Source organism: Mesorhizobium sp. M0292, assembly GCF_040321695.1.
GTDB lineage: Bacteria > Pseudomonadota > Alphaproteobacteria > Rhizobiales > Rhizobiaceae > Mesorhizobium.
The window spans coordinates 504,975-562,248 of sequence record NZ_JAMYSB010000001.1; the positions used below are offsets into that span (position 1 = coordinate 504,975).

The following is a 57,274-nucleotide window of genomic DNA, read 5'->3' on the forward strand; positions in this document are numbered from 1 at the left end:
GATTCGAAAGAGGCAGGACTACGTGACTTCAGGTTTGACTGCCACGACAAGCGTGGTGCGGATGCAAAGTGACGGCGACGGCAATGAGGCCGGTCGCGGCACAGCCGTCATTACGCGCACCAAGACCAAGACCAAGAAGCCCAGCCTTTACAGGGTCCTCATCCTCAACGACGACTACACGCCCATGGAGTTCGTGGTTCACGTCCTGGAGCGTTTTTTTCAAAAGGACCGCGAAGCCGCCACACGCATCATGCTTCATGTTCACAATCATGGGGTGGGCGAGTGCGGGGTCTATACATTCGAGGTGGCCGAGACCAAAGTGTCTCAGGTCATGGATTTCGCCCGACAGAATCAGCATCCGCTGCAATGCGTGATGGAGAAGAAGTGAGGTAACATGCCGGCTTTCTCCCAAGGCCTGGAAAAGGCGCTTCACCAGGCGCTGACGCTCGCCAATGAGCGGCACCATGAATATGCAACCCTAGAACATCTGCTGCTCGCCCTCATCGACGACACCGAGGCGGCCGCCGTCATGCGCGCCTGCAACGTCGATCTCGACGAGCTGAAGCACACCGTTCTGACCTATATCGACACCGAACTCGACAATCTGGTCACCGGTTACGATGAGGATTCCAAGCCGACCGCCGGCTTCCAGCGCGTCATCCAGCGCGCCGTGATCCATGTGCAGTCATCCGGCCGCGAGGAAGTGTCCGGCGCCAACGTGCTCGTCGCCATATTTGCCGAGCGCGAGAGCCATGCCGCTTATTTCCTGCAGGAACAGCAGATGACCCGCTACGACGCGGTCAACTACATCTCGCACGGCATCGCCAAGCGCCCCGGCGCATCGGAGACGCGCTCGCCGCGCGGCGCCGATGACGAGCAGGGCGGCCAGAACGGCGCCGAGCCGCAGGAGGAAGGCGGCAAGAAGAAGCAGCAGCAGGATGCGCTGACTGCCTATTGCGTCAACCTCAACAACAAGGCCAAGGCCGGCAAGATCGATCCGCTGATCGGCCGCGAGAGCGAAATCAACCGCACCATCCAGGTGCTGTGCCGCCGTTCCAAGAACAACCCGCTCTATGTCGGCGATCCCGGCGTCGGCAAGACGGCGATTGCCGAAGGCCTGGCCAAGCGCATCGTTGAAGGCGATGTGCCCGAAGTGCTGCAGGACGCCACCATCTTCGCGCTCGACATGGGCACGCTGTTGGCCGGCACGCGCTATCGCGGCGATTTCGAAGAGCGGCTGAAGCAGGTCGTCAAGGAGCTCGAGGATTATCCCGGCGCCGTGCTGTTCATCGACGAGATCCACACGGTGATCGGGGCCGGCGCCACGTCAGGCGGCGCGATGGATGCGTCGAACCTGTTGAAGCCGGCGCTGTCTTCGGGTGCCATCCGCTGCATCGGCTCGACCACTTACAAGGAGTTCCGCCAGTTCTTCGAGAAGGACCGCGCTCTGGTGCGGCGCTTCCAGAAGATCGACGTCAACGAGCCGACCATCGAGGACGCCATCGAGATCATGAAGGGCCTCAAGCCCTATTATGAGGAATTCCACAAGGTGAAGTTCACCAACGAGGCGATCAAGGCTTCGGTGGAACTGTCGGCCCGCTACATCAACGACCGCAAGCTGCCGGACAAGGCGATCGACGTGATCGACGAGACCGGCGCCTCGCAGATGCTGGTGCCGGAAGCCAAGCGCAAGAAGACGATCGGCATCAAGGAGATCGAAGCCACGATCGCCACGATGGCCCGCATCCCGCCGAAGACGGTTTCGGCAGACGACGAGAAGGTGCTGCAAGGCCTCGACATCGAGCTGAAGCGCGTCGTCTATGGCCAGGACACCGCCATCACCGCGCTGACCTCGGCGATCAAGCTGGCGCGTGCCGGCCTGCGCGAACCGGAAAAGCCGATCGGCTCCTACCTGTTCTCAGGCCCGACCGGCGTCGGCAAGACCGAAGTCGCCAAGCAGTTGGCTGCCTCGCTCGGCGTCGAGCTGATCCGCTTCGACATGTCGGAATATATGGAACGCCACACCGTCTCGCGGTTGATCGGCGCGCCTCCCGGCTATGTCGGCTTCGACCAGGGCGGTCTGCTCACCGACGGGGTCGACCAGCATCCGCACTGCGTGCTCTTGCTGGATGAAGTTGAGAAGGCGCATCCGGACCTGTTCAACATCCTGTTGCAGGTCATGGACCACGGCAAGCTGACCGACCACAACGGCAAGCAGATCGACTTCCGCAATGTCATCCTTATCATGACCACCAATGCGGGCGCATCCGATGCGCAGCGCGCGGCGATCGGTTTCGGATCGACCAAGCGCGAAGGCGACGATGTCGAGGCCATCAACCGGTTGTTCACGCCGGAGTTCCGCAACCGTCTCGATGCGATCATCCCGTTCGGCTCGCTGCCGGTGCCGGTCATCCATCAGGTGGTGCAGAAGTTCGTCATGCAGCTCGAGGCCCAGCTCTCCGAGCGGGGCGTCACCTTCGACCTGTCGCCGGACGCGATCGCCTGGCTGGCCGACAAGGGCTACGATGAACGCATGGGTGCGCGGCCGCTCGGCCGGGTCATCCAGGAGCACATCAAGAAGCCGTTGGCCGACGAGGTGCTGTTCGGCAAGCTCAAGAAGGGCGGCACGGTGCGCGTCACCGTCGAGAAGAAGGAAACCGGCGAAACCGGCCTGAAGCTCGAATCACTGGCCGACGAAGCCCCGGTGCAGCCGAAGCAGGAGCCGGAAGAGACGCCGAAAGCCCGCAAGGCAGTGGCCAAGAAGCCCGTCGCCAAGAAGGCGGTGGCGCAGAAGCCTCAGCCCAAGGGCAAGGACGAGCCTGAGCCCAAGGGCAAGGATGGCGGCAAGCGCAGCCTGGTGCCGCAACTGCCGCGCAAGAGCTGAAAGGTTCGCCTATGAAGGGCCCGGTGACGGGCCCTTTTTTCATTGGCTGGCCGGTTTGCCGACACAGCGCCCCTGCTTTTCAGGGCAGATGTTGTTAGGTCAGGCGGCGACGCCCTCGGGTGCAAACTTGCCCAGGAAGTACCCGCACGCCTTCCAGATGGCGATCGAAATCAGAACGCTCGCATAGCCATCCACGGCGCGGCAGCTGCTTCTACCAACGGCTCTGATGTCGCAACCGAATGTTCCACGATTTTGAAAACCCAAACGCATCCCGGTACGGCGCGCGTTATCACGGGTGGTTTGATATTTCCCTAACCGACGTAATGGATTGTGGCTGAGCTCATCGCCTTGAGGCGCACGCCACCTCAACCGTTCAGCGCTGCCCGGATCCTGGCCGCGTTCTCAGTCAGCACTTCGGGCTTCTCCATCTGTCCCGTATGCGGCTTGAGCGCGATGCCTTCGAACCGCGGGATGACATGGACATGCAGGTGGTAGACGGTCTGGCCAGACGCCGGTTCGTTGAACTGCAGGATGGTGACCCCGTCAGCGCCGAAAGCCTTTTTGACCGCCAGCGCCACCTTCTGGACCGTGGTGAACAGCCGGCCGAGCGTCGCCGGATCGGCATCGAGCAGATTGCGCGACGGTGCTTTGGGCACCACCAGCGTGTGACCGGGGCCTTGCGGCATCACATCCATGAAGGCGACCACGGCATCATCCTCGTAGACGCGGTGCGACGGGATTTCGCCGCGCAGGATCTTCGCGAAGATATTGCTGGGGTCGTAAGCCTCGGTCATGGCGGCGCTCCGGGAGTATGCTCCCGGTGTAGCGAAGCTGTCCCGGACCGGCAAGATGGTCCGGCGATATCGACAGGCGAGGGCAGGGCGGATCGCTATTCCTCAAGATCCTTGCGGAACGGCGTATGCTCTTCCAGAATTTCGCCCATCCGCTCGACCTCGCGCCGCTCACGCCGGAGATAATCGGCCACAGCATTGCGCAGGCCGGGATGTGCGATGTAGTGCGCCGAATGCATGGTCACGGGACGATAGCCGCGCGCCAGCTTGTGCTCACCCTGCGCGCCGGCCTCGACCACCTTCAGCTTACGCTCGATGGCGAAGTCGATGGCCTGATGGTAGCAAACTTCGAAATGCAGGAACGGGTGGTCCTCGATGCAGCCCCAATTGCGGCCGTAGAGCGCATCGGAGCCGATGAAGTTGATGGCGCCGGCGACATAGCGGCCATTGCGCTTGGCCATTACCAACAGGATATCCTGGGACATGCGCTCGCCGATCAGCGAGAAGAACTTGCGGTTGAGATAAGGCCGGCCCCATTTGCGGCTGCCGGTGTCCATATAGAAGGCGAAGAAATCGTCCCAGGCCCTTTCGGTCAGGTCCTTGCCGGTCAGCCGGTCGATCGAGATATCGTTGGCGAGCGCCTCGCGCCGCTCCTTCTTCATCGCCTTGCGCTTGCGCGATGCCAGCGTAGCGAGGAAATCGTCATAGGTCGAAAAGCCTTCGTTGAAGAAGTGGAACTGCTGGTCGGTGCGGTGCAGGAAGCCGGCTGCTTCCAGCGTTGCAACGTCGCTTTCACTGGCGAAGGTGACATGCGCGGAGGACACGCCGAGCTTTTCCGTCACCGCCTTCAGGCCCGCTGCGAGACCGGCCTTCACAATGGCGCTGTCCTCGCCCTTGCTGACCAGCAGGCGAGGGCCGGTGACCGGAGAGAACGGCACGGCGCATTGCAGTTTCGGATAGTAGTTGCCGCCGGCGCGTTCGAACGCATCGGACCAGCCGTGGTCGAAGACATATTCGCCCTGGCTGTGCGATTTGAGATAGCAGGGCACGGCGCCCAGCAATCTGCCTTGGGCATTTTCCAGTCTGAGATGATGACCTTGCCAGCCGGTACGCCGCACGGCGCAGCCGGAATCTTCAAGCGCGCTCAGAAAAGCATATGAAACGAGAGGGTTATAGCCATTTTCTGTGTCGCTGCGGGTTGTGCCGGTAAAGCCGTTCCACTCGTCGCAGGTGAAGGCATTGATGCCGGCGGCGACGCGGATGGAAAACTCCGCATTCGCCGTTTGCCCGTCGCCTTCATCACCCTGATCCATGGGGCTTATTTAAGCTCTGTCGGGGCCGCTACAAGTCACGTTTCAGGCACTTCCATCAGGCGACACTGACAGATCGGGTTCGAACCCTTCGAACGTCATCTGGTCGGCGTATTTGAAAGTGAGATCCACCGCCGGCTGGTCATGCACCGTCCAGGTGATGACAGGCATTTTAAGCCTTTCGCGCACGAAGCTGACGAACGGGTTCGGCAGATCGCCCGCGGCATAGGAGGTGAAGGCGAGGTCATGTGCCAGCATGGCAAAATGCGCCTCGATCAACTGATTGTCCCTGCCGTAGGCGGTCAGCCCACCCGGAATGCCAGGCGCATCCCTAGGGAAGTCGCGGACCAGCCAGTGGTCGAACGACATGATCGCCGCCTTGCCCTTGTAGCGCTCCAGCATCTTGCCGACGCTTGCCACCAAGCCCTCGTCGTAACCGGGCACACCCTTCAGTTCGACAATCATCGGCACACGGCCGTCGACCAGGTCGAGCGCTTCTTGCAGTGTCGGCACATGGTCCTTGGTGCCGCCGATCCTGAGCGCCGCCAGTTCCGCTGCCGTGCGCTGCCAGACAAAGCCGTCCTGGCCGGTCAGCCGCTTGAGGTCGCCGTCATGGATGATGACGGGAACGCGGTCGGATGAGAGGTGCACGTCGCATTCGATCGCATAGCCGCGCTCGGCGGCAGCAGCGAAGGCCGACAGCGTGTTTTCCCAGCGCGTCTTGTTCATGTCGTGAAAGCCGCGATGCGCCACCGGCCGGGCGGTCAGCCAGGAAAGGTCGGTCATTGTCTTGGTCCTGCTCATGCGACCTCGAAGACGGCTTCGATTTCCACTGCGGCATTAAGCGGCAGACAGGCGGTGCCGACGGCGGAGCGGGCATGCTTGCCGCGCTCGCCAAGGGCCGCGACCAGGAAATCGGAGGCGCCATTGGCGACCAGATGCTGCTCGACGAAATCCGGCACTGATGCAACAAAGACGGTGATCTTGACCAGCCGCTGGATTTTTTCGAGATCGCCAAGTGCTGCTTTTGCCTGCGCCAAGATGTTGATTGCACAGTACTTTGCGCCTTCCTTGCCGGTTGCCGTGTCGACGTCGCGGCCGAGCAGGCCGCTTGCCTGCAGCTTGCCGTCCTTGAGCGGCAACTGCCCGGCGGTGAACAAAAGATTGCCGGACCTGCAATAGGGCACATAGTTCGCGGCGGGCGCTGCGGCGGCAGGTATCGTCACGCCGAGATCGCTTAGCCGCTTTTCGATTGTTTCACTCATGGTATTTCCCTATTGCTTGGAGACGCCGCGCTGGCCGGGCCGAAATTGCTATTTTTGCCTCGCTTCCGCCACGACTTTTTTTAAGCTGGACCATCTTTACCTGCGGCCTGCCATCAGCTGCGACGATCGGAGCCCCTTATGCGCGCAACGCGCCTTGCCTTCCACGCCGTTCTCGTTCCGGTGCTGTTCTCGATGGCTCCGGCCTTTGCCGTGCCGGCGCTGCAGGCGCATCGCGCCGTCTACGATCTTACCCTCGACAAGGCGTCGGACCGCTCGGGCATCACCGGCATTTCCGGCCGCATGGTCTATGAGTTCAACGGCTCGCCCTGCGAGGGCTATACGGTAAAATTCCGTTTCGTCACCCAGATCGCCACCGGCGACAACACCAGGCTGACCGACCAGCAGACGACCACGTTCGAGGACGCCGAAGGCAAGACCTTCTCGTTCGTGACCAAATCCTTCGTCGACCAGAACCTCGACAAGGAGGTCAAGGGCACCGCCACGAAAGAGACCAAGGGCCTCAAGGTCGACATCGACAAGCCCGAGAAGAACAGCCTGGAACTCGCCGCCACTCAGTTCCCGACCCAGCATCTGGTCGAACTGATCGGCAAGGCCGAGAAGGGCGAGAATTTCTACGAAACCAGCCTGTTCGACGGTTCGGAGGATGCCAACAAGGTGATGACCACCACCGTCATCGTCGGCAAGAAGGCCGAGGGCGACAAGGCCGACCCCGAAGCGCCGGCGCTGGCCAGGCTTGCCGGCGACAAATACTGGCCGGTCGACATCGCCTATTTCGACGAGACCGACAAATCGGGCGAAGAGGTGCCGGAATACCGCATCAGCTTCAAGCTGCACGAGAACGGCATCACCCGCGACCTCACAATGGACTATGGCGAGTTCTCGATGACCGGAAAGCTGGTCAACCTGTCGCTGTTCGATCAGACCAAGCCTTGCCCGGTCTCGAAATAGCAACAATGCGGCGCTGGCCACGGCAGGCTTGATGGCAGTTCCCGATGGCGGTCTATGTCGATGCGGCGATCTGGAAATGGGCCGGCCATCGCTGGTGCCACCTGATGGCCGACGATACGGACGAACTGCATCGTTTCGCCGCCGAGCTTGGCGTCAAGCGTTCGTCCTACCAGGGGCCGCCCAGGACATCGGCGCCGCACTATGACATAACCGGCTTCGAGCGCGACCGGGCGGTGCGGCTCGGCGCCATCGAATGCAGCCGCGAGGAGATCGTTGCGATCTTCAGGCGCGTACGGGTACCCAACGGAAAGGGCCGATCGTGACCCTAACGGCATTCCTGGCTTATTGCCTTGCCATCACACTTGCCGCCGCCACGCCGGGACCGGCGATGTTCACGGTGATCACCAACGGCGTGGCACGCGGCTTCCTGCGTGCGTTCGTCGCCGGAATGGGCATTGCCGCCGGCGATGCCGTGCTGGTCACCCTGGCACTGCTCGGGCTGGTGGCGCTGGCCCAGACCTTCGAATGGGTGTTTCTCCTGTTGAAATACGCCGGTGCGGCCTACCTGATTTTCCTCGGCATCAAGATGTGGCGGGCCGCGGCCGCGCAATCGGCCGCGCAAGGAATCCCCCAAACCGGATTGTCGCGTTCGTTCCTGCTTGGCGCCTCCGTGGCGCTCGGCAACCCGAAGGCGATCCTGTTCCACGCCTCGATCATGCCGCTGATCCTCAACCTCGACACCATGACGTTTGCCGACGGCCTGCTGGTGGTGGCAGTCGTCGTCGGCGCCAATATTCTCACCATGGGCATCTACGCCGCGCTGGCGGGCAGGGCATCCGGCTGGTTCAGGACGCCCGAACGCATGCGGCTGATTAACCGGTTCGCCGGCAGCGCCATGATCGGCACCGGAGCGCTGATTGCCGCACGCTGAGCGATGAAGCACCTCACCGCTTGCGTTTGCAGCGCTTCCCCTCTATATGCGCGCTCATTCCACACACGGACTTTGGTGTCTGCCCGGGAGAAATCCGGCTGAAACCTCCGGTGGCGTTCGAGGACAAAGTCCAAAAATGCCTGTGTCCGTGGAGGCTAACCGGAAAAGGAACTAAGAATGGCACTGCCTGATTTCAGCATGCGCCAGCTTTTGGAAGCTGGCATTCACTTCGGCCACCAGACCCACCGCTGGAACCCGAAGATGGCGCCTTACATCTACGGCGCCCGCAACAACATCCACATCATCGACCTGTCGCAGACGGTGCCTTTGCTGCACCAGGCTCTGAAGCAGGTTTCCGACACCGTTGCCAAGGGCGGCCGCGTGCTGTTCGTCGGCACCAAGCGCCAAGCGTCCGACATCGTCGCCGACGCCGCACAGCGTTCGGCCCAATACTATGTCAACTCGCGTTGGCTCGGCGGCATGCTGACCAACTGGAAGACGATCTCGAATTCGATCCAGCGCCTGCGCAAGCTCGACGAGATGCTGGCCGGTGAGGCCCAGGGCCTGACCAAGAAGGAACGCCTGAACCTCGACCGCGAGCGCGAGAAGCTCGACAAGGCGCTCGGCGGTATCAAGGACATGGGCTCGACCCCCGACCTGATGTTCGTCATCGACACCAACAAGGAAGCGATCGCCATTCTCGAGGCCAAGCGCCTCGGCATTCCGGTCGTCGCCATCATCGATTCGAACTGCGATCCGGACAAGATCGACTTCCCGATCCCCGGTAATGACGACGCGGCGCGCGCCATCCAGCTCTATTGCGACCTGATCGCCAAGGCTGCCATCGACGGCATCGCCCGCCAGCAGGGCGCGCTCGGCGTCGACATCGGCGCCTCGGTCGAAGCTCCGGTCGAACCGGCGCTTGATCCGGCTCCGGCCCCGGCTGCGGACGCTCCGGAAGCTTGACAGTCGAAGGCCGGTTGCGGCCTTCATCATTCTCATATTTGGCACGCTAGACGGACGCATCACCGAGTACCGGTGGTGCGTCGGTGCATTTAAAACAAAGAGGCGACAATGAGCATTTCGGCTGCACAGGTCAAAGAACTCCGCGACTTGACCGGCGCGGGCATGATGGACTGCAAGGCGGCGTTGACCGAGACCAACGGCAACATCGAAGAGGCCGTCGACTGGCTGCGCAAGAAGGGCATTTCCAAGGCCGACAAGAAGGCTGGCCGTACTGCCGCCGAAGGCCTGATCGGCGTCGACTCCGGCGTCCGCGAGGCCGCCATCGTCGAGGTTAACTCCGAGACCGATTTCGTGGCCCGCAACGAGCAGTTCCAGGAGATCGTTCGCAATGTCGCCAAGGTCGCGCTTGCTTATGGCACGACGGAGGCTGTCTCTGCCGCAAAGTATCCGGGTTCGGACAAGTCGGTCACTGACACCATCAAGGACGCGGTTGGCACCATTGGCGAGAACATGAGCTTCCGCCGTTCGGCCAAGCTCACCGTCCCGCACGGTGCTGTCGCAACCTACGTCCACAATGCGGTTGCCGATGGTCTTGGCAAGCTCGGCGTTCTGGTCGCGATCGAGACGACGGGCAATGAGCATGCCGCCAACGCCTTTGGCCGCCAGGTCGCCATGCATGTCGCCGCCACCAACCCGCTGGCGTTGACCGCCGAGCAGATCGATCCGGCAGCGGTCGAGCGCGAGAAGGCGATCTTCGCCGACCAGGCGCGCCAGTCCGGCAAGCCGGAAGCGATCATCGAAAAGATGGTCGAAGGCCGCCTGCGCAAGTTCTACGAGGAAGTCGTGCTCCTCAAGCAGGCCTTCGTGCTCAATCCCGACATCACTGTCGAGCAGGCGCTGAAGGATGCCGAGAAGGACATCGGCGCTCCGGCCAAGATCTCCGCCTATCTGCGCTTTGCGCTGGGCGAAGGCATCGAAAAGGAAGAGACCGATTTCGCGGCGGAAGTCGCGGCGGCGGTGAAGAAGTAGTTTTAAAAATAGCCCCGAAAAGGGCTTCTCAGCTCAGGCAACTCGGCCGGGTGTCCGCAAGGATGCTCGGCCGATTTCTTGTGCGGTGTCGATGAAGGCCCTGAGCTTTGGCGCCGTCGACGCCCTGCGCGGGAAGTAAAGGAAGAGGCCGGGCTCCTCGATCGCCGTTTGCGGCAGGATCTGAACGAGGCGGCCGGCGGCCAATTCCGCGCGCACCAGCGGCTCGAACACATAGGTCAGCCCGACGCCGGCAAGCGCAAGGTCGATCGCGGCCAGCGAATCGGTGACGATGACCGTACCCTTCGTCTCGGCCACGACATCCTTGCCGTCCTCAGTCAGGTCCCAGCGATAGAGTGCGCCGGAGCGCACAAGCCGGTAGCCGATGCAATTGTGGTCCGAAAGATCCGCCACACCGCGCGGACGGCCATGCCGGCCGACATAGGCGGGGGAGGCGACGATCACGGCGTTGAATGGCGGCGTCAGCCGGACCGTGACCATGTCCTGTGCGATCATCTCGCCCAGCCGGATGCCGGCATCAAAACCCTCGCCGACAATGTCCACCAGCCCCTGGTCGGTGAGCAATTCGATGGTCACATCAGGATAGCGTTCAGCCATCGCGGCGGCCACGGGAGTGACGGCAAGTGGAACGGCGATGTTGGGAACGTTCAACCTGAGCAAGCCGGAGGGCCGGCCCTTGATGGCTCGGATGCGGTCCATCCGGTCGGCGATATCCTGGAGGGCAGGGGCTGCCGTCTCCACCAGCGCCTTGCCGGCTTCCGTCAGCGAGACGCTGCGCGTGGTGCGCGCAAACAGCGGCTGGCCGATCCGCTCCTCCACGAGGCGCACCGCATGGCTGACGGCGGATGGGGACATGCCCAGTTCGGCCGCAGCTAGCGCAAAGCCGCCGCGTCGGGCAACGGCGACGATGACAGGCAAATGACTGAGCAGATCCCGATCCATTCATGCATGATATCGCATAGTCCTTGCGAACACTTCAATGTTCTCGATGCCGACAGGCTGACCCATATTGCCGTCACCAATGCACAAGGAGAAGAGAGATGAATGCCTTGAAACACGCTACCTTCGCCGCAGCCCTTGCTCTGGCGCCGGCTGATGCCGGCGGCGCCGAGCCGTCCGGTTGGCGCGGGCTCGCCGACGAACGCGCCGTCATCCGCATCGCCGATGCCATCGACCGTGCCGTCGATGCGCAGGACTGGAAGCTTGCCCGCTCCTATTTCGCCGACCGTGTCACCGTCGACTTCAGCAGCCTGTCAGGACAGCCTGCCGCCACCATCCCCTCCGACGATCTGATCGGTACCTGGGCCGGCAACCTCAGGGGCAGCAAGACCAGCCTGCATCTGCGCACCAATCACCAGGTGATCTTTGAGGCGGACGCGGCGACCGTCTCTTCGAACGGCTATGCCGGGAACCGGATGGAAGGCAATGGCGACCCGCTGTGGGAAGTCTGGGGCACCTACGAGCACCATCTGGTTCGCTCCGGGACTGGCTGGAAAGTCGACGGCTTCGTTTTCCGCGCCACGCATGAGCGCGGCAATCCCTGGGTCAAGATGACGCCTGGCCAGTGAGCCGGCGTCAAGAAATCAGGATAGGAAAAACACCATGACCATGAGCTATTACACACTGGGCAACAGCGGCCTGCGCGTCAGCCGGTTGGCACTGGGCACCATGACCTTTGGCACCGAATGGGGCTGGGGCGCGGACAGGGAAACCGCGCGCGCCATGGCCGACGCCTATGTCGAGGCCGGCGGCAATTTCTTCGACACCGCCGACCTCTACACCGGCGGCACAGCCGAAACCTGGCTCGGCGAATTCATCGCCGAGCGAGGCTTGCGCGACAGAGCCGTGATCGCCACGAAATTCACCTTCAACGCGGAGCCCGGCAATCCGAACGCCGGTGGCAATGGCCGCAAGAACATCTTGCGCGCCGTGGACGCCTCGCTGAAGCGGTTGGGCACTGACTATATCGACCTCTACCTCCTCCATGTCTGGGACGGGCTGACGCCGGCCGAGGAGGTCATGCGCACGATGGATGATCTCGTGCGTGCGGGCAAAATTCGCCATGTCGGCCTGTCCGATGTGCCGGCTTGGTATGCTGCCCGCGCGCAGACGATCGCCGAGTGGCGCGGCTACGAGCCGGTGTCGGCCCTGCAGCTTGAATATTCGCTGGCGGAGCGTTCGATCGAAAATGAGTTCGTGCCCTTCGGCACCCGCCATGGCGCAGGAATCATGGTGTGGAGCCCGCTGGCCAGCGGGCTGCTCAGCGGCAAGTACCGGCCGACGCAGGAAGGCCATGCCGGCCGGCTCGACGGCTTTCGCAACACCACTCATCCGGGGTTCCAGAAGTTCACCGAGCGCAACTGGGCGATCGTGGCGGAGCTCGAAAAAGTTGCCGCCGAACTCGGACGCAGCATGGCGCAGGTCGCGCTCAACTGGGTGGCAACGCAACCGGGCATCGCCACCGTGATTCTTGGCGCCACCAAGCTGGCGCAGTTGCAGGACAATCTGGCGGCGTTGGATTTCACTTTACCCGCCGAGCTTCGCGCGCGGCTGGATACGGTCAGCAAGACACCGCCGCCATTCCCGTACGCCTATTTCGGTTCCGACATACAAGCCCGGGTTACCGGCGGCGCCGTGACCGGCGACAAGCCGTTGGGTTATGCGCCGCCGCTGCTGGTCGAGGGCGACGCCGTCAGCATCACCAGCAACTGACGGGCCGCGACGGGAAGGCGGATTTGGGCGAGGGGCGCCGCGGGACATCGCGGCGCCCTTCGTGTATCGGAACTCGGCATCGCGCCAGCGGCGGCGCCCGCGCGAGGGCGGCCTGCCCAGGCTGCCACACGCAACAATGACGAGGTCCAGATGACGGCAAAGCCCCTCTATCGACGTGTCCTGCTGAAAGCGTCGGGCGAAGCGTTGATGGGCGAGCAGCATTTCGGCATCGATGTCTCGGTGGTCGACCGAATCGCCGCCGACATCGCCGAAGCCCGCGCACTTGGCATCGAGGTCGGCGTCGTCATTGGCGGCGGCAATATCTTTCGCGGCGTGGCGGTGGCATCCAAGGGCGGCGACCGCGTCACCGGCGACCACATGGGCATGCTGGCCACCGTCATCAACTCGCTGGCGCTGCGCACCTCGCTGAACAAGATCGGCGTCGATGCCGTCGTGCTGTCGGCCATCGCCATGCCCGAACTTTGCGAGAGTTTTTCCCAGCGCCAGGCCACCGCCTATATGAACCAGGGCAAGGTCGTCATTTTCGCCGGCGGCACCGGCAATCCGTTCTTCACCACCGATTCGGCCGCGGCCTTGCGCGCCGCCGAGATCGGCGCCGACGCGTTGTTCAAGGGCACCCAGGTCGACGGCGTCTATTCGGCCGATCCCAAGAAGGATCCGAATGCGACCCGCTTCGAGCGCATCAGCCATGCCGAAGTCATCAACAAGGGCCTTTCGATCATGGATACCGCCGCAATTGCACTTGCGCGCGAAAACAACATCCCGATAATCGTCTATTCGATCCACGAAAAAGGTGGTTTCGGCGATATTCTGCGGGGCGGCGGCCGTTGCACGATCGTCGCCGACGAGTGACCCGGAGTATACTCTCCTAAAAAGGGGATCAGTTTTTGAAAGCGGGTCCGAATATAGGCCCTAAGCACTGAACCCGGATCAAACGGGTCGAGGAGACTAAGATGAGTGGTGAGTTCGACGACCTCAAGCGGCGCATGGATGGCGCGATCGCCGCCTTCAAGCACGATCTGGCTTCGCTGCGCACCGGCCGTGCCTCCAGCAATCTTCTCGACGCCATCCAGGTCCAGGCCTACGGCACCACCATGCCCATCAACCAGGTGGCGAACGTGTCGGTGCCGGAGCCGCGCATGATCTCGGTTTCGGTATGGGACAAGTCGATGGTCGGCGCGGTCGACCGTGCCATCAGAGAATCCAATCTCGGCTTCAATCCGATCGTCGACGGCACCAATCTCAGAATTCCGCTGCCCGAGCTCAACGAGCAGCGCCGCAAGGAACTGGTCAAGATTTCGCATGGCTACGCCGAGAACGCCCGCGTTGCGGTGCGCCATGTCCGTCGCGACGGCATGGACTTCTTGAAGAAGGCGGAAAAGGACGGCGACATCAGCGAGGACGATCAGCGCAAGCGCTCCGATCAGGTCCAGAAGCTGACCGACGAAACGATCAGCACCATCGATCACCTGCTTTCCGATAAGGAAGCTGAAATCATGCAGGTCTAGGGTCGGCCCACACCGGCCCGAAAGCGAGACAATGGCAACGCCCGCGCATGTCGCGATCATCATGGATGGAAACGGACGCTGGGCCAAAGCGCGCGGCATGCCGCGGCTTGCCGGCCATCGCGCCGGCGTCGAAGCGCTGCGCAAGACGGTGCGCGCCGCGCCCGGTCTCGGCATTTCCTTCCTGACCGTCTACGCCTTTTCGTCGGAAAACTGGTCGCGGCCCAAGGCCGAAGTGAGCGACCTGATGGGGCTTTTGAAGCTGTTCATCCGCCGCGATCTGGCCGAACTGCACCAGAACGGCGTGCGCGTCAGGATCATCGGTGACAGGGCGGGGCTGCAGCCGGACATCAGGGGCCTGCTCGAAGAGGCCGAATCGCTGACTGCGCGCAATGAATCGCTGACCTTGGTCATCGCCTTCAACTATGGCGGGCGTGACGAGATCGTGCGCACGGCACGCAAGCTCGCAGCCGCAGTGGCGCGCGGCGAGATCGACGCAGAGGCGATCACGGCAGACACTTTTGCCGGCGCCCTCGACACCGCAGGCATTCCCGATCCGGAGCTGGTCATCCGCACCAGTGGCGAGCTTCGGCTGTCGAACTTCCTTCTGTGGCAGGCAGCCTACAGCGAACTGGTTTTTCTGCCTTGCTACTGGCCTGACTTCAGCCGCGAACACCTGGCCGACGCATTGCGCGATTTTGCTGGCCGCGAGCGCCGTTTTGGCGGGCTTGCCGCTCAAGATGTCGCTGCCTCGTGATCGGCGGCGGGATGAACAATCTTCAGCTTCGCATCGTCTCGGCGCTGGTGCTGGCCGCAATAGCGCTTGGCCTGACCTGGTTGGGAGGGCTGTGGTTCCGCCTGCTTTGCGCCGGGATATCGGCGGTCATCTTCTATGAATGGGCGCGCATGTCGCGCCCCTTGGCCGGTGCGACCCTCGGCTTCATTCCCGAAGCGCTGCTTCTGTTTTTCGTCGTCGCCCTGGTTGCAGGCGTGCCGGCATCGTGGCTTCTGTCTCTTGTCCTGGCCATGGTTGTGGTCGCTGCTGTCGGCGCCCGTATGCGTGGAGCGGCGCAATGGGATGCAGCCGGTCTTGCCTACGCGGCTTTGTCCGGCTTATCGCTGGCGCTGCTGCGCGGCGGCGACCATCCCGGCCTGGTCGCAATCCTGTTTCTGTTCGCCGTGGTCTGGGCGACCGACATCTTCGCCTATTTCGTCGGCCGCTCCGTCGGTGGGCCCAAGCTCGCGCCATCTATATCCCCCGGCAAGACGCAGAGCGGCGCGCTTGGCGGCGCTGTCGGCGGCGTGGCCGCCGGCGTGCTTCTGGCTGCCGCCGCCGGGGCCGGCAATCTTGGCGTCCTCGCCTTGGTTGCGCTGGTGCTGTCGATTGTTGCCCAGGCTGGCGATCTCTTCGAATCCTGGGTCAAGCGCCGCCACGGCCGCAAGGATTCAAGCGCGTTGATACCCGGGCATGGCGGTGTCATGGACAGGGTGGACGGGCTTGTCGCGGCGGCTTTTGCCCTATACGTGATCGGCTGGATTTCGGCGGGCGCCGATCATCCGGCGCAGGGGCTGTTTCCGGCTTGAGTGATATTTCACGGCGAAGAAATGGCGCACGCCACGGATTCGCCTGGATTGATGTCACAGTCGCGGCGACACCTTTTGCCGCGGGTGAATTTGAGGGCACGACTTGAACGAAATTCTTCACGCGTTTTTCAGCACGGAAGGCTTTGTCCTCGGCACGCTGGTGCCGTTTCTGTTCGTGCTGACCGTGGTCGTCTTCATTCACGAAATGGGACATTACCTGGTCGGCCGCTGGTGCGGCATTGGCGTGAAGGCCTTTTCGATCGGCTTCGGCCCCGAACTTCTCGGCTTCAACGACAGCCACGGCACGCGCTGGAAGCTCTGCGCCATACCGCTCGGCGGTTATGTCAAATTCGTCGGCGACATGAGCGCCACGTCGAGCCAGCCGAGTTCGGAAGATCTGGAAACGCTGACTGACGCTGAACGCAAGGTCGCCTTCCACACGCAGCCGATCTGGAAACGCGCCGCCACGGTGGTGGCCGGACCGCTGTTCAACTTCCTTTTGACCATTGCCGTCTTTGCCGTGCTGTTTTCCCTCTATGGCCGCCCTGTGTTTGAGCCGATGGTGGCGGCGGTCACCGCCGGCAGTCCAGCCGAAAGGGCCGGCATTTTGCCAGGCGACCGATTCGTCGCCGTCGACGGCAGCAAGGTTGAGACCTTCGCCGACGTCCAACGCCTGGTCTCAGGCCGCGGCGGCGACGCCATCACCTTCACCATGTTGCGCGACGGCAAGGAGGTCACCGTCGTCGCGACGCCGGAGCCGATGGAGCAGCTGGACGCGCTGGGCAACAAGGTCAAGGTGGCCGTCATCGGCGTCGTCAACAACAAGGATGTCGGCCAGCCCAGGCTGATCACCTACAGCCCTGTCGGAGCAGTCGGCGCCGCGGTCGAGGAGACGGGGCACGTCATTCAGCGCACCGGCCAGTTCCTGCAGCGATTCGTTGTCGGCCGCGAAGACAAATGCCAGCTGGGCGGCCCGATCAAGATCGCCAAGATGTCGGGGCAGGCGGCAAAGCTGGGCTTCCTGTGGCTGGTGCAGCTCGTCGCCGGACTGTCGGTCGGGATCGGAATTCTGAACCTTTTGCCGATTCCCCCCCTCGACGGCGGCCACCTCCTGTTCTACGCACTCGAAGCCGTTTTCCGGCGTCCGGTATCGGAGCGGATGATGGAAATGGGATACCGGGCCGGCCTCTTTCTGGTGCTGGGATTTATGGGCTTCGTCTTCTGGAACGATCTGTTTGGGTGCTGAAATCATGAAGAAATTTGGCTTCAGCACCGGCAATGTTGAGACGCCGTTTACCATGCACGGGGGTATGCGTGACGCGAAAGCCACGCATCAGGGTTAAGTAATTACAAATTAACCTGAAGCCTTGCGTGTAGGGAAAATCCGGTTAATACGGTAGGAGAAATTACCGCACGTCCGGTTTTCTCGCCGTGGGGACTTCGAGAAAAGGTACAAAAGCCCGATGAAGGCAGCATCCAAATTTTTGAGCGCCGCGTCCGCGGTGGCTATGTCCGCCGCTCTGGTTGTACCAGGTGCGCTCGCCGTGCAGTTCGTTGCCACATCTGCGGCGCAAGCAGCCGTTGTCTCGAGAGTCGAGGTCAACGGCAACCAGCGCGTAGACGCCGACACCATCCGCAACTACATCACGATCAAGCCGGGCAAGGCGTTTTCCAGCGCCGATATCGACGATGCGGTCAAGGCACTGTTTGGTACCGGGCTGTTCTCGGACGTTCAGATCAATCAGGTCGGTTCGACGCTGGTGGTCAAGGTTGCCGAATATCAGGTCGTGAACCAGGTTCTGTTCCAGGGCAACAAGAAGCTCAAGGACAATGCGCTGGCAATCGCCGTGCAGTTGAAGCCGCGCGGAACGTTCTCGCAGGCAACGCTGGACTCCGATGTCGAGGCGGTGAAAGCTGCCTACAAGCGAATTGGCCGCGACGATGCCGCCGTGACGACGCAGATCATGGACCTCGGCGACAACCGCGTGAACGTGGTCTTCAACATCAACGAAGGCGGCCGCACCAAGATCGCCGCAGTCAATTTCGTCGGCAACAGCGCCTATTCGAGTCGCCGCCTGTCCGACGTCATCGCCACCAAGCGCTCAAGCTTCCTGTCCTTCGTGCTGCGTGACGACGTCTATGACGAGGACAAGCTTCGCGCCGACCAGGAATCGCTTCGCCGCTTCTATTACAATCACGGCTATGCTGACTTCCAGGTGGTCTCTGCTGTCGGTGAGCTCGACGACACGACCAACCAATACACCGTTACCATCACCGTCCAGGAAGGGGACCGCTATACGTTCGGCGACGTCAGCGTCGAGAGCACCATTCCCGAAGTCGACTCGAAGGCGCTGGAATCGGTGGTTCAGACCCACAAGGGCGACGTCTACAACGCCAAGGATGTCGAGGACACCATCATCGCGCTGACCGAGAAGGTGGCGGGTTCTGGTTATGCCTTCGCCCAGGTGACGCCGCGCGGCGACCGTAACTTCGAGAATCACACCATTTCGGTCGTCTACACGATCGACCAGGGCACCAAGGCCTATGTCGAGCGCATCGAAATCCGCGGCAACGACCGCACGCGCGACTATGTCATTCGGCGCGAATTCGATGTCAGCGAAGGCGACGCCTTCAACCAGGTTCTCATTCAGCGCGCGAAGAAGCGGCTGGAAGCGCTGGATTATTTTGAGAAAGTCGACATTTCGACTGTTCCGGGTTCCGAGCCTGACCAGGTCGTGCTTGTGGTCGACGTGGTCGAGAAGTCGACTGGTGAGTTCTCGATCGGCGCCGGTTATTCGACCGGTGGCGAGACTGCCGGTCCGTCCGTCGAGGGATCGGTTGCGGAGCGCAACTTCCTCGGTCGCGGCCAGTACATCAAGGTCTCAGCCGGCGGCGGCAAGAATTCGCGCGACTACAGCCTGTCCTTCACCGAGCCCTATTTCCTCGGGCGCCGTATCGCCGCCGGTTTCGATATCTTCCAGCAGACGCGAAATTATTCGGACTACGACAGCGAGACGCTGGGTGCGACGGTTCGCTTCGGCCTGCCGATCACCGATAATATCTCGACGCAGCTAGCGTACAATATCGCGCAGGAAAAGTATAAATATGATGATGACTGCTTGACCAGCGGCACCTATGATCCCTCGAAATGCGACGTTTCTGCCGCAATTCGAGAGGGTATTGATGAAAGCCCTTGGATCAAATCGTCCGTCAGTCTCGGCTTGGTCTACAACACCATAGACGACATGAAGAGCCCGCATGAAGGCATCTACGCCACCACGACTGTGGAAGTGGCCGGCCTTGGTGGCGATGCCAAATTCGTCAAGGTTACCGGTCGCGGCACCGTCTACCAGACTCTATCAGAACAGTTGGATCTGGTCGGCCTGATCTCCGGCGGTGCTGGCCATATCGCGGGCTATGGCGATAATGGACTGCGTATCTTCGATCAGTTCAAGAGCAGCGACCGCATGATCCGCGGCTTCGAGTATGGTGGCATTGGCCCTGTGGATATTGCAACAGGTGACCACCTCGGCGGCACCACCTATTTCAATGCTTCGGCGGAAGCTCAGTTCCCGATACCGGTCATTCCGGAAAGCTTTGGCGTGCGTGGCGCTGTGTTTGCTGATGCCGCCACACTGTACGGCAGCAAGATTGATACTCCTGGCGTCACTCAGGCCTCGGTTGATATGAAGTTGCGCGCGTCGGTTGGTGTCGGCTTGTTGTGGTCATCGCCCTTCGGCCCGATCCGCATCGACTACGCGATGCCCGTCAAGAAGGAAAAGACCGACGACGTGCAGGAATTCAACTTCGGCATGTCGAGCCGCTTCTGATCTTGCGGTAACGATGCTTCCGGGCCGTTGGGGTCCGGAAGAGAATTGATCCGACCAAGCTGGATATTGCTTCTGGAATGACCGATCCGGTGTTCTTCGCGCCATCACGCCGGTATACGGCCGGCGAAGTCGCGAATCTGACCGGCGCATGGCTTGTCGATTCCGATCTTGCCCACATATCGATCGATGCGTTGGCGCCAGCCAACGAAGGCGGCGAGGGTGCGCTCGTCTTCGTCGACGGCAAGCGCAATTTCGCGCTGATGCAGTCGCTGAAGGCGGCGGCCGTGTTTTGTCCCGCCGAGTTCGCCGGCAAGGCGCCGGCCGGCATTGCGGTTCTGGTGCATCCGCGCCCGCAGCAGGCCTTCGCCATGATCGGCCGGCTGCTGTTCCCGACAGCGGCTACGCCGGGACCGATGACCAGCGAAACCGGGGTCTCGCCGCAAGCTCATGTCGATACCACGGCGCATATCGAGGCAGGCGCGATCATCGAGGCCGGAGCCGTCGTCGGCCCGCGTGCTTCCATCGGCAGCGGAACGGTCATTGCCCCCCACGCCGTTATCGGTCCGTCATGCCAGATCGGCCGCGACGGCTATATCGGACCAGGTGTCAGCGTCCAGTACGCGCTGATCGGCAACCGCGTCATCATTCATGGCGGCGCCAGGATCGGCCAGGACGGCTTCGGCTTTGTCGGCGGCGCCAAAGGCCCTGAGCGTGTGCCGCAGGTCGGCCGCGTCATCATTCAGGACGATGTCGAAATCGGCTCGAACACGACCGTCGATCGCGGCGCCATGTCGGATACGGTCATCGGTCAGGGGACCAAGATCGACAATCTGGTGCAGATCGCCCATAATGTTCGCATCGGCCGCAATTGCATTATTGCCGGGCTCTCTGGTATTTCCGGCTCCGTCACCGTCGGCGACGGTGTCACCATGGGCGGCGGCGTTGGCCTTGCCGATCATTTGACCATCGGATCAGGGGCCAAGCTTGCTGCAAGAAGCGGGTTCATGAGCAACGTGCCGGCGGGCGAGATCTGGGGAGGCTATCCGGCGCAGCCGATGGCGGAAGCCATGCGCGAGATCGCCATGCTGAGGAAGCTCGCCAGGACGCGCAAGCAGGGCGAAGGGGGAAGTAGCTGAGATGGTACCGGCGACGCTCGAAGCGGTCGATATAGTGGGGTTGATGAAGCTTTTGCCGCATCGCTATCCCTTCCTGATGATCGACCGCATCATCGAAATCGACGGCAATGATTCTGCCATCGGCATCAAGAACGTGACCATCAATGAGCCGCATTTCCAAGGCCATTTCCCGGACCAGCCGGTGATGCCGGGCGTGCTCATCGTCGAGGCCATGGCGCAGACCGCCGGCGCGATCTGCATCCGTAACCTCAACACGGAAAAGCCGTCGCTGGTCTATTTCCTGACCATCGACAACGCGAAATTCCGCAAACCGGTCGTCCCAGGCGACCAGTTGAAGATCCACGTCAAGAAAATCAAGATGCGCGGCAACCTGCTCAAATTCGCCTGCGAGGCCATGGTGGAGGGCACAAAGGCCGCCGAAGCCGAGATCTCGGCAATGATGGTTACCGGCTGACGGTTCGAAATGCTCATGAAAATACAGACTTCAATCCACCCCTCGGCCGTCATCGAGGCCGGCGCGCAGATCGGCGAAGGCGCCTTCATAGGACCTTTCTGCTATGTCGGCGCTGACGCCGTGATCGGTGACCGCGTCGAACTGGTCAGCCATGTCTCGGTGCTGGGCGCGACAACCATTGGCGCCGCGACCAAGGTCTATCCAATGGCGACACTGGGCGGACCGCCGCAGAACACCAAGCACAAGGGCGGCCGCACCACTTTGGTCATCGGCCAGAACTGCACGATCCGCGAAGGCGTGACCATGCATCTCGGCACCGATTCCAGCCGCGGCGAGACGACCGTCGGCGACAACGGCAATTTCCTTGCCTATGCCCACATCGCTCACGATTGCGTCGTGGGCAAAAACGCCACCTTCGCCAATGGCGCGACCCTGGGCGGCCATTGCGAGGTCGGTGACAGCGTTTATATCGGCGGCCTCAGCGCCGTTCATCAGTTCGTGCGTGTTGGTGACAACGCCTTTCTCGGCGGCTGCTCGGCTTTTGTCGGCGATGTCATTCCCTACGCCATTGCGGTGGGCAATCGCGCCAGCCTGCGTGGACTCAACATCATCGGCCTGAAGCGCGCCGGGTTGCCGCGCGCCGAAATCTACCTGCTGCGCAAGGCTTACAAGACCATCTTCGACCGCTCCCGCACTGTCGGCGAGAACATCGAATTCGCCAAGGCCGAGTTTGCGTCGTCGCCGACGGCCATGAAAATCATCGATTTCATCACCAGTCGCGGCAAGCGGCATTTTGCCGTCCCGTCGCTCAAGGGTGGCGACGGCGACGATGCCGATGACGAAGGCTGAGGCCACTTCAACGGGCCTCGATCTTGCGCCGGACGCCAGGGTCGGCATCATTGCCGGCGGCGGTAGCTTGCCGGTCGAAGTTGCCGCCGGCCTGGCGGAGGCCGGACATCCGCCCGTCATCATCCTGGTCGAAGGTCAGGCCGACCGTCAGTCCGACCTCACAATCTATGAGCATGAAAGCCTTGCGCTGGAAGACATCGGCTCGCTGGTTGCGTTGCTGAGGCGCCGGCGGATCACCCATCTTGTGCTTGCCGGCGAGATCAGGCGCAGGCCGCGGTTGGTCGACATGCGCCCGAGCCTTGGGCTATTGGCGCTTATACCCTCGCTCGCCATGGCGCTTGCCCGCGGCGATGACGGGCTGTTGAAGATATTGACCCGCGGCCTGGAGGCACGGGGCGTCAAGGTTGTCGGTGCGCATGAAGTCGTGCCCCGGCTCGTCGCGGCCGAAGGGCCGCTGACCAAAGCAGTGCCGCGAAAGTCCGACTGGCGCGATATCGAGGCGGCACACGCGGCGGCAAAGGCCATCGGCGCGCTCGACATTGGTCAGGCGGCAATTGCCATCGGTGGCCGCACTGTTGCCCTGGAAGGCGTCGAGGGCACCCACGGACTGCTCGAGCGGACGCAGCAGTTGCGCGGCCATGGCAGGCTGGCCGGCAAGACGCGCGGTGTCCTGGTCAAATGCGCCAAGCCTGGCCAGGAATTGCGTGCCGATCTGCCATCTATTGGCCCCCAGACCGTCGAGGCGGCGCATGCCGCGGGGCTCGCCGGCATTGCCGTCGAAGCCGGCCGTTCGCTCATCCTCGAAGGCCCCGCCGTTGTCGCGCGCGCCAATGCGCTCGGCCTGTTCGTGTTCGGCCTGCCGGCTGCGGAGTCTGTCCATGGCAGCTGAGAAGCCGCTGAAGATTGCCATCGTCGCCGGCGAAGAATCCGGCGACCTGCTGGGCGCCGACATCGTGCAGGCGCTGAAGCGCATGACCGGGCGCGAGGTGCAACTCGTCGGCACTGGCGGGCGGCATCTGCAGGCGCTCGGACTGGCGCCGCTGTTCGACGGCGCCGAGATCGCGCTGATGGGGCTCAGCGCCATCCTGCGTGACTTGCCGCGCCTGATGCGGCGGATCAGCCAGACGGCAAGTGCTGTCGCCGCCGAAAAACCCGACTGTCTGATCACCATCGACAGCCCCGATTTCTCGCTGCGCGTCGCCAAAAAGATCCGCGCCGCCGATCCGTCGATCCCGATCGTCCATTATGTCTGCCCGAGCGTCTGGGCGTGGCGGCCGGGTAGGGCGGCCGCAATGAAGCCCTATGTCGACCACATACTGTGCATCCTGCCTTTCGAGGTAAAGGAGCTCAGCCGTCTCGGCGGCCCCCCCGGCACTTACGTCGGACATCGCCTCACGCATGATCCAGGCGTGCTGGGCGCGGCCAGGGCGCAAGCCCAGCCACGCGATCTCTCGGCCGATCACGTCAAGACGCTGCTCGTCCTGCCAGGGTCGCGGCGCGGCGAGGTCAGCCGGCTTATCGGTCCGTTCGGCGAGACGGTGTCGGCGCTGCGCGCGCGTGGCCACCGGCTGCGGCTGTTGCTGCCGACGGTGCCGCATGTCGCCGAACTGGTCAAAACATCGGTGGCGCGCTGGGATCAGGAGCCGGAAGTCATCCTCGATCCCGAGCGCAAGTGGCAGGCCTTCGGCAAGGCCGATGCGGCGCTGATCGCGTCTGGAACGGTGTCACTGGAACTGGCGATGTCGGGTGTCCCGATGATCTCTTGCTACAAGTTCGATCCGATCATGCTGATGGCGCAGAGCCTGATCACGGTGTGGAGCGCTGCTTTGCCCAACCTTATTGCCGACCGGCCGGTCGTGCCGGAAAGCTACAACCAGTATGTGCGGCCGCACTATCTGGCGCGGCAGCTCGAGGCACTGTTTTCAGACACCGCCTACCGCGCTTGGCAAAAGGACGGCTTTGGCGAGGTTGCCAGACGCATGGCCACCGACAAGCCGTCCGGCGATATCGCCGCGGATGTCGTTCTTCGCCACATCGGGAGAGCGAATAGGGCTTAGCGAGTGAATAGTGATTAGTGAATAGTGAATAGTGAACAGTGAATAGTGAATAGTGAATAGGATTAACGCACTCTCGACTATAATCAACGTGCTACTTACTACCTGCTACTTACTACCTGCTATTCACTACTTACCATTCACCATTCACTCTCTTTCACCTTTTCGCAATCGGCACGTAGTCGCGTTCCGGGGCGCCGGTATAGAGCTGGCGCGGGCGGCCGATCTTCTGGTGCGGGTCCTCGATCATTTCCTTCCACTGCGCGATCCAGCCGACGGTGCGCGCGACCGCGAACAGCACGGTGAACATGGTGGTGGGGAAGCCCAGCGCCTTCAGCGTGATGCCGGAATAGAAATCGACGTTCGGATAGAGCTTCTTTTCGATGAAGTAGGAATCGGTCAGCGCGATCTTTTCCAGCTCCATGGCGATGTCGAGCAGCGGATCGTCCTTGATGCCGAGTTCGCCGAGCACCTCATGCGCCGTCTTCTGCATGATTTTCGCACGAGGATCGTAGTTCTTGTAGACGCGATGGCCGAAGCCCATCAGCCGGAACGGATCGTTCTTGTCCTTGGCGCGGGCGATGAATTCCGGGATGTGGTCGACATGGCCGATTTCTCCCAGCATGTTGAGCGCCGCCTCATTGGCGCCGCCATGCGCCGGGCCCCACAGGCAAGCGATGCCGGCGGCGATGCAGGCGAACGGATTGGCGCCCGACGAGCCGGCAAGCCGCACCGTCGAGGTCGAGGCGTTCTGCTCGTGGTCGGCATGCAGGATGAAGATGCGCTCCATGGCGCGCGCCAGCACCGGATTGATCTTGTATTCCTCGCACGGAACCGCAAAGCACATATGCAGGAAGTTGGCGGCGAAGTTCAGCTCGTTCTTCGGGTAAATGAAGGGCTGGCCGATATGGTATTTGTAGGCCATGGCCGCAATCGTCGGCATCTTGGCGATCAGCCGCATCGAGGCGACCATGCGCTGATACGGATCCGAAATATCGGTGGAGTCGTGATAGAAGGCCGACAGCGCGCCGACCACGCCGCACATCACAGCCATCGGATGCGCGTCGCGGCGGAAGCCGGTGAAGAAGCGCGACATCTGCTCGTGCACCATGGTGTGGCGCGTCACCCGGTAGTCGAAATCGTCCTTCTGCGCCTTGGTCGGCAGTTCGCCGTAGAGCAGGAGGTAGCAGACTTCGAGGAAGTCGCCATGCTCGGCCAGCTGGTCGATGGGATAGCCGCGGTGAAGCAGGATGCCGGCATCGCCGTCGATGAAGGTTATCGCCGACTCGCAGCTCGCCGTCGAAGTGAAGCCGGGATCGTAGGTGAAGGCGCCGGTGGTGTTGTAGAGCGCACCGATGTCGATGACGTCGGGCCCGACCGAGCCGCTCCGCACCTTGAATTCATGCGTCTTGCCGGCCAGTTCGAGCGTGGCAGTCGACGGGTGCGTCGTCTTGCTGCCGGTTTCCAGTCTCGTCGCAGCTTCGCTCATTCTCAAACTCCTTCATCTTCCTCATGCCGGCAAGGCAATTCCTGCAAACGACACGTCGAAATCACCGGAATGCGCGAACTCGCCACCGCATTTAGGAAGTGCGTGCCAGATTGGGCCAAGGCCTAATGTTGCACTGCGAAACCCGCCTTTCAATGCCAATCTTTTTGGGCCAGCTCGCTCCTAATCGATTTGATCCGCAATCCGCGCCAGGCTTTCCTCGCGGCCAAGCACGGCAAGCACGTCGAACACGCCGGGCGAGGTGCTGCGGCCGGTAAGGGCCGCCCGGAGCGGTTGGGCCACGGCGCCGAGCTTGTGGCCGCCGGCCGCTGCGAACTTGCGCACCGCGGCTTCAGCCGCGGCAGCCGACCAATCGCCCGAAACAGTCTGCAAAGCGGCATGTGCGCCGCGCAGGATCGCGCGCGCGTCGGCACTGAGCAGTGCTGCCGCCTTCTCGTCGATCGGCAGCGGCCGCTCGACGAACAGGAAGGCAGCGCCATCGGCCAGTTCCACCAGCGTCTTGGCGCGCTCTTTCAGGCCAGGCAAGGCGGCCAGCAGCTGCGCCTTCCTGGCGTCGTCGAGACGGGCGGCGATAGCAGATCCGCCTTCGAGGTATGGCAGAGTGGCGACGAAAATGTCGAACAGCTCGGTATCGGCCATCTTGCGCATATGCGCGCCGTTGATTGACTCGAGCTTGGCGAAGTCGAAGCGCGCCGCACCCTTGTTGACATCGCCGATGTCGAACCACGAAATCATGTCCTTGATCGACATGATCTCGTCGTCGCCATGGCTCCAGCCGAGCCTTGCCAGATAGTTGAGCAGTGCCTCGGGCAGATAGCCCATGGCGCGATAAGCCTCGACACCGAGTGCGCCGTGCCGCTTCGACAGCTTGGCGCCGTCGGCGCCATGGATCAGCGGGATATGCGACATCGACGGGACGTCCCAGCCCATGGCGTTGTAGATCACCGTCTGGCGCGCGGCGTTGGTCAGATGGTCGTCGCCGCGGATGATGTGGGTGACGCCCATGTCATGGTCGTCGACGACGACGGCATGCATGTAGGTCGGATTGCCGTCCGAGCGCAGGATGATGAAATCGTCGAGGTCCTTGTTGGGGAAGCGCACCTCGCCCTGCACACGGTCGTGCACCACGGTTTCGCCCTCGGTCGGCGCCTTGATGCGGATGGCGCCCTTGACGCCGGGAGGCGCCTCCGAGGGGGCACGATCTCGCCACTGGCCGTTGTAGCGCGGCGGCAGGCCCTTGGCGCGTGCGGCCTCGCGCATCGCCTCGAGCTCGGCAGGCGTCTCGTAGCTGTAATAGGCCTTGCCCAGGCGCACCAGCTCCTCGGCCACCTCACGGTGGCGCGGCGCGCGCTCGAACTGCGATATGGCCTCACCGTCCCAGGAAAGGCCGAGCCAGGTCAGCCCATCCAGAATGGCCTGTGTCGCCGCCTCGTTGAAGCGTTCGCGGTCGGTGTCCTCGATGCGCAGCACCATCGTGCCGCCGGTGTGCTTGGCGTACAGCCAGTTGAACAGCGCCGTGCGCGCGCCGCCGATATGCAGATAGCCGGTGGGCGAGGGGGCAAAACGGGTGACGACCGTGTCGGACATGGAACTCTTGGAACCTTGGAAAGCGGAGCGTGATCGCGCGGACTTTCGCGCTTTGCGCGTTCATGTAGCATAGGGGGTCTGGGGCGCAAGGGGCAGACCCGATGGCTGGACGTGGCCGGGGCACGTCGGCAATTATCGGTTGCGTCAACTGGCGCTGGAGCCTTGTAGCACAAAATCTGTTCGCACCCTCCGCGCAACCTCGTTTGGCAGCAGCGTCAATGTCTGGGTTTCATTCGGCTGCAGCGTCCGTCACAGTGCCTGGAACATCGCTGCGACGGTGGTAGCCCCCTCTGACGAGCGGACATTTCTTCACGGATGCGGCACTGCCCGACTACAACGCCGCCGTGACAGCGTTGGCTTGGTCACGCATATTGACCTTTCTGCAATCATTATCGTGAACACCGCAACTGTGTGCAGGCCGGTCTCGCCACGAAGGAGGCATGATTGAAAGAAGGACTACCGATGACCGAAAACGCCGACCATACGGAGGGTGATCCGTTCTACCATGGTACCCGGGCGGATTTGAAACCCGGGGATCTGCTGAGCGTCGGCCACCCTTCCAATTTCAGAGGTAAACCACTGTCATGGATCTATTTCACCCAGACACTGGAAGCCGCCATCTGGGGAGCAGAGCTTGCAACGGGTGACGGTCGTCAAAGGATTTACATCGTAAAGCCGACGGGGTTTTTTATGGATGACCCTAACCTGACCGACAAAAAATTTCCCGGTAATCCGACGAAATCCTACCGCTCCCGTGATCCGTTGCTCATCCTGGGTGAACTCGGTGAATGGCAGGGTCATACACCGGAACAATTGAAGGCAATGCACGATGGGCTTGCTCGCCTGAGGGCGGAGGGCCGGGATATGATTGAGGATTGAGCGTCCTTGGCGGGTCAATTCCGGCGCGGTGGACGCGACCGCACGGACTTTCGCGCTTTACGCGTTCATGTAGCATAGGAGGTCTGGGGCGCAAGGGGCAGACCTGATGGCTGGACGTGGCCGGGGCACGAAGGAAGGCGAAGGCGCCGAGGCAGGCGTCAGCGAACGCTCGCTGTTTGCCGATAGTCCCTATGCCGAGCCGCTGCCCCTCGCGCTGCCTGAGCCGCATCCCGGCATAGCGCCCGCGCTGCCCGGTGACGCGTTGCCGGCGCAAGTCACAGCGCCCGGATCTATCGCCCGACTGCGCAGACGGCTTCGCCGCCCGTCATGGCCCGCGCTCCGCCGCAGCCTTGCCGTGGCCGCCAACACGGAGCTCGACCGGGGCGTCGCCTTCCTGCTGGTCCCGGTTTTCCTGGCAGCCGGCGTCATCGTCTACTTCTCGCTGGCCGGCGAGCCGGGCTTTGCGCAGCCAATCGCCATTGTGGTGCTGGCGACATGTTGCGCTGTCGCCACGCGATCGCGGCCGAGGACGCATCTGTTCTGCATGGCCGCGATGCTGTGCGCGCTCGGCGTCGTCGCCGCCAAGGTCGAGACCTGGCGCGCCGGAACGCAGATGCTCGGCTCCGAGATTCAGACACGGCTGACCGGCCGCGTCGTCAGTCTCGAACAGATGGAAAGCGGCCGCATCAGGCTGACGCTCGACGTGGTTTCGACCGCTTACCCCGAGCTGCGCTACGCCCCGGAGCGGGTCAGGCTCTCGGCGCGGACCGTTCCCGCCGATATGACCGCCGGCTCCCTGATCACCGGCTATGCCAGGCTGTTGCCGCCGACCGGTCCGGTGCGGCCGGAGAGCTACGATTTCTCCTTCGACAGCTATTTCACCGGTATCGGCGGCAGCGGCTTCTTTCTCGGCAATCCGAAAACCATTGCTACGCAGGGACCGCCGCCGCTGACCGCACGGCTCTCCTCGGCAATCGAGAACGCGCGCGAAAACATTGCCGACCATATCAGGGGCAAGATCGGTGGCGCCGAAGGCGAGATTGCCGCGGCGTTGATTGTCGGGGTGCGCGCCGGCATCCCGGACGAGGTCAACGAAGCGATGCGGCGCACCGGCATCTACCACATCATCTCCATCTCCGGCCTGCACATGGCGCTGGTTGCCGGCACCATCATGGCGTTGCTGCGTGGCGCCTTTGCGCTGTTTCCCGATTTCTCTTCGCGCCGGCCGGTGAAGAAATATGCGGCCGCGGCAGCGCTTGTCTCGATCGCCGCCTATCTCGTTATTTCAGGCGTCGTGGTTGCCGCCGAGCGCAGCTTCATCATGCTGGCGGTCATGCTTGTCGCCGTGCTGTTTGATCGCGCCGCACTCACCATGCGCAATCTGGCGATCTCCGCCATTGCCGTCATCCTGGTGTCGCCGCACGAGGTGGTCGGTCCCAGCTTCCAGATGTCGTTTGCCGCCACTGCCGCCCTTGTCGGCGCCTATGCCGGCTGGGCCGATTACCGCGCCGACAAGGTGAGAACGCCGCCGGCAAAGCGCTCCTTCGTCGGCTTCCTGTCGCGAAAATTCGCGCTGGCCATGGGCGGCCTCGCAATGACCTCGATCATCGCCGGCAGTGCAACCTTGCTGTTCGCCATCTGGCATTTTCAGCGTGTGTCGCCGCTCAGCCTGATCGCCAATCTGGCCGTGATGCCGATTGTTTCGTTGATCGTCATGCCCTTTGCCGTGCTCAGCGCACTGGCGATGCCGTTCGGCGCCGACGGGCCGTTCCTCTATGTGATGGGCAAAGGTCTGATGGCGATGATCGCTATATCGGCCTGGATTTCCGAGCGCTCGCCGGTCGACGCCGTCGGGCTGATCTCCATCCGCTCGGTGCTGTTAGTGGCGGTCGCCCTCGTCATCGCCACCATGGCCACCACCTGGCTCAGGTTGGCGGCCGTGCCTTTCGCGCTGGCCGGCCTGTTGACGGTGCCGCAGGTGCTTACGCCAGACGTGCTCATATCCGAGGATGCGCATCTGGTGGCCATGCCGATCGGTGGCGGCGAACTCGCCCTCAACCGCGAACGCTCCAACGAATTCACCACGGACAATTGGAAACGGGCGCTGCGGGCCGAAACCATTATCCCACCTGAGATTTTCGAGGCAACAGATACGCGGTTCGATCTCGATCCGCTCGATCTGCCGCCCGGCTCGCCCTTCTATTGCACCGGCGATCTCTGTATCGCCCGGCACCCTTCCGGAGCCATTGTAGCGCTTGCGAAAGACCGCAAGACGGCGCGGCCGGCCTGTGCCTTCGCGAGCCTGATCGTCATCGATGACGCCACCGCTTACAATCCGTGCCGCGACCCGCTGGTGCTGGTCGTGACGAAGAAACAGCTGGCCCGCGACGGCAGCGCCGCCGTCTTCTTCGATCCGCAATCGGCAGCTGCAGCGCCAACCATCCGCTTCGCCGTCGACAAGCCGTATCGCCCCTGGCACGAGCAACGCCGCTTCTCCCGCGAAGCGCGCGGCCTGCCGCCTTACAACCAGCGTGAAAAGTACAAACCCAAGCCGGCTCAGTAGCGCCGGATCAATCCGACAAGCTTGCCCTGCACCTTCACCCTGTCCGGTCCAAAAATGCGGGTCTCGTAGGCCGGGTTGGCGGCTTCCAGGGCGATCGAGGCGCCCTTGCGGCGGAAGCGTTTCAGGGTCGCTTCCTCATCGTCGACCAACGCCACCACGATCTCGCCGGGGCTGGCTGTGTCGGCATTGCGGATGATGACCGTGTCGCCATCGAAAATGCCGGCCTCGATCATCGAATCGCCCTTGACCTCGAGCGCGTAGTGTTCGCCGCCCATGATCATATCGGGCGGCACCGAGATCGAATGGGTCTGATGCTGGATGGCGTCGATCGGCACGCCGGCGGCGATGCGTCCCATAACCGGGATTGAAATCGCGGAAACGGCATCGTCATTGCCGGCCGACATCGAACGCGACGGCGAGCCCGGCTTGATCTGGCGGCCGAGACCGCCTTGGCCCAACGCGCCTTGTCCTTGGCCGCCTTGCCCTTGGCCGGTTTGACCAAGACTGCCCTGAATGATGCTCGGCGAAAACTTCCTCGCCGCATTGAGGCCTGGTGCGATCGAGTCGGGCAGCCGCAGCACTTCCAGCGCGCGCGCCCGGTTCGGCAGCCGGCGAATGAAACCGCGCTCCTCAAGCGCCGTGATCAGGCGGTGGATGCCGGACTTGGAGGCGAGGTCGAGCGCTTCCTTCATCTCGTCGAAGGACGGCGGGATTCCGCTCTCCTTCAGGCGTTCATGGATGAACATCAGAAGCTCATGTTGTTTGCGCGTCAGCATCGCGGCCCCCAAGGGTTCTGAAACCAGAATCAGAAAAAACAAACCCAGAACAAACACTATCTGTTCCAGTTGTGTTCCGCAACCTTTTAAAGTTTAATGAATGTGTTGACGTTTTGTTCAGCGTAACGTTCGGCGCTGCGAGCGCCGCCTGCGCCCAGTTGCCAGCAACGGGGTGAAACGAAGACAAAGTGCCCTGCGTCGTCGGCTACGATCGCCGCTTCCTTTTCGGACGGGGCTGCGCAGCATCCGCGCGGGGTTCTCTCTGGGCATAGACCCGCAGCGTGTAGCCGATGTGAGCGGTCATCAGAGTTTTCGCACGTTCGACGTCGCGATCGAGGGCCGCTTCCATCAGGGCGGTATGGTGTTCGATCGCCACGGCGTCGCGCAGGGCCGCCACGGCCTTCCGGTGTCCGTCCGTGCGGCCGGCGGCGGCGCGCAGCGTCGGGGCCAGACCCAGAAAGCGGTGATGGCGATGCAATTGGTCGGAAATCGTTGCATTGAAGCGCAGCAGCCAGCTGGATGTCGCGGCACTGAGCAGCGCCGCATGGAAGGCATCGTGTTTTTCGTACCACGCGTCGACCGCATCATCCGATGGATCGTCGAGAACAGACCCGCACCGTGAGAGACGATAGTGGGCGGCAACGACCGCGTCTTCCCACTCACGGTCGCCCTTCTCGATCGATTCCACCAGCAGGGGCAGTTCGACCACCAGCCGCGCACGCGCCAAATCCTCGAGCTCCGCCCGAGAGACGGGAGCGACCGCAAACCCGCGGTTGCTGATGGCGGTCACAAGCCGTTCCGCCTCCAGCCGCGACAGCGCCTCGCGCAACGGCGTCCAGCCGATGCCGTAGGTGTTGCGCAGCGTGCTCAGCTTCAACGGCGCGGCAGGCGCCAGCCGGGTCGCAAGAATATCGCGCCTGAGCAGGCGATAGGCCACTTCCGTCTTCGAGGTCTGCTCGTCATCCAGCATCGTGATCCATCAGACATAAACGCTCGGGCGGATCATTATATATCAAAGCCTTTCAGTGGGTGAATTATATATAATGTTTGACAGTTCAAGGGCGACCACTCAAGATCGCCGGCATGTTTGGGCGGCAGGCTCCGCCGCGCGCGTTTGTCCATGGAGGGGCGCCGGATCATGAGCACGACACCCGATCTCGCTACAATCGAAGCAATGGATGCCGCCGATCCGCTGCGCTCCATGCGTGAACGCTTTGTCTTGCCGCAAGGCGTGATTTATCTCGACGGCAATTCCCTGGGCGCCGCGTCAGCGGTCGTCTTCAGCGAACTGCAGCAGGCCGCCACGCAGGAATGGGCGCACGACCTCATTCGCGCCTGGAACACCGCCGGCTGGTTCAACATGCCGGTGGAACTCGGAGATCAGCTCGGGCGACTGATCGGCGCGGCTGATGGGCAGACGGTGGTCTGCGACACAACCTCGATCAACATCTACAAGCTGCTGCACGCAGCGCTCGGCATGCGGCCGGATCGGTCGGTCATCGTTGCCGAGGGCGACAGTTTCCCGACCGACCTCTACATGGCCGAAGGCGTCGCCTCGACCCGGCCGGGAACGCGGCTGCGGCTGGAGGGCGTCGACGCGGCCGCAATCGAGGAGCTGATCGACGACAGCGTTGCCGTCATCCTGGTCAACCACGTCAACTACAAATCCGGCCAGTTGCGCGACATGGCGGCGCTGACGCGCAAGGCACATGACGCCGGCGCGCTGATCATCTGGGATCTCTGCCACACGGCCGGCGCCTTGCCGGTCGAACTTGACCGTGCCAATGCCGATTTCGCCGTCGGCTGCACCTACAAATACCTCAATGGCGGCCCGGGCTCGCCGGCCTTCATCTACGCGGCCGAGCGCCACCATGGTGATATCAGCCAGCCGCTCAGCGGCTGGTGGGGCCATGCGCGGCCCTTTGCCTTCGAGCAGGGCTTTGCCGTCGGCAGCGGCATCCGCCGCTTCCTGTGCGGAACGCAGCCGGTGCTGTCGATGCGGGCGCTCAAGGGCGCGCTCGATATCTGGAACGACGTCGACATGGCGGCGGTGCGCAGAAAAAGCATCGCGCTGACCAACCTGTTTATCCAGCTCGTCGAAGCCAGATGCGGCGCCTACCGGCTTGAACTGGAAAGTCCTCGCGACGGCAGCCAGCGCGGCAGCCAGGTGTCGTTCCTCCACCCGCATGGCTATCAGGTGATGCGGGCGCTGATCGAGCGCGGCGTGATCGGCGATTTCCGGGCGCCGTCGACCATCCGTTTCGGCTTCACGCCGCTCTATGTCGGATATGGCGATGTCTGGCAGGCGGTCGAAGTCCTGGAGGATATTCTGCGCACCGGCGCCTGGCAGGACGCCCGCTTCGCGGTGAAGACCGCGGTTACGTGAGAAACCAGAGCAATTTCAGGAAAAGTGTGAAGCGGTTTTCCGTCCGAAATTGCGTCAATCAAAGAGCTAGAGCATTTCGCCGTTTCCGTTAAACGGTGAAATGCTCTAGAGCCGGGTGCGGACCGTCCAGAGCTCCGGAAACAGCACGACCTCCAGCATCTTCTTCAGATAGGAGGCGCCTGAGGTGCCGCCGGTGCCGCGCTTCAAGCCGATGATGCGCTCGACCGTTGTGACGTGGTTGAAGCGCCAGCGGCGGAAGTAATCCTCGAAGTCGACCAGCTTCTCGGCCAGTTCGTAGAGCATCCAGTAGCGCTGCGGGTCGCGGTAGACGGTTTGCCAGGCAGCCAGCACGTCTTCGTTCTCACCGCGCGTCTCGCGCCAGTCCGTGCGCCCGGCATCGGCGCCGATGTCGAAGCCATTGCGCGCCAAAAGCAGAAGCGCCTCGTCGTACAGCGACGGCGTGGCCAGGATCGCTTCCAGCCTGTCCGTAAGATCGCGCCGGTGCTTGTGCGGCCCGAGCATGGCTAGGTTGCGGTTGCCGGCCATGAACTCGATGGCGCGGTACTGCCACGACTGGAAGCCCGAGGATTGGCCGAGCGCGTCGCGAAACTCGGTGTATTCGCTTGGCGTCATCGTGCGCAGCACGTCCCAGGCATTGTTGAGCTGCTCGAAGATGCGCGCGACGCGAGACAGCATCTTGAAGCTCGGTTCGAGGCGGTCGGCGCGGATAGAGCGGATCGCGGCGCCGATCTCGTGTAAAGCGAGCTTCATCCACAATTCCGATGTCTGATGCTGGATGATGAACAGCATCTCGTCATGGGCCGAAGACAGCGGCGCCTGCGCATCGAGCACCTTGTCCAGCTGCAGATAGTCGCTGTAGGACATCCGCTCCTTGAACGACATCTGCGCGCCATCGGACGCCGGATCGTGCGGCTTAATCAATTGCTCTTCTCCGCGCGCAACCGGAAGCGCTGGATCTTGCCGGTCTGGGTTTTGGGCAAGGCGTCGATGAACTTCACCGAACGCGGATATTTGTAGGGCGCGATCGTTGCCTTGACGTGGTCCTGCAGGCGTTTGACGGTCAATGCGTCCGGCGAAACACCTTGCACAAGCACGATATGCGCCTCGACGATCTGGCCGCGTTCACCGTCCTCGGCGCCGGTCACCGCGCATTCGGCGACGTCGGGATGCGAGAGCAGCGCCGCTTCGACCTCGGGGCCGGCGATGTTGTAGCCGGCGCTGACGATCATGTCGTCGGAACGCGCGGCGAAGTGGAAGAAGCCATCCTCGTCCTGCGTGAACGTATCGCCGGTGAGATTCCAGCCGTCGCGGACATAGTCCTTTTGCCTGGCATCGGCCATGTAGCGGCAGCCGGTCGGGCCGCGCACCGCCAGCCGGCCAGTAGAGCCGCGCGGCAGCTCCCGCATCTCGTCATCGACGATGCGTGCCTGATAGCCGTCGACGGGTTTGCCGGTGGAGGCCGGCTTCATGTCCTCGAAGCGGTTGGAGATAAAGATATGCAGCATCTCGGTGGCGCCGATTCCATCCAGGATCGGCTTGCCGGTCTTCTCAGTCCATTCCTCGAAGACAGGCGCCGGTAGCGTCTCGCCCGCCGAAACCGCGACGCGCAGCGAGGACAAGTCAGCGCCTTGATCCATGGCCTTGAGCATGGCCCGATAGGCGGTTGGAGCGGTGAAGGAAATGGTCGCTTTGTAGGTCTCGATGATGTGGATCATGTTGGGTGGCGTCGCCTGTTCCAGCAGCGTCGCCGCGGCGCCGAAGCGCAGCGGGAAGATGGCGAGCCCGCCAAGACCGAAGGTAAAGGCAAGGGGCGGGGAGCCGACGAAGATGTCGTCGGGCGTCACCTCCAGGATTTCGCGGGCATAGGCGTCGGCGATGATCAGCAGGTCGCGGTGGAAATGCATCGTCGCCTTCGGCACGCCGGTGGTGCCGGAGGTGAAGCCGAGCAGGGCGACATCGTCGCGGCCGGTGTTGACGGCAGTGAAGGTGACCGGCTTGTCGAGGGCGGCGCGGTCGAGTTCCGCGTCATGGTTGGCCGTGCCGTCGAAGCCAATGACCTGCTTGAGATACGCACTGCCCTTGGCGCAGGCGGTCATCTCGTCCATCAGCCTTGTATCGCAAAGCGCAACCGTGATTTCCGCCTTGTCGACGATCTTGGCGAGTTCGCCGGCGCGCAGCATCGGCATGGTGTTGACGACCACCGCGCCAACCTTGGTGGCGGCCAGCCAGCAGGCGACCATGGCCGGGTTGTTGGCCGAGCGGATCAGCACCCGGTTGCCCGGCTTGACGCCATAATTCTCGACCAGGGCATGGGCGAGCCTGTTGGTCCAGTCGGACAGTTCCTTGTAGGTGCGGCGGCGGCCATTGCCGATCAGCGCGGTGTGGTCGCCGAACCCTTTTTCGACCAGCCTGTCGGTCAATTCGACGCCGGCATTTATGTGGTCGGGATAGTCGAAGCCGTCGAGCAAAAACTCCGGCCATTGCTCCGGCGGCGGCAGGTTGTCACGCGTGAATGTGTCGATATGCGCTGATGGCCCAAGCATTTTCGGCTGCCCCTGTCTGCCTCGCGCCCATGGCTGAACAAGGCGCAGGATCGCACCAGTCGAAATTTGTTTCAAGCCTAAAATGTTTTTAGGTCGCAGCATTGACGCCGCCCTGTTCGGCGGCCATTCCTGTCGACTGAACTGAAGCCATCCGGGAGGGATGCAGATGCTCGAACATCGTGTTGCCGATTGGGACAATGCCTACGCCAACGGCGACAACATTGCCGGCAGCAATCGCTGGCCGGCCGCATGGGACACACCGGCACAGGCTTTTCGCGACACAATGTCGGCGTCCGGTCGGGCCAAGCTCGACATCGCCTATGGCGACAGCCCGCGCAACAGGCTCGATCTGTTCCTTCCCGATGTCATGCCCAAAGGGCTCGTCGTCTTCATCCATGGCGGTTACTGGAAGGCGTTCGACAACAAGCCATGGTCGCATCTGGCCAACGGCGCGGTTGCCAATGGCTTTGCCGTGGCAATGCCGACTTACACGCTTTGTCCCGACATACGCATTTCCGGCATCGTCAGGGAAATCGCGGCGGCGATCGGCAAGGCGGCGACGATGGTCGGCGGGCCGGTGATCCTGACCGGGCATTCCGCCGGCGGCCATCTCGCCTCCAGGATGGTGACGACAACGACGCCTCTGGCCGCCGATGTGGCCGGCCGCATACGCAATGTCGTCTCGATCTCCGGGGTTCATGATCTGCGGCCGATCATGCGGACGGGGATGAACGCGACACTGGCCATCGATGAAGCGGAAGCACTGGCCGAAAGCCCGGTTCTGCTGCGCCCCATGCAGGGCGCGCGCATCACCTGCTGGGCCGGCGGCGGCGAGCGGGCGGAGTTCCTGCGCCAGAATGCGCTGCTTGCCAACATCTGGATCGGCCTCGGCGCCACGACCAGCACAGTGGTCGAGCCGGACCGGCATCATTTCAGCATCGTCGACGGGCTTGCCGATCCGACACATCCGCTGACGCGGACATTGCTGGCGGAGTAACAACCAGTCTTATCTCTTGGAATTAACGGCTTGGATCCGCGACCTTCAGCGCAACATCAGAACGCTGCAAGCAGCGCCTGCTTCTGCCGCCGGAGCGAAGGGCTCGCGCACGATCAGGCCGGTGGCGTCGGCCAGCATTCTCAGCATCGAGGAATCCTGGATGCCGAACGGCGTCGCCACCAATGCGCCGGCTTCTTCCCGGACCACGGCGCGCACATAGTCTTGCCTTAGATCATTGGCCGGCATCGCGGCGCCAAGCTGAGCCTGGCGGATGTCCTGCCGGTGGGGACGGCCGCCGAGCTGCGCCAATAACGGCTTCAGGAACAATTGCGAGCAGACCAGGCTCGCCACCGGATTGCCGGGCAGGCCGATGCACCTGATATCGCCCAGCCGCCCGAACATCAGCGGCTTGCCCGGGCGCATGGCGAGCTTCCAGAAGTCGAGGTTCATGCCTTCGCCGGTCAGCACGTCATGGACGAGATCATGGTCGCCGACCGAGGCGCCGCCGAGCGTGACGATGACGTCGGCTTTCGCATCGACCGCCTTTTTCACCAGCGCCGCGATCGCTTCCTTGCGATCGGCCGCTATACCGAGATCGAGCGCGCGAGCGCCGACCGACTGCGCCACAGCAGCGACGCCATAGGCGTTGGACGAGATGATCTGGTCGGGGCCAGGTTCGCTACCCGGTGGCAGCAATTCGTCGCCGGTGGCGATGATGGCGACCAGCGGCCGTTGCACCACGTTCAACCGGGGATGATTGGCCGACGCCGCCAGCGACAATGCAGCCGGATCGAGCACGCGGCCTTTCTCCAGCAGCACGTCGCCTTGGGCAAAATCCAGTCCAAGGCGGCGGATGTTACGGTTCTTCGCCGTCGGTTCGGTGACCTCGATCCGGCCACCGCCGAGATCGCGGACATTCTCCTGGATGACGATGGTGTCTGCGCCTTCCGGCAGCGGCGCGCCGGTGAAGATGCGCACAGCTTCCGCCTTACCTACAGCGCCGTCAAAGCCTCGCCCTGCAGGCGCCTTGCCGATCACCGAAAGCCTCGCCGGGAGGGTCGCCACATCCCGCGCCCGTGCGGCATAGCCGTCCATGGCAGATGCATTGAAAGGCGGCTGGGTACGCAGCGCCACGACCGGCTCCGCCAGCACCCGGCCGGCCGAATCCGCCAGCGCGACGCTTTCACCGGGCAACGCCACAGCGCCGTCGAGTAGGCGTTGAAGCGCCTCGGCGACCGGAACCAGCGCCATTTACGAACCCGCCTTGTAGTCGCCGGACTTGCCGCCGGTCTTTTCCACCAGCTTTATACCGGAAATCACCATGGCGCGGTCGACCGCCTTGGCCATGTCGTAAATGGTCAGGCACGCGACAGATGCCGCGGTCAGCGCCTCCATCTCGACCCCGGTCTTGCCGGTGACGCGGGCGAGCGCGGTGACCCTGAGGCCGGGCAGCGTGGTGTCCGGTTCGATGTCGACCGACACCTTGGTCAAAAGCAGCGGATGGCAGAGTGGGATCAGCTCATGCGTTTTCTTGGCAGCCATGATGCCGGCAATGCGCGCGGTACCCAGCACATCGCCCTTCTTGGCGTCGCCGTCGAGGATCATCTTCAGGGTTTCGGCCCGCATCGAGACAAAGCCCTCGGCGACCGCCGTGCGCGTCGTCTCCGCCTTCTCGCCGACATCGACCATGTTGGCCTCGCCCTTGGCGCCGAGATGGGTGAGGGCGGCTGCCATCCTCAGATGGCCTCTGCTTTCGCCTTGCCTGTCAAAAGCAGCCGCGTTGCCGCAGCGACATCCTCTTGCCGCATCAGGCTCTCGCCGACGAGGAAGGTGCTGATGCCGGTCTTTTGCATCCTGAAGCAATCGTCGTGGGTGAAAATTCCGCTCTCGCTGACCAGCAATCGGCCGCCCGGCACCATCGATGCCAGCCGTTCCGAGGTCTCGAGGCTGGTCTCGAATGTTCTGAGATTGCGGTTGTTGATGCCGATCAGCTGCGACGAGAGTTTTACCGCGCGCTGCGTCTCGGCCTCGTCATGCACCTCGATCAGCGCGTCCATGCCGAGTTCGAACGCGGTCGCTTCCAATTCGCTCGCCAAGGCATCATCGACGCTGGCCATGATGATCAGGATGGCATCGGCGCCCCATGCGCGAGCCTCGTAGACCTGGTAAGGGTCGAACAGGAAATCCTTGCGCAGCGCGGGCAGGGACACTGCCTTCCGTGCATTGGTGAGAAATTCCGGCGCGCCCTGGAAGGATGGCGCATCGGTCAGCACCGAAAGACAGGCGGCACCGCCTTTCTCATAGGCCTGCGCCAGTGCGGGCGGGTCGAAATCGGCACGGATCAAGCCTTTGGATGGGCTTGCCTTTTTGATCTCGGCGATCAGGCCGAAGCTGCCCGATCTGCGCTTCGCCTCAAGCGCCCTCCGAAAGCCACGCGGTGCGTCGGCATCCTTGGCTCGCGCCTTGATCTCGGCCAACGGTATCCGCGCCTTCGCCGCCGCGATCTCGTCGCGCTTGTAGGCCTCGATCTTGCGCAGAATGTCAGCCACGGCTCATCCGTTCGAAATCTCGACCAGCCTGTCGAGCACGCCCAGCGCCCGGCCGCTGTCGATGGCCTGTGTGGCCGCGGCCATGCCGTCGGCAAGCGTCGTCGCCTTGCCGGCCACCACCATGCCGGCGCCGGCGTTCATCAGCACCGTATCGCGATAGGCCCCGGCAGCACCTCTCAGCATGTCGCGCAACGCCGTGGCATTGTAGGCGGCGTCGCCGCCGCGCAACTCGTCCTTGGTGTGGCGCTGCAGGCCGACGGCTTCCGGGGTGAGCGTGAAATGGCGGATCTCGCCGCCGGCCAGTTCCGCCACCTGCGTTTCGCCGGTGGTGGTGATTTCGTCATAGCCATCCCCATGGACCACCCAGGCATGCTCGGTGCCCAACGCCTTCAATGTCTCGGCCACCGGCACGATCCATTCCGGCAGGAACACGCCGACCATCTGCCTGCTGACGCCAGCCGGATTGGACAGCGGTCCGAGCAGGTTGAAGATGGTACGCGTGCCGAGCTCGACGCGGGTCGGGCCGACATGCTTCATCGCAGGGTGGTGCGCCGGCGCGAACATGAAGCCGACGCCGGCCTCCTGGATGCAGCGGCCGATCACCTCTGGCAGGATATCGATCTTGACGCCGAGCGCGACCAGCACATCGGCAGCGCCCGTCAGCGACGACAGGCCGCGATTGCCGTGCTTGGCGACCGGCACGCCGCAGCCGGCAATGACGAAGGCCGAAGCGGTCGAGATGTTGACTGAATGCGAATTGTCGCCGCCCGTGCCGACAATGTCGATGGCGCCCTCAGGAGCTTCGACGCGCAGCATCTTGGCACGCATGGTGGCGACGGCGCCGGAAATCTCGCTCACGGTCTCCCCGCGCACGCGCAACGCCATCAGGAAGCCGCCGATCTGGCCCGGCGTCGCGTCGCCAGACATGATGATGTCGAAAGCTTCGCGCGCTTCCTCGAAGGTAAGCCCGGTTCCCGTGGCGACCTTGGCGATATGGGTCTTCAGGGCGCTCATTGGGCCAAGACGTTCATTGGGCTAAGGCCATTCATTGGGCGAGGGCTTGGGAAACGGCGGCCTGGTCGACGCTGACGGCGTACTGCGTCTGCAACTGCGCCACCAGCTGGTCGAGCAGATCGTCGGACATGCCTTGCGTGAAGGATTTTTGCGCATCGTCGGGTACCGAGCTGGCGTCGGCTCCGGCCGGCTCGAACACTTCGGCGACCTTGAACAGGATCTGGCCGTCGCCGGTGGGCGAGGGGATCAGCCCGGTGCCGCCTTCGCCGACCCCGAACATCGCAGCAGCACCCTCCTTGCCGAAATCGACATCGTCGGCCTCGCGCTTCACGCCGCGCTTGGTCTGCTTTTCAAGCTTCAGTTCGCCGGCGATGACGTCGAGTGTGGTGCCAGCCTTGAGGCGCTTGTCGAGTTCGTCTGCTTTCGCGGTCAGCCGCTTGGTCGTTTCCTCTGTCGTCCAGTCCGCCACCACGCGCTGGCGGACTTCGTCCAGCGTGCGGTCGCGAGCCGGCGTGATCGATGTCAGTTCATAGAACACGAAGCCGTTGTTAGGCGTGGTCAGGGCTTGATTCTCGGTGTTGGGCTCGGCCTCGAACACCGCCTTGATCAGGTCCGGCGATGCCGGCAGGTCCTTGATGATGGTGCCGTCCGGCTTCAGGCCGGTGCGGTCTATGGCCTCTACGGTAACGTCCTTGAGCTTGAGTTTGGCGGCGGCTTCGGCCAGCGTGCTGCCGGCGGCGCGGGTGTCTTCGTAATTGTCGTGCACGTCGAGCAGGATGCGGCTTGCTTCGCCAAGCGCCAGATCCTTGCGGATCTGGTCTGACACTTCCGCCAGCGGCTTCACCGTTTCCGGTTTGATCTCGGTAACGCGCAAAAGCACCGGACCGAACGCGCCCTGGACGACCGGGCTGACTTCGTTGACGGCAAGCGCGAATGCGGCATCGGCGACCGCCTTGTCGGTGATCTTATCCTTGGAGAGCGTGCCGAGCAGCGTGTCGGCCGGGGTCTTGCCCTGCGCGGTGACGATCTTGTCGAAAGTGGCGCCCGTCTTCAGCGAATCGGATGCCGCCTTGGCGGCGTCCGCGGAAGGAAACACCAGCTGTTCGATGGTGCGCATTTCCGGCGTGGTGTAGCGGCCCTTGTTCTTGTTGTAGTCGTCGCTGACCTGCTGGTCCGTTACGGCGCTGACATCCATGATGTCTTCGGGCTCGAGCCGGACATAGGAGAATTTGCGGTATTCTGGCGCCGCGTAGGTTTTCTTGTTGGCCTCGAAATAAGCCTGAAGCACGCTGTCGGATGGCGCCTCGATGGGCTCCACCAACGCCTTTGGCAAGATCAGATAGTCGATGGTGCGGTCTTCGCCGCGATAGAGCGCAACTGCCTTGAAGAAGGTATCCGGAGCCTTGAGCCCGTCCGAAACCGCTTCGACGATCTGCTGACGCACCGCCACCTGAGCCCGGTTCTTCAGATAATCCTCCGGCCGCATTCCCAGTTCGCGCAGGCGGGATTCGAACAGCCGGCGGTCGAACTGGCCATTCGGGCCCTGGAAGGCGGGTTCCTGCCGCGTCAGTTCGGCCAGCCTGTCCTTGGAGAAGCCAAGCCCGAGCTTGCGCGCCTGTTCGTCGAGGACGGCGCCGGACACCAACTGAGCCAGCACCTGGTTGTCGATGCCATAGGCCTTGGCCTGGTCGCGGCTGATGCGCTGGCCGATCTGCTGTTGCAGCATGGCGATCTGGCGATCGTAGGCTAGGCGGTACTCGGTGATCGACACGGTGGTGCTGCCGGCGGTGATCACCGCATGATGGCCGGCCAGGAAGCCGCCCGTCATCCGCGTGGTGACGCCCCAGGCAAGGAAACTCAACACCAGCAGCGACAGCAGGGCTTTCGCGACCCAGGTCCCTGCCGCGCTTCTTAATATACCAAGCATTGTTACTTCCGATTTTTGCGCAGTTTTGCGTGCGCCCGAGTCTGAAACAAGCGCAATAGCGCCCTTCCGGCTCACTGTCGATTGCTTTGTGGCCTGATTTTGATAGGGAGGGCGAGACCCCAATGTCGCCCGGAGAACCAGATCCCCATGACGCCAGGAATTCGACCGCTCGTTGCCGGTAACTGGAAAATGAACGGCACCAGCGCTTCGCTGAACGAGCTCAGGATGATCGGCAACGGCTTCATGAGCGGGCTCGATGCCGAGACCGAAGCATTGGTCTGCGTGCCGGCGACCTTGCTGTCGCGCGCCGTCGAAATTCTGTCGCGCACGCCGGTGCGGGCCGGTGGCGAGGACTGCCACATTAAGGAAAGCGGCGCCTTCACCGGCTGTGTCTCAGCCGAGATGCTGAAGGATGCGGGCGCCAGCCACGTCATTGTCGGCCATTCCGAGTGCCGCGAACAGCGTAGCGAGGACGATGCCATCGTCCTCGCCAAGGCCTCGGCGGCGTGGCGGGCAGGGCTCGTCGCCATCATCTGCATCGGCGAGACCAAGGCGGAGCGTGAAGCGGGCACAGCACTCGACGTGTTGTCGCGGCAGGTCGCCGGCTCGGTGCCACCGAGCGCAACGCCCGCCAACACCGTTATCGCCTACGAGCCGGTATGGGCTATCGGCACCGGCCTGACGCCGACCGCCGAAGACGTGGCGGAGGCGCACGCGCATACCCGCCAAAAACTGGCGGAAGCGCTCGGCGCAGCCGTGGCCGGCAAGATGCGCATCCTCTATGGCGGCTCGGTCAAGGCGTCCAACGCGGTCGAACTGCTGGGCGTCAAAAACGTCGATGGCGCGCTGGTTGGCGGCGCCAGCTTGAAGGCGTCCGACTTTCTCGCCATCGCCGAGGCATACCAGAATATCGCGTAGGCCCCGGAATCTCGTTGCCGACCAGTTCCGTCATCGACTTATGAACGCAGCAGTTCGGCGGAAATCTTTGCAAAGGGCGCATTGCTTCCCATATTCTGGCCACGGGCTTGGAAATGCCGTTAAAGCATTGTATGGAGCCGCCTCCAAATCACCGGCCCGGCAGGGCTTGCCAGGATAAAATATGGAAACCGTACTGATCGTCATCCACCTCATGGTCGTGCTCGCCCTTGTCGGCGTCGTGCTGCTGCAACGCTCCGAAGGCGGTGGTCTCGGCATTGGCGGCGGTTCCGGTTTCATGACCGCGCGTGGCGCCGCCAATGCGCTGACGCGGGCGACGGCGATCCTGGCCGCGGCCTTCTTCGTGACGTCGCTGACACTCTCGATCGTTGCCCGCTATGGCGAAAAACCGATCGACATTCTCGACCGCGTGCCGGCCGACAGCGGCAACGGCGTGCTCAATCAGTTGCCCGGCACGACGGCGCCGTCGCCGCCTTCGGGCAACACCGCACCGGCCGCGCCCGCGGCCAACGGCGCCGCCACGCCGCCGCCCGCGACGGCTCCCGCCACCACGGCCCCGGCGACGGCTCCATCTCCGGCGACGCCACCTGCAACCGATTCGGCTGCGCCGCCGGCTACCAATGGCGTTACCTTGCCGGTCACACCGCAGGTTCCGAACCAGTAGTCGGTAGCGTCCGGTGCCGCGATCTGTTGTTGTTTCAACACAGTCGCGGCAAATGGCACACGATCACGAAGATTCGACCGCACCCCGTGCTTGAGGCCCGTACGCCACTTCGATTATAGATTGCCGGCGGCACTTTCTGCGCCCTTGGGGGGGCGCCGGGCGACGCCGTGGGCAACAAGCATTGAACGATCGGATCTTCGCCATGCAGCTTCGCAGCTTCATTTTCATGGGGTTTTGTGCCGTATTCGGCATGAGCTCCGCGGTCTTCGCCGGCACTCCGGCAATGACCTCACCGCAGGCGGTTGGCAAAACCGCTGTCATCAACGTCGCCGCCAAGAGCGATGCGACGCAGCTGAAGCTTCTCAAGAAGAAGAAAAACCCGAGCCCGGATGATCTGGCTCAGATCAGCAAGCTCGAAGACAAGATCGCCGCCGACAGGGATCTCGCCCGCGTCAAGGCGCTCGAGGCCCGCAAGCTGGCGATGCGCGATGCGGCGAAAGCCAGGGCCGATGCCCAGCGCCAGGCGTTCCTGGCAAGCAAGGGCAAGCCGGTCGTGGTTGCCGACGCCAAGCCAGGCAAGAAGACCACCAAGATCATCGCTCCGGTTGACCCGATCGCGCCGATCGAGCCGATCGAATCGGCTGAACCGCTTCCGGCCGAAGCGATGAATATCGCGCTGACCGGCAACAATGGCGAATTGCGCAGCGAGGCCCCGGGCCAGAAGCCGACGAGTGGCGGACTGTTCGCCGGCCTGTTCGGCGGCACGTCCTCTGCCTCGTCGATTGCCTATCTCCCCGAAACGCGCGCGCTCGACCAGGCTCTCGCCAAGCGGCAAGCCAAGAAGCAGTTCAAGGTGAAGCCGGAATTCGTGCCGCAGGACGTCGAATTCAGCGGCTATGAGCCGGGTACGATCGTCATCGATACCAGCGCGCGCCGCCTCTACCTCGTCGAATCGGCTTTCACCGCCCGCCGCTATGCGATCGCGGTCGGCCGCGAAGGCCTGCAGTTCAAGGGCAAGGTTGCCGTTGGCGACAAGCAGGAATGGCCGCGCTGGATCCCGACGCTTGACATGCAGAAGCGCGAACCCAAGCATTACGGCCAGTACAAGGACGGCATGCCCGGCGGCGGCCAGAACCCGCTCGGCGCCCGCGCCATCTATCTCTACGACGGCAAGAAGGACACGCATCTGCGCATCCACGGCACCATCGCGCCGCAGTCGATCGGAACCAGCGCTTCCAATGGCTGCTTCCGCATGATCAACGAGCACGTCATGGACCTCTACAGCCGCGTCAGGGTCGGCACCAAGGTCGTCATCATCTGACGCTTTCACAAACCTGCCGAAAGGGCCGGCTTTTGCCGGCCCTTTTGTTTTGACCAAAACACCAGTCTCGAACCTCGGGACTATCGCGCCTTCTCTGGAAAAAGCCTCAGCGGCGGTTTTTTCTCTGGCGGAATCAATTCGGCCGCGTTAAGCGATGACTCCCATGGCGCGATATGTATTCATCACAGGCGGCGTGGTTTCCTCACTTGGAAAAGGCATCGCTGCAGCGGCCCTTGGGGCTCTCTTGCAGGCGCGAGGCTATCGCGCACGCATCAAAAAGCTCGATCCCTATCTCAATGTCGATCCCGGAACGATGTCGCCTTACCAGCATGGCGAGGTTTTCGTCACCGATGACGGCGCCGAGACCGATCTCGATCTTGGCCATTACGAGCGCTTCACCGGCCGCTCGGCCAACCAGCAGGACAACATCACCACCGGCCGCATCTACAAGAACATCATCGAGCGCGAACGGCGCGGCGACTATCTCGGTGCCACCGTGCAGGTCATTCCGCATGTCACCGATGAGATCAAGAATTTCGTGCTCGACGGCAATGACGACTATGATTTCGTGCTGTGCGAAATCGGCGGCACGGTTGGCGATATCGAGGCGATGCCGTTTCTCGAGGCGATCCGCCAGCTCGGCAACGATCTGCCGCGCAACAACGCCGTCTATGTCCACCTGACCTTGATGCCTTACATCCCCACGGCCGGCGAGCTGAAGACCAAGCCGACCCAGCATTCGGTCAAGGAACTGCGCGGCATCGGCATCGCGCCCGATATCCTGCTGGTCCGCGCCGACCGCGCCATCCCCAAGGAAGAGCGCAGAAAACTGTCGCTGTTCTGCAATGTGCGCGAAAGTGCCGTCATCCAGGCGCTCGACGTGCCCCACATCTATGACGTGCCGATGGCTTACCACAAGGAAGGGCTCGATTCGGAAGTGCTGGCCGCCTTCGGTATCGATCCGGCGCCGAAGCCGCGCATGGAGCCTTGGCAGGCCGTGTCCAACCGCATCCACAATCCGGAAGGCGAGGTAACGATCGCCATTGTCGGCAAATACACCGGCCTCAAGGATGCCTACAAATCGCTGATCGAGGCTTTGTCGCATGGCGGCATGGCCAACCGCGTCAAGGTCAAGCTCGACTGGATCGAGAGCGAGATTTTCGAGAAGGAAGACCCGACGCCGTGGCTGGAAAAGGTGCATGGCATCCTGGTGCCCGGCGGCTTCGGCGAGCGCGGCTCGGAAGGCAAGATCCTGGCGGCGAAATTCGCCCGCGAGCGCAAGGTGCCGTATTTCGGCATCTGCTTCGGCATGCAGATGGCCTGCATCGAGGCAGCGCGCTCGCTGGCCGGCGTCGAACACGCCTCGTCGACCGAATTCGGTCCGACCGACGAGCCGGTCGTCGGCCTGATGACCGAATGGCTGAAAGGCAACATGCTGGAGAAGCGCCGCGAAACGGGCGATCTCGGCGGCACCATGCGGCTTGGCGCCTATCAGGCTGAACTCGCCAAGGGTTCGAAGATCGCCGACATCTATGGCGACACCCAGATTTCCGAGCGCCATCGCCACCGCTACGAGGTCAATATCGACTACAAGGAGCGGCTGGAAGATTGCGGCCTGGTGTTTGCCGGCATGTCGCCCGACGGCGTGCTGCCGGAAACGGTCGAATACCCCGACCATCCCTGGTTCATCGGCGTCCAGTACCATCCGGAGCTGAAGAGCCGGCCGCTTGAGCCGCATCCCCTGTTCGCCAGCTTCATCTCGGCCGCGGTGGACCAGTCGCGACTGGTCTAGGGCCACGGTGAGGTTTCGCAGCTGATGCAGACCTATGTTGCGCTGCTCTACAGCATTATCCTCGGCGAAGGCCGCCGGGTCGTCATGGCCGACCTCAAGGCGATGGCTGAACAGCTTGGGCTGAAGAACCCGCGCACCCTGGTGGCGACCGGCAATCTGGTCTTCGAGACACGGGCGACCGGCATCGCCAAGCTGGAACAGCAGTTGGAAACGGCCTTCGAAAAAACCTTCGGCCGCAATGTCGTCATCATCGTGCGCACTGCCGAGGATTGGCTGAAACTTGCCGCCGGCAACCCATTCCCGGCCGACTCTGCCGAGGCAGGCGATCAGGTGGCTGTGCGGGTGATGCGCAAGCCAGCGCCAGCGGATGGTGTGGCCGCGCTCCAGGCCTATGCCGCGGAGGACGAGAAGGTGGCTTCGGTCGACGGTGACATCTGGGTCGTCTTTTCGCGCGAGCGGCCAAGCTCGCGGCTGCTCGCTGCCATGAACCACAAGCGCATGGGCATCGGCACCGCACGCAACTGGAACACGGTGCGGAGGTTGGCTGAGATGGTAGGGAGTAGGGAGTAGGGAGTAGGGAGTAGGGAGTAGGGAGTAGGGAGTAGGGAGTAGGGAGTAGGGAGTAGGGAGTAGGGAGTAGGGGTATATTATTCCCTACTGACTACTGACTACTGACTACTGACTACTGACTACTCCCTATCTCTCATTTCACGCCTTCGCCGTCCTGGCCCCTGCGCCAAGGGCGGCGGTGCGAAGGACGTAGTAGATGACCCCTGCAATGCCGACGCCGAAGAACCAGCCATAAACGCCCCACCATGCCGGTAGCAGGTTCGTGAAGTTCGGCAGGACCGAGGAGAAGATGGCGCCGATGCCGGCTGCTATGAAGGCGTTGACGTGCCAGCCGCCCTGGAAGCGGAACTCGCCATCTTCGCGGTACAGTGCCTCGACGTCGACCTCGCCCTTCCGGATCAGATAGTAGTCGACCATCATCACCCCGAAGATCGGCCCCATCGTCGCGCCGATGACGTTGACGAAAGATGCGGCACTGCCTTCCCACGGCGCGAAGGGATAGAGCACCAGCGCGATCACAGCTGCGATATAGCCGCCCTTCTTGAAGTCGATCTGCCGGGGAAAGACATTGGAGAAGTCGAAGGCCGGCGAGACGAAGTTTGCCACCACATTGATGCCGAGCGTCGCCACGGCAAAAGTCAGGGCTGCAAGCGCTGCCAGGAACCAGCTGTCGAATTTCGCCGAGATCTGGTCGGGATGCAGAAGCACTTCGCCATACACGTCGAAGGCAGCGATGGTGGTCACGCCGGCGACCAGCGAGAACAGGATGAGATTGATCGGCAGGCCCCAGATGTTGCCCTTGCGCAGCGATGCCTTGTCTGGGGCATAGCGGGCGAAATCGCAGAAATTGAGATAGAGCGCTGAGAAATAGGTGACCCAGATCGCCGCCACCGCAAACAGCGACGTCCAGGAGCCAGGGGTTCCGGGTACGCCGGCATCCTTTGTCTTGTCGAGCAGCACATCCATCGGGATGTCGCTGGTGAAGGCAAATCTCCCGGATTTTACACAGAGATAGATCGCCAGGATCAACATCATCACCCACACCGCCGGTCCGGCCCAATCCTGGAAGCGGCGCACCGTTTCCATGCCGTTCTGGATGATCAGCAATTGCAGTGCCCAGATGACCACAAAACAGATCACTTCCAGACCCGTGTGGCCGAGGAAATGCGTGTTGGCGTTGAAATCGGCGAACCATTGCGAGCGGATCAGCAACGCCACGATCGCGCCCGATGCCGCCGCCGTCTGCGCGCCGTACCAGAAGCAGGCGACGATGGCGCGCACCAGGGCCGGAATGTTGGCGCCCCAGATGCCGAAGGAGGCGCGCGCCAGCACGGGGTAGGGCACGCCGGTCTTCACGCCGGCATAGCCGACCATGTTCATCAGCGCGTAGATGATCAGCGAACCGATGCCGATGGCGATGATGAAATTGACGAAGCCGCCGCAAAACAGGAACAGGCTTGCGGCGAGATAATAGCCCCAGAGGCTGTGGACGTCCGACGTCCAGACGTTGAAGATCGAGAACGGCCCCCAGTTTCGGACTTTGGCCGGAGCCAGATCCTCATTGTATAGATCAGGTGATGCGCCTTGTATGGTCACTGCGATGTCCTCCCCTTGATGCCGCACGCGCCCTCACGCGTCGACTGCGCAGGTTATGCCTGACGCAGGGGAACCGGCAAGCAATCCATTTGCCGGCTTTGGCCTTAAAGATATTCAATGAGAACAGCGCTTATCGATCGGCTTTTGGCGAAGGTCGGCGCAAACGCGGCGTATCTTGATTCGATCCGCAGGCGGCAGCGATCAGGACGCTTTGCGGTTGAGAGCCGGTGATGCGTCGAAATTGGCGGCAAGCCAAGCTATCGCGCAGGTGACATCATCGAGCCTGTATTGGGCCACGGTCGGCCCACGCGGCTTGACCCGGATCGAGATGCCGCCGGCCTCGTTGATCGCCTCGAAACCGTTTTCGTCGGCGGTGTCGTCGCCGAGAAAGACCGGCCGCCGTCCGGCAAAGGGCGGGATTGCCATGAAACGCCGCACGGCAGCGCCCTTGGCGGCTTCGAGCGGCATGAGTTCGACGCCGGCATTGCCCGGGATAACCCGATAGCCCTTGGGAAGCTCGGTCAAAGCCTGTTCGACAAGATGCGTTGCCCTGGCCAGCAGATGCGGCGCCGCACGCGTATGGATGGCGAGGATCGGACCCTTGCGCTCGATATGAACAAGGCCGTCATCGAGTTCGGCCTCGATGGCGTCGGCAAGGGCAGCGATATCGGCGGGAGCATCCGCGGTAACGACCGGGCCGTCCGGCGTCAGCCGGTGTTCCAGCCCATAGAGACCGGCAACACGCAGCTTCAACGGATGAAACAGGCGGTCGGCGCCCTCGACCGAGCGGCCGGTGATAAAGGCGACGGCGCCGTCCAGCCGTTTGTCGACGGCGCCGAGGAGGTTGCGCAGTTCGTCGCTCACGGACACGGCGTCGGGGTGCGCGGCGTGCTCCAGCAACGTGCCGTCGATGTCGAGGAAAAGCGCCCATTGACCTTCCGGCAGGTCGGGTGCGGTTGGCAGGCCCGGTGCTTTCGACAGGCTATTCATGACGCCACCTTCCGCATGCGGTCGAACAGTGAGACGATGTTGCTGCCGGTGTTTGCGGGCCGCTCGGCGACACTTGTCGCTCTTTCGAGGTCGCCGCGTTTGCGCAGGCGCGCCGCATCGAGCAGCATGCTGCCGGCCCAGCGAAAGACATTGTTGTCGCGCACTATTTCGCGCATCGGGCGCATGCGCTCGCGTTGTTCGTCCGGTGACATGGTCAGCGCCTGCAGCAGCACCTGGCTCATCATCGCCGCGTCGTAAGGATTGACGATCAGTGCTTCCAGCAGTTCGCGCGACGCGCCGGCAAACGTGCTGAGCAACAGCACGCCCTGTTCGTCGTCACGCGCGGCGACGAATTCCTTGGCTACGAGGTTCATGCCGTCATGCAGGCTGGTGACCATGCAGATGTCGGCGGCGCGATAGATCTCATAGACCTGTTGCTGCGAATGGTGCTCAGCCACCATGACCACGGGCTTGTACCCGTCATGACCGTAGCGCTGGTTGAGTTCGTTGGCATAGCGCATGCATTCATCGTGCAGTTGCTGGTAGGCCGGCAGCGTGCCGCGGCTTGGGGCAGCAATCTGCAGGAACACTACCTTGCCGATCCACTCGGGGTGGCGCGTAAACAATTCGTCCAGCGCATGGAAGCGGTCGAGGATGCCCTTGGTGTAGTCCAGGCGCTCGACGCCGACGCACAGCTTGACGTCCGCCGACAGGCCGAACCGCTCACGCAGGCGGGCGCGGCTTTCCTCGACCGGTGGCAGTTTGGCCAGGAGTTCGGCCGGCCATTCGATGGAGATGGGATAGGCGTGCACCAGGGTCGTCCGCCCGCCATACGAGATCGCGGCGTCGGCGCGCTCGATGCGGCTTTCCAGGAACCGGTCTACGCTTTCAGTGAAATTATTGGCATGAAACTGGGTGTGAAAGCCGATGATCGAGCTCCCGAGCAGTCCATCAAGAACGCGTTCGCGCCATGGGCAGATGCTGAACACTTCGGAGTTCGGCCACGGGATGTGCCAGAAGGTGATGATGATCGCCTCCGGCAGGCGCTCGCGGATCATGCGCGGCAGGAGCGCGAAATGGTAATCCTGAACCAGCACGATCGGCCGCTCATTGCGCGCCTCGGCAACCACCATATCGGCGAATTTGCGGTTGACGGCCTCATAGGCCTCCCAGTCCGAGGCACGGAAGACCGGCCGGGTGAAGGCGATATGGCAGAGCGGCCAAAGCCCTTCATTGGCAAAGCCGAGATAGTAGCCCTGATATTCGTCGTCGCTCAGCCACACGCGGCGCAGCGTATACGACGGATTGTCCGGCGGCACCTGAACCCGATCGTTGCTATCGACCGTCAGACGATCCGCCGTTCCGCCGCCATAGGCGATCCAGGTGCCGCTGCAGGCGCGGGTGATAGGCTCAAGCGCCGACACCAGGCCGCTGGCCGGCACCAGAAGCTCGACGCCGTCGTCCTTGATGTTGTGGATATAGGGTTCTCGGTTCGAGACGACGATGACCTGCGCGTCCGGCAGGTCGTCGGCAAGTATCTTACGCAAGGTGTCGGGCGACCAGTTCACCAGCGCCGCGTCGGGAGATTGTCCATTCTTCTCGAACTCCCGCAAAACCTTGCGCGTCGCTTCCGATGCGACGTCCTCGCCGGCAGTCGGTGCAACCGTCAAGCTATGGCTACGACGTTGCCTGGAGATCGATAACAGAACGGCTAGAATCGAAAGGCCAAGGCTTGCAAGGATCAAGACCCAGAGCAGGGCCATGCCATAATCAGTCATTCCAATTCCAACTCAATTTTGGCCGTCAGGGCCTTTTTCTTCATGGTTCCATTTGAGTGTTCGCAGCCGACGATCGCCCGTGAGAACCTGTGTTTTTCGCAACGCACAAACCCTGGGTTCGGTTCCCGTTGAAGGCCGTTCAGATCATGTCCGCACGATCAGCGGAACCAGCCCTTCATGGCGGTCGGCGAGAAAGGCGACGACGCGGTCGCCGACGCGCTGGAAGGTAAGATCGACCCTCTTTTCGCCGACACCCAGATGCCTGAGCGTCAGCGTATCGATGCCGATCGGCAAACGGGGTCGAGTGACGTGGATTTCGCCGTTCCAGCCGTCGATTTCCAGACCGAGGCACGCCTGCATCAGCATGAAGGCCGAGCCTGCCGACCACGCTTGCGGCAGGCAGGCGACGGGGTAGGCGATCGGCGCTTCGCCCGGCGAGCGGGTGAAACCGCAGAACAGTTCCGGCAGTCGCATGTTGAAATGCACTGCCGATTCGAACGTACCGCTCATCAGCCGCACCACGCTGTCACGCTCGCCGAACCGCGCCAGGCCGGCGCCGCACATCGCCGTGTCATGCGGCCAGATGGAACCATTGTGGTACGACATCGGGTTGAACAGCACAGCGTCGTCGGAAAGCGTTCGCACCCCCCAGCCGGAGTGGAAGGAAGCCGAAAGCAACTGGTCGGCGACCATCTTAGCCCGCGCCGGTTCGGGCAGGCCGACATAGAGCAGGTGTCCGGCATTCGAGGTGCGCACCTTGCACGGCTCTCCGGCGCCGTCGATCGCCAGCGCATAGAAGCCGAGATCGTCCAGCCAGAAATCACGCTCGACGGCGATCCGCATCTCTTCGGCGCGATTTTCCCAGTGCTCGGCCTGCGCGAACTCGCCCCGGCGGCGGGCGAGAGCGGCAAGGCCCCTGAAGGCGGCGAAGACATAACCCTGCACTTCGACCAGCGCGATCGGCCCCTTGGGAATGCGCCCGTCGGCGTGGAAGACGGAGTCGAAGCTGTCCTTCCAGCCCTGGTTCGCAAGGCCGGATTCGGCAGCCCGCTGATAGGTGACGAAGCCGGTTGCGCGGCTCGCCTCTTCCGTCCACTTGGCGGCGGCGCAGAGAGACGGCCACAGGCTGGCGATGAAGTCCATGTCGCCGGTGCGTTCGGCATAGGCGCAGGCGAGGTGGATGTAGAGCGGCGTGGTATCGACGCCGCCATAGTAGCGGCCGAAAGGCAGTTCCTGCAGCGCCACCATCTCGCCCTTGCGCGTCTCGTGCATGATCTTGCCGGGCTGCGAGTCGCTGAAAGGCGATGTCTCGGTCGCCTGGTGCTGGGCGAGGAAGGCAAGCACGCCGCGCGCCAGGCCGGGGTTGAGCCATAGCATCTGCAGCGCCGAGATGACGCCGTCACGGCCGAAGGCCGTCGAAAACCAGGGGATGCCGGCATAGGGGTAGGGGCCGGTCGACAACTCGGTGGTCAGCAAGGCGACATCCGCGCGGGCGCGTTCGACCCAATCGTTGAAGACGCGACCCGAACTGTGCACCGTCGCGCCATGGCGGCGCTTGGCCCGCATGCCGAAACGGGCGCGCGCCGCGGCCGCCCGGAAGCGGTCGCGGTCGGGCGTTTCGGTCAGTTCCGCGCCGACCTCGACGTAAAGCATCTTGCTGCTGCGCTTGGTCACTGCGATGAGGAAATCCGCGCGCTCGGCGCTCAACTGGTCTGGCGGCTGCGAGAACGAGATCGCCGACACCCGCGCCAGCCCGTCCAGTCCGTCATAGCGCAGCAGCACCGAGGCAGGCTCGATCTCCGCTGCATGCGCCATTCCGCGCTTCGGCCGGGTCGAACCGCGGACCTCGAACATGTCCCGGAAATCGGCGGCAAAATGCAGCGAGACGCGGATTGCCGAATGCTCCTGGCTGTAGTTGGAAAGGGTGATGCGCTCGAACAGCCGGTCCTGCCACAACAGCCTGACGCGCTCGATATGGATGGCGCCCTGCGGGATGTCGCGGCCACCGACGCTTTGCATCGGCAAATTGGTCATATTGCTGGTGAACAGCACATTGTCCTGGCTGAGGGAGGCGCCGAGCAGCGATGTCTGCCGGCCGCCGACGGTGAGCCTGAACTCCGACAGCACCCGGGTGTCGTCACGGAAGAAACCGTCGCCCGCACCCCTGATATCGCCGTAGGCATCGGCCACGGCAAAACAGTCGCCTTGCTTTAGGGCAAACAGCCGGTGCGGCTCGCGCGGCGCGGTTTCGTCCAGGGAGGCAAGGGCCACGGCAGGGTCGAGCTTGCGCTCGTCAAGTTCGGTCATCAGTCACAAATCTCTGTTTCGGGCTCGGAACGTCCGCCGTCGTTCACGACGCTTTCGATTCAGCCGGGGCGCCGATGAGACGCGCATAGGCAGTGAGATAGTCGCGCGCCATCCTGTTGGCGGAGAACCGACTTTCGAAGACGGCGCGCACCTTTCGCCGGTCGAGTTGCAGCAAGGCCGGCACCGCGGCGACCGCGGCGTCGAGAGAATCGACGACAAATCCGGTAACGCCATGGTCGATGACTTCCGGCAACGCACCGCAGTTCCAGCCGATGGTTGGCGTACCGCACGCCATCGCCTCGATCGCGGCAAGGCCGAACGGCTCGGGCCAGTCTATCGGAAACAGCAGACCAGCGGCATTGCCGAGGAATTCAGTCTTCTCACTCTCGGCGATCTCGCCGACATAGTCGATGCGGTCGCCATCGATCAACGGCTCGATCGTCTCATGGAAATAGGCGCGATCATCGTCGCCGATCTTGGCCGCCAGCTTGAGTTTCATGCCCGAGCGCAAGGCGATGTCGATGGCCCGGTCCGGCCGCTTGTCGCGCGAAAGCCGGCCGAGAAAGGCGAGGTATGGTTCGCCTGCCGCCGTCTCGAAGGTCGGCTGATAGAGACCCGTCGGCAGCCCGTGATGGATGGTGGCCAGCCAATTGGCATTCGCAAGCCCGGTCTTCTGGCTATGCGAGATCGAGATCAGCGGAAAGCGCGGAAAACGCTCATAGGCTGGCGCCAGATCGACATAATCGAGCCGGCCATGAGGCGTTGTCACCGTCTTGTCCGGCATGGTCTCGAAGAACGAGAAATGCAGGAAATGGCTGAGATGAAAATGAATGATATCAAAGTCGTGGGCTCGGTTCCTCACATCGGCAAGCATCGCAAGATGCGCCGCCGTGTCCGATTTCAGTGGACGCGGATCGAGGCGTAGCGCGCGTTCGCGACCTGGTATCAGTCTGGCCGACGTCCGGCTGTCGCCGCTGGCGAACAGCGTCACCTCATGGCCGAGTTCGACCAGCCCTTCGGTCAGATAGGAAACGATGCGCTCGGTGCCGCCATAGAGAAGGGGTGGCACCGATTCGTGCAAAGGGGCGACATGGGCTATGCGCATGGTTTGAACGTGTCCCTCAAGGCAATCACGAGAGCGAAATGCATCAGCCGGCCTAACGTTCCGGACAAAAGCGGGCGTCGGCAACCCAAGCCCACCAGCGCAGATTTTTTTGCAATAAGCGGAACAAACGCGCCATCCGCGAATTTAGTAGGGTTGGTTCGCGCTGCGGCCGACCAGGGAGAGAACAAAATGGACCGCTTGCATTTCTTTACGCCCGTGCGCATTGCGCGCGGGCAGGGACACCCCGTCGAGGAAGTCGATAGCGTTGCCGAAGCGATGGTCTTTTTGCAGAAATGGCCATTGGGACGGCGTGGGCCTGTGTATCAGTGCGCCGTGAATTGCTGCTCCGCGGCCCTGTCGGGCAGAATGTCGGCCGAAGCAGCCAGGAAGGCGTTTACGGGCTTTGCCCGCATCACCCGGCTGCTCGATGATGACATGGCCCTGCCGATGGGCGGCGAAAGCATGGCGGAAGTCCACGCGCTGAGGCGCTAGGCGCCGGTCCAGCCATTTGGCTATTGAACACCCGGGCTTTGGCGGCGCGGGCATCATCTTTTCCGCACCGGAGTATTCCGGCGCGGCCCTTCACCTCATGGGCCACATTGTGCTTTCATGCGGCGTTTCGCATGACCGGTGGGTGACGACCATCCACGGGCGGCCCGAACGTGGAGGGGTAGACAATGCCGAGACTGATCCTGGGAACACTCGGCGCTATCGTCATCGCCCTCATCTGGGCGGTCTTTGCCAGTTTGATGGGCGCGCCATCGATCGTGATCACGGTCGGCGCGGTCGCCATTGGGGCCGGCGTCTACACCTACGTCGACCGACGCTCGACTTGACGCGTCCCCGGTCTGCCGCGCGCTCGACCAATTGCACGCCGGTGTTTGACGCGCGCGGCAGTCGCGGCGGGCATTCTTCAAAGATGAGCTTGCTGGCCGCATAGAGAGCCAAGACGCAGACAGGGCGCCACACGTCGGACCGGGCTCCGCGAGAACTTGGGAGAGATCGTCAAAGATCTTTCAATCCGGCCAATGTAGATCGAAACGGCGAATCCGTGGATTTCCGGTGGAACATCGTCGCCTCGAAACACTTCGGGCGTTGCACTGCCCCATCAGTGCACGTTCCCTTGTTCTGTTGGAACTGGCCGGCTGCCGAAAGGTG

The 57,274-nt window shown here is 62.8% G+C and carries 52 protein-coding genes; 31 read left to right on the forward strand and 21 right to left on the reverse strand.

Annotation, left to right across the window (positions count from 1 at the left end):
* Positions 1-61 precede the first annotated feature (61 nt).
* Complete coding sequence (gene clpS, locus NKI96_RS02560) at positions 62-388, forward strand: ATP-dependent Clp protease adapter ClpS (RefSeq protein WP_023671012.1); 327 nt, start codon at positions 62-64, stop codon at positions 386-388.
* Positions 389-394: 6 nt separating this feature from the next.
* Complete coding sequence (gene clpA, locus NKI96_RS02565; protein WP_023754876.1) at positions 395-2,884, forward strand: ATP-dependent Clp protease ATP-binding subunit ClpA; 2,490 nt, start codon at positions 395-397, stop codon at positions 2,882-2,884.
* A 365-nt stretch (positions 2,885-3,249) separates the two neighbouring features.
* Here clpA and NKI96_RS02570 read toward each other — a convergent pair whose 3' ends face one another.
* From NKI96_RS02570 to NKI96_RS02585, 4 genes are all read right to left on the reverse strand, one after another.
* Complete coding sequence (locus NKI96_RS02570; protein WP_023693438.1) at positions 3,250-3,678, reverse strand: HIT family protein; 429 nt, start codon at positions 3,676-3,678, stop codon at positions 3,250-3,252.
* Between the two features lie 95 nt (positions 3,679-3,773).
* Positions 3,774-4,988: a GNAT family N-acetyltransferase gene (locus NKI96_RS02575; protein WP_023693439.1), complete on the reverse strand. Its 1,215-nt coding sequence runs from the start codon at positions 4,986-4,988 to the stop codon at positions 3,774-3,776.
* Between the two features lie 42 nt (positions 4,989-5,030).
* Entirely contained in the window at positions 5,031-5,771 is a 741-nt protein-coding gene (locus NKI96_RS02580) for a glycerophosphodiester phosphodiesterase (protein ID WP_023693440.1), read from the reverse strand.
* A 14-nt stretch (positions 5,772-5,785) separates the two neighbouring features.
* Complete coding sequence (locus NKI96_RS02585) at positions 5,786-6,250, reverse strand: RidA family protein (protein ID WP_023693441.1); 465 nt, start codon at positions 6,248-6,250, stop codon at positions 5,786-5,788.
* Positions 6,251-6,388: 138 nt separating this feature from the next.
* Between NKI96_RS02585 and NKI96_RS02590 the strand changes: the two genes are divergently transcribed.
* The 5 genes from NKI96_RS02590 (at position 6,389) to tsf (ending at position 10,145) form a co-directional block, all read left to right on the forward strand.
* Positions 6,389-7,219 carry a cell envelope integrity EipB family protein gene (locus tag NKI96_RS02590; protein WP_023730122.1) on the forward strand — a complete coding sequence of 277 codons (831 nt, stop codon included), beginning with the start codon at positions 6,389-6,391 and terminating at the stop codon, positions 7,217-7,219.
* 44 nt (positions 7,220-7,263) lie between these two features.
* Positions 7,264-7,542 carry a DUF4031 domain-containing protein gene (locus NKI96_RS02595; protein ID WP_023671020.1) on the forward strand — a complete coding sequence of 93 codons (279 nt, stop codon included), beginning with the start codon at positions 7,264-7,266 and terminating at the stop codon, positions 7,540-7,542.
* On the forward strand, positions 7,539-8,150 hold the full coding sequence (locus NKI96_RS02600) for a LysE family translocator (protein ID WP_023688582.1): 612 nt from the start codon (positions 7,539-7,541) through the stop codon (positions 8,148-8,150). Before NKI96_RS02595 ends, NKI96_RS02600 begins: the two co-directional genes overlap by 4 nt.
* A 177-nt stretch (positions 8,151-8,327) precedes the next feature.
* Positions 8,328-9,116, forward strand: coding sequence for a 30S ribosomal protein S2 (gene rpsB / locus NKI96_RS02605; RefSeq protein ID WP_023671022.1), 789 nt, complete (start codon positions 8,328-8,330; stop codon positions 9,114-9,116).
* A 108-nt stretch (positions 9,117-9,224) separates the two neighbouring features.
* On the forward strand, positions 9,225-10,145 hold the full coding sequence (tsf, locus tag NKI96_RS02610) for a translation elongation factor Ts (protein WP_023684688.1): 921 nt from the start codon (positions 9,225-9,227) through the stop codon (positions 10,143-10,145).
* 33 nt (positions 10,146-10,178) lie between these two features.
* On the opposite strand, the gene NKI96_RS02615 is transcribed toward tsf, so the two are convergent.
* Positions 10,179-11,105, reverse strand: a complete 927-nt coding sequence (locus tag NKI96_RS02615; RefSeq protein WP_023754872.1) for a LysR family transcriptional regulator — start codon at positions 11,103-11,105, stop codon at positions 10,179-10,181.
* Between the two features lie 98 nt (positions 11,106-11,203).
* On the opposite strand from NKI96_RS02615, the gene NKI96_RS02620 reads away from it, so the two are divergent.
* The 13 genes from NKI96_RS02620 (at position 11,204) to lpxB (ending at position 24,311) form a co-directional block, all read left to right on the forward strand.
* The gene (locus tag NKI96_RS02620; RefSeq protein WP_352802784.1) at positions 11,204-11,731 is read left to right on the forward strand and encodes a nuclear transport factor 2 family protein; all 528 of its coding nucleotides are present in this window, start codon (positions 11,204-11,206) and stop codon (positions 11,729-11,731) included.
* A gap of 34 nt (positions 11,732-11,765) precedes the next feature.
* On the forward strand, positions 11,766-12,875 hold the full coding sequence (locus tag NKI96_RS02625) for an aldo/keto reductase (RefSeq protein ID WP_023745113.1): 1,110 nt from the start codon (positions 11,766-11,768) through the stop codon (positions 12,873-12,875).
* A gap of 150 nt (positions 12,876-13,025) precedes the next feature.
* Positions 13,026-13,748, forward strand: a complete 723-nt coding sequence (pyrH, locus tag NKI96_RS02630; protein WP_023671026.1) for a UMP kinase — start codon at positions 13,026-13,028, stop codon at positions 13,746-13,748.
* A gap of 101 nt (positions 13,749-13,849) precedes the next feature.
* A complete protein-coding gene (gene frr / locus NKI96_RS02635) occupies positions 13,850-14,404 on the forward strand; it encodes a ribosome recycling factor (RefSeq protein WP_023671027.1) in 555 nt (184 codons plus the stop codon).
* Between the two features lie 31 nt (positions 14,405-14,435).
* A complete protein-coding gene (locus tag NKI96_RS02640) occupies positions 14,436-15,158 on the forward strand; it encodes an isoprenyl transferase (protein WP_023748403.1) in 723 nt (240 codons plus the stop codon).
* A gap of 11 nt (positions 15,159-15,169) precedes the next feature.
* Positions 15,170-15,985 (forward strand): phosphatidate cytidylyltransferase, encoded by an 816-nt coding sequence (locus NKI96_RS02645; protein ID WP_352802787.1) that lies wholly within the window; start codon positions 15,170-15,172, stop codon positions 15,983-15,985.
* A 103-nt stretch (positions 15,986-16,088) separates the two neighbouring features.
* Positions 16,089-17,231, forward strand: coding sequence for an RIP metalloprotease RseP (gene rseP / locus NKI96_RS02650; protein WP_023688578.1), 1,143 nt, complete (start codon positions 16,089-16,091; stop codon positions 17,229-17,231).
* 217 nt (positions 17,232-17,448) lie between these two features.
* Entirely contained in the window at positions 17,449-19,815 is a 2,367-nt protein-coding gene (bamA, locus tag NKI96_RS02655) for an outer membrane protein assembly factor BamA (RefSeq protein WP_023693445.1), read from the forward strand.
* 77 nt (positions 19,816-19,892) lie between these two features.
* On the forward strand, positions 19,893-20,951 hold the full coding sequence (gene lpxD / locus NKI96_RS02660; protein ID WP_023693446.1) for a UDP-3-O-(3-hydroxymyristoyl)glucosamine N-acyltransferase: 1,059 nt from the start codon (positions 19,893-19,895) through the stop codon (positions 20,949-20,951).
* A gap of 1 nt (position 20,952) precedes the next feature.
* On the forward strand, positions 20,953-21,405 hold the full coding sequence (gene fabZ, locus NKI96_RS02665; RefSeq protein ID WP_352802790.1) for a 3-hydroxyacyl-ACP dehydratase FabZ: 453 nt from the start codon (positions 20,953-20,955) through the stop codon (positions 21,403-21,405).
* A 15-nt stretch (positions 21,406-21,420) separates the two neighbouring features.
* Positions 21,421-22,254 (forward strand): acyl-ACP--UDP-N-acetylglucosamine O-acyltransferase, encoded by an 834-nt coding sequence (gene lpxA, locus NKI96_RS02670; protein WP_352652944.1) that lies wholly within the window; start codon positions 21,421-21,423, stop codon positions 22,252-22,254.
* Positions 22,241-23,143, forward strand: a complete 903-nt coding sequence (locus tag NKI96_RS02675) for an LpxI family protein (protein WP_023832084.1) — start codon at positions 22,241-22,243, stop codon at positions 23,141-23,143. Before lpxA ends, NKI96_RS02675 begins: the two co-directional genes overlap by 14 nt.
* Positions 23,133-24,311 (forward strand): lipid-A-disaccharide synthase, encoded by a 1,179-nt coding sequence (lpxB, locus tag NKI96_RS02680; protein WP_352802794.1) that lies wholly within the window; start codon positions 23,133-23,135, stop codon positions 24,309-24,311. The genes NKI96_RS02675 and lpxB overlap by 11 nt, the downstream gene beginning before the upstream one ends.
* A gap of 154 nt (positions 24,312-24,465) precedes the next feature.
* Here the strand turns inward: lpxB and gltA are convergent, their stop codons facing one another.
* Both gltA and gltX read right to left on the reverse strand, forming a co-directional pair.
* Positions 24,466-25,797, reverse strand: a complete 1,332-nt coding sequence (gene gltA, locus NKI96_RS02685; protein WP_023671037.1) for a citrate synthase — start codon at positions 25,795-25,797, stop codon at positions 24,466-24,468.
* A 180-nt stretch (positions 25,798-25,977) separates the two neighbouring features.
* Entirely contained in the window at positions 25,978-27,402 is a 1,425-nt protein-coding gene (gene gltX / locus NKI96_RS02690; protein WP_023706238.1) for a glutamate--tRNA ligase, read from the reverse strand.
* 462 nt (positions 27,403-27,864) lie between these two features.
* On the opposite strand from gltX, the gene arr reads away from it, so the two are divergent.
* Both arr and NKI96_RS02700 read left to right on the forward strand, forming a co-directional pair.
* Positions 27,865-28,281 (forward strand): NAD(+)--rifampin ADP-ribosyltransferase, encoded by a 417-nt coding sequence (arr, locus tag NKI96_RS02695; RefSeq protein WP_023754865.1) that lies wholly within the window; start codon positions 27,865-27,867, stop codon positions 28,279-28,281.
* A 106-nt stretch (positions 28,282-28,387) separates the two neighbouring features.
* Positions 28,388-30,844: a ComEC/Rec2 family competence protein gene (locus NKI96_RS02700; RefSeq protein WP_352514060.1), complete on the forward strand. Its 2,457-nt coding sequence runs from the start codon at positions 28,388-28,390 to the stop codon at positions 30,842-30,844.
* Here NKI96_RS02700 and lexA read toward each other — a convergent pair.
* Both lexA and NKI96_RS02710 read right to left on the reverse strand, forming a co-directional pair.
* A complete protein-coding gene (gene lexA, locus NKI96_RS02705; protein WP_023671041.1) occupies positions 30,838-31,620 on the reverse strand; it encodes a transcriptional repressor LexA in 783 nt (260 codons plus the stop codon). The two genes, NKI96_RS02700 and lexA, sit on opposite strands and share 7 nt — an antisense overlap.
* Positions 31,621-31,825: 205 nt before the next feature.
* A complete protein-coding gene (locus NKI96_RS02710; RefSeq protein WP_023684704.1) occupies positions 31,826-32,590 on the reverse strand; it encodes a GntR family transcriptional regulator in 765 nt (254 codons plus the stop codon).
* Between the two features lie 168 nt (positions 32,591-32,758).
* Here NKI96_RS02710 and kynU point away from each other — a divergent pair, with 168 nt between their 5' ends.
* A complete protein-coding gene (gene kynU / locus NKI96_RS02715; RefSeq protein WP_023754862.1) occupies positions 32,759-34,006 on the forward strand; it encodes a kynureninase in 1,248 nt (415 codons plus the stop codon).
* A gap of 105 nt (positions 34,007-34,111) precedes the next feature.
* Here kynU and kynA read toward each other — a convergent pair whose 3' ends face one another.
* Positions 34,112-34,948 carry a tryptophan 2,3-dioxygenase gene (kynA, locus tag NKI96_RS02720; RefSeq protein ID WP_031196583.1) on the reverse strand — a complete coding sequence of 279 codons (837 nt, stop codon included), beginning with the start codon at positions 34,946-34,948 and terminating at the stop codon, positions 34,112-34,114.
* Positions 34,945-36,570: an AMP-binding protein gene (locus NKI96_RS02725; protein WP_023824874.1), complete on the reverse strand. Its 1,626-nt coding sequence runs from the start codon at positions 36,568-36,570 to the stop codon at positions 34,945-34,947. The genes kynA and NKI96_RS02725 overlap by 4 nt, the downstream gene beginning before the upstream one ends.
* 166 nt (positions 36,571-36,736) lie before the next feature.
* Between NKI96_RS02725 and NKI96_RS02730 the strand changes: the two genes are divergently transcribed.
* Positions 36,737-37,567, forward strand: coding sequence for a hormone-sensitive lipase (locus tag NKI96_RS02730; RefSeq protein WP_023693453.1), 831 nt, complete (start codon positions 36,737-36,739; stop codon positions 37,565-37,567).
* Positions 37,568-37,612: 45 nt separating this feature from the next.
* Here NKI96_RS02730 and NKI96_RS02735 read toward each other — a convergent pair whose 3' ends face one another.
* Genes NKI96_RS02735 through NKI96_RS02755 form a run of 5 tightly spaced genes read right to left on the reverse strand, consistent with a single transcriptional unit; the run spans position 37,613 to position 43,057 of the window.
* Positions 37,613-38,818: a molybdopterin molybdotransferase MoeA gene (locus NKI96_RS02735; protein ID WP_023693454.1), complete on the reverse strand. Its 1,206-nt coding sequence runs from the start codon at positions 38,816-38,818 to the stop codon at positions 37,613-37,615.
* The gene (moaC, locus tag NKI96_RS02740) at positions 38,819-39,301 is read right to left on the reverse strand and encodes a cyclic pyranopterin monophosphate synthase MoaC (RefSeq protein WP_023684710.1); all 483 of its coding nucleotides are present in this window, start codon (positions 39,299-39,301) and stop codon (positions 38,819-38,821) included.
* A gap of 2 nt (positions 39,302-39,303) precedes the next feature.
* On the reverse strand, positions 39,304-40,116 hold the full coding sequence (trpC, locus tag NKI96_RS02745; RefSeq protein ID WP_023684711.1) for an indole-3-glycerol phosphate synthase TrpC: 813 nt from the start codon (positions 40,114-40,116) through the stop codon (positions 39,304-39,306).
* Positions 40,117-40,119: 3 nt separating this feature from the next.
* Positions 40,120-41,130: an anthranilate phosphoribosyltransferase gene (gene trpD / locus NKI96_RS02750; protein ID WP_023684712.1), complete on the reverse strand. Its 1,011-nt coding sequence runs from the start codon at positions 41,128-41,130 to the stop codon at positions 40,120-40,122.
* A gap of 31 nt (positions 41,131-41,161) precedes the next feature.
* Positions 41,162-43,057 (reverse strand): peptidylprolyl isomerase, encoded by a 1,896-nt coding sequence (locus NKI96_RS02755; RefSeq protein WP_023688560.1) that lies wholly within the window; start codon positions 43,055-43,057, stop codon positions 41,162-41,164.
* Positions 43,058-43,204: 147 nt separating this feature from the next.
* Here NKI96_RS02755 and tpiA point away from each other — a divergent pair, with 147 nt between their 5' ends.
* The 5 genes from tpiA to NKI96_RS02780 all read left to right on the forward strand — a co-directional run bounded on the left by tpiA (position 43,205) and on the right by NKI96_RS02780 (position 48,340).
* On the forward strand, positions 43,205-43,975 hold the full coding sequence (gene tpiA / locus NKI96_RS02760) for a triose-phosphate isomerase (protein WP_352802798.1): 771 nt from the start codon (positions 43,205-43,207) through the stop codon (positions 43,973-43,975).
* 181 nt (positions 43,976-44,156) lie between these two features.
* Positions 44,157-44,657 carry a preprotein translocase subunit SecG gene (gene secG / locus NKI96_RS02765; protein WP_352802801.1) on the forward strand — a complete coding sequence of 167 codons (501 nt, stop codon included), beginning with the start codon at positions 44,157-44,159 and terminating at the stop codon, positions 44,655-44,657.
* 202 nt (positions 44,658-44,859) lie between these two features.
* Positions 44,860-45,978, forward strand: coding sequence for a L,D-transpeptidase (locus NKI96_RS02770; protein WP_023693456.1), 1,119 nt, complete (start codon positions 44,860-44,862; stop codon positions 45,976-45,978).
* A 154-nt stretch (positions 45,979-46,132) separates the two neighbouring features.
* Positions 46,133-47,770, forward strand: coding sequence for a CTP synthase (pyrG, locus tag NKI96_RS02775; protein ID WP_081725397.1), 1,638 nt, complete (start codon positions 46,133-46,135; stop codon positions 47,768-47,770).
* 24 nt (positions 47,771-47,794) lie between these two features.
* Complete coding sequence (locus NKI96_RS02780; protein ID WP_352802803.1) at positions 47,795-48,340, forward strand: DUF1697 domain-containing protein; 546 nt, start codon at positions 47,795-47,797, stop codon at positions 48,338-48,340.
* A gap of 138 nt (positions 48,341-48,478) precedes the next feature.
* Here the strand turns inward: NKI96_RS02780 and NKI96_RS02785 are convergent, their stop codons facing one another.
* From NKI96_RS02785 to NKI96_RS02805, 5 genes are all read right to left on the reverse strand, one after another.
* Positions 48,479-49,936: an NCS1 family nucleobase:cation symporter-1 gene (locus tag NKI96_RS02785; RefSeq protein ID WP_023688556.1), complete on the reverse strand. Its 1,458-nt coding sequence runs from the start codon at positions 49,934-49,936 to the stop codon at positions 48,479-48,481.
* Positions 49,937-50,137: 201 nt separating this feature from the next.
* The gene (gene otsB / locus NKI96_RS02790; protein ID WP_023702849.1) at positions 50,138-50,926 is read right to left on the reverse strand and encodes a trehalose-phosphatase; all 789 of its coding nucleotides are present in this window, start codon (positions 50,924-50,926) and stop codon (positions 50,138-50,140) included.
* Complete coding sequence (locus NKI96_RS02795; RefSeq protein ID WP_352802806.1) at positions 50,923-52,704, reverse strand: alpha,alpha-trehalose-phosphate synthase (UDP-forming); 1,782 nt, start codon at positions 52,702-52,704, stop codon at positions 50,923-50,925. The genes otsB and NKI96_RS02795 overlap by 4 nt, the downstream gene beginning before the upstream one ends.
* A 144-nt stretch (positions 52,705-52,848) precedes the next feature.
* The gene (locus NKI96_RS02800; protein WP_023688553.1) at positions 52,849-55,011 is read right to left on the reverse strand and encodes an amylo-alpha-1,6-glucosidase; all 2,163 of its coding nucleotides are present in this window, start codon (positions 55,009-55,011) and stop codon (positions 52,849-52,851) included.
* A 43-nt stretch (positions 55,012-55,054) separates the two neighbouring features.
* Positions 55,055-56,116 (reverse strand): glycosyltransferase family 4 protein, encoded by a 1,062-nt coding sequence (locus NKI96_RS02805; protein WP_023672687.1) that lies wholly within the window; start codon positions 56,114-56,116, stop codon positions 55,055-55,057.
* On the opposite strand from NKI96_RS02805, the gene NKI96_RS32505 reads away from it, so the two are divergent.
* Complete coding sequence (locus tag NKI96_RS32505; protein ID WP_373432840.1) at positions 56,102-56,608, forward strand: DUF982 domain-containing protein; 507 nt, start codon at positions 56,102-56,104, stop codon at positions 56,606-56,608. The two genes, NKI96_RS02805 and NKI96_RS32505, sit on opposite strands and share 15 nt — an antisense overlap.
* A gap of 185 nt (positions 56,609-56,793) precedes the next feature.
* Positions 56,794-56,952 (forward strand): hypothetical protein, encoded by a 159-nt coding sequence (locus NKI96_RS02815; protein WP_023672685.1) that lies wholly within the window; start codon positions 56,794-56,796, stop codon positions 56,950-56,952.
* Positions 56,953-57,274: the final 322 nt, after the last annotated feature.

Coding starts and splice junctions, on each gene's coding strand:
- NKI96_RS02770 (WP_023693456.1), top strand. CDS start 44,860: ATGCAGCTTCGCAGCTTCATTTTCATGGGGTTTTGTGCCGTATTCGGC.
- kynU (WP_023754862.1), top strand. CDS start 32,759: ATGAGCACGACACCCGATCTCGCTACAATCGAAGCAATGGATGCCGCC.
- NKI96_RS02615 (WP_023754872.1), bottom strand. CDS start 11,105: ATGGATCGGGATCTGCTCAGTCATTTGCCTGTCATCGTCGCCGTTGCC.
- pyrH (WP_023671026.1), top strand. CDS start 13,026: ATGACGGCAAAGCCCCTCTATCGACGTGTCCTGCTGAAAGCGTCGGGC.
- rpsB (WP_023671022.1), top strand. CDS start 8,328: ATGGCACTGCCTGATTTCAGCATGCGCCAGCTTTTGGAAGCTGGCATT.
- NKI96_RS02710 (WP_023684704.1), bottom strand. CDS start 32,590: ATGCTGGATGACGAGCAGACCTCGAAGACGGAAGTGGCCTATCGCCTG.
- gltX (WP_023706238.1), bottom strand. CDS start 27,402: ATGTCCGACACGGTCGTCACCCGTTTTGCCCCCTCGCCCACCGGCTAT.
- NKI96_RS02795 (WP_352802806.1), bottom strand. CDS start 52,704: ATGACTGATTATGGCATGGCCCTGCTCTGGGTCTTGATCCTTGCAAGC.
- NKI96_RS02625 (WP_023745113.1), top strand. CDS start 11,766: ATGACCATGAGCTATTACACACTGGGCAACAGCGGCCTGCGCGTCAGC.
- NKI96_RS02640 (WP_023748403.1), top strand. CDS start 14,436: ATGGCAACGCCCGCGCATGTCGCGATCATCATGGATGGAAACGGACGC.
- fabZ (WP_352802790.1), top strand. CDS start 20,953: ATGGTACCGGCGACGCTCGAAGCGGTCGATATAGTGGGGTTGATGAAG.
- NKI96_RS02700 (WP_352514060.1), top strand. CDS start 28,388: ATGGCTGGACGTGGCCGGGGCACGAAGGAAGGCGAAGGCGCCGAGGCA.
- lexA (WP_023671041.1), bottom strand. CDS start 31,620: ATGCTGACGCGCAAACAACATGAGCTTCTGATGTTCATCCATGAACGC.
- NKI96_RS02805 (WP_023672687.1), bottom strand. CDS start 56,116: ATGCGCATAGCCCATGTCGCCCCTTTGCACGAATCGGTGCCACCCCTT.
- NKI96_RS02755 (WP_023688560.1), bottom strand. CDS start 43,057: ATGCTTGGTATATTAAGAAGCGCGGCAGGGACCTGGGTCGCGAAAGCC.
- NKI96_RS02620 (WP_352802784.1), top strand. CDS start 11,204: ATGAATGCCTTGAAACACGCTACCTTCGCCGCAGCCCTTGCTCTGGCG.
- NKI96_RS02590 (WP_023730122.1), top strand. CDS start 6,389: ATGCGCGCAACGCGCCTTGCCTTCCACGCCGTTCTCGTTCCGGTGCTG.
- trpD (WP_023684712.1), bottom strand. CDS start 41,130: ATGAGCGCCCTGAAGACCCATATCGCCAAGGTCGCCACGGGAACCGGG.
- secG (WP_352802801.1), top strand. CDS start 44,157: ATGGAAACCGTACTGATCGTCATCCACCTCATGGTCGTGCTCGCCCTT.
- NKI96_RS02645 (WP_352802787.1), top strand. CDS start 15,170: ATGAACAATCTTCAGCTTCGCATCGTCTCGGCGCTGGTGCTGGCCGCA.
- NKI96_RS02800 (WP_023688553.1), bottom strand. CDS start 55,011: ATGACCGAACTTGACGAGCGCAAGCTCGACCCTGCCGTGGCCCTTGCC.
- NKI96_RS32505 (WP_373432840.1), top strand. CDS start 56,102: ATGGGCTATGCGCATGGTTTGAACGTGTCCCTCAAGGCAATCACGAGA.
- tsf (WP_023684688.1), top strand. CDS start 9,225: ATGAGCATTTCGGCTGCACAGGTCAAAGAACTCCGCGACTTGACCGGC.
- clpS (WP_023671012.1), top strand. CDS start 62: ATGCAAAGTGACGGCGACGGCAATGAGGCCGGTCGCGGCACAGCCGTC.
- NKI96_RS02780 (WP_352802803.1), top strand. CDS start 47,795: ATGCAGACCTATGTTGCGCTGCTCTACAGCATTATCCTCGGCGAAGGC.
- NKI96_RS02735 (WP_023693454.1), bottom strand. CDS start 38,818: ATGGCGCTGGTTCCGGTCGCCGAGGCGCTTCAACGCCTACTCGACGGC.
- tpiA (WP_352802798.1), top strand. CDS start 43,205: ATGACGCCAGGAATTCGACCGCTCGTTGCCGGTAACTGGAAAATGAAC.
- NKI96_RS02730 (WP_023693453.1), top strand. CDS start 36,737: ATGCTCGAACATCGTGTTGCCGATTGGGACAATGCCTACGCCAACGGC.
- frr (WP_023671027.1), top strand. CDS start 13,850: ATGAGTGGTGAGTTCGACGACCTCAAGCGGCGCATGGATGGCGCGATC.
- otsB (WP_023702849.1), bottom strand. CDS start 50,926: ATGAATAGCCTGTCGAAAGCACCGGGCCTGCCAACCGCACCCGACCTG.
- clpA (WP_023754876.1), top strand. CDS start 395: ATGCCGGCTTTCTCCCAAGGCCTGGAAAAGGCGCTTCACCAGGCGCTG.
- NKI96_RS02585 (WP_023693441.1), bottom strand. CDS start 6,250: ATGAGTGAAACAATCGAAAAGCGGCTAAGCGATCTCGGCGTGACGATA.
- NKI96_RS02575 (WP_023693439.1), bottom strand. CDS start 4,988: ATGGATCAGGGTGATGAAGGCGACGGGCAAACGGCGAATGCGGAGTTT.
- lpxD (WP_023693446.1), top strand. CDS start 19,893: ATGACCGATCCGGTGTTCTTCGCGCCATCACGCCGGTATACGGCCGGC.
- lpxB (WP_352802794.1), top strand. CDS start 23,133: ATGGCAGCTGAGAAGCCGCTGAAGATTGCCATCGTCGCCGGCGAAGAA.
- moaC (WP_023684710.1), bottom strand. CDS start 39,301: ATGGCAGCCGCCCTCACCCATCTCGGCGCCAAGGGCGAGGCCAACATG.
- NKI96_RS02725 (WP_023824874.1), bottom strand. CDS start 36,570: ATGCTTGGGCCATCAGCGCATATCGACACATTCACGCGTGACAACCTG.
- gltA (WP_023671037.1), bottom strand. CDS start 25,797: ATGAGCGAAGCTGCGACGAGACTGGAAACCGGCAGCAAGACGACGCAC.
- NKI96_RS02580 (WP_023693440.1), bottom strand. CDS start 5,771: ATGACCGACCTTTCCTGGCTGACCGCCCGGCCGGTGGCGCATCGCGGC.
- NKI96_RS02595 (WP_023671020.1), top strand. CDS start 7,264: ATGGCGGTCTATGTCGATGCGGCGATCTGGAAATGGGCCGGCCATCGC.
- NKI96_RS02815 (WP_023672685.1), top strand. CDS start 56,794: ATGCCGAGACTGATCCTGGGAACACTCGGCGCTATCGTCATCGCCCTC.
- NKI96_RS02570 (WP_023693438.1), bottom strand. CDS start 3,678: ATGACCGAGGCTTACGACCCCAGCAATATCTTCGCGAAGATCCTGCGC.
- lpxA (WP_352652944.1), top strand. CDS start 21,421: ATGAAAATACAGACTTCAATCCACCCCTCGGCCGTCATCGAGGCCGGC.
- arr (WP_023754865.1), top strand. CDS start 27,865: ATGACCGAAAACGCCGACCATACGGAGGGTGATCCGTTCTACCATGGT.
- bamA (WP_023693445.1), top strand. CDS start 17,449: ATGAAGGCAGCATCCAAATTTTTGAGCGCCGCGTCCGCGGTGGCTATG.
- NKI96_RS02675 (WP_023832084.1), top strand. CDS start 22,241: ATGACGAAGGCTGAGGCCACTTCAACGGGCCTCGATCTTGCGCCGGAC.
- pyrG (WP_081725397.1), top strand. CDS start 46,133: ATGACTCCCATGGCGCGATATGTATTCATCACAGGCGGCGTGGTTTCC.